This is a genomic window from Pseudomonas sp. RIT-PI-r (assembly GCF_001297015.1).
Taxonomy (GTDB): Bacteria; Pseudomonadota; Gammaproteobacteria; order Pseudomonadales; family Pseudomonadaceae; genus Aquipseudomonas.
Genome location: NZ_LIGE01000018.1, coordinates 57,672 through 115,342, shown reverse-complemented (window position 1 = coordinate 115,342; position 57,671 = coordinate 57,672). Strand labels below are relative to the sequence as shown.

The following is a 57,671-nucleotide window of genomic DNA, read 5'->3' as shown; positions in this document are numbered from 1 at the left end:
CCCCTCGATTGCCGTGGCCGAATTGATGCGCCAATTGGTCGATGTCTACGACGTGGCGTGGGATGCGGCTTGGCAAGTCACCGTCGACACGCTGTCGTACACCAACCACACGCTGCTGCCGGAAGCGCTGGAAACCTGGCCGGTGGGTTTGATGGAACGTATGTTGCCGCGCCACATGCAGATCATTTACCTGATCAACGCTCAGCACATCGATTCGCTGCGGGCCAAGGGCATTCACGATTTCGACGTGCTGCGCGCGGTGTCGTTGATCGAGGAAGACAACGGTCGCCGGGTGCGCATGGGCAACCTCGCTTTCCTTGGTTCGCACAGCGTCAATGGCGTGTCTGGCTTGCACACGCAACTGATGCGCAAAACCGTGTTCGCCGAACTGCACAAGCTCTACCCGGAGCGGATCAACAACAAAACCAACGGCATTACCTTCCGCCGCTGGCTTTATCAGGCCAACCCGGAACTGACTTCGATGTTGGTCGACGCGCTCGGCCCGGATCTATTGGATAACCCCGAAGAGCGTTTGCTCGATCTCGAGCCGTTCGCCGAAAAAACCGCGTTCCGTAAAGCTTTTTCCGAACAACGGCTGCATAGCAAAAAAGCGCTGGCCTATCTGATTCATGAACGGTTGGGGATCGCGGTCAATCCGGCGGCGATGTTCGACGTGCAGGTCAAACGTATCCACGAATACAAACGCCAGTTGCTCAACCTGATGCACACCGTGGCGCTGTATCAGGCGATTCGCGCCGAGCCGGAAGTCGACTGGGTGCCACGGGTGAAAATCTTTGCCGGTAAAGCGGCGGCGAGTTATCACCAGGCCAAACTGATCATCAAACTGACCAACGATATCGCCCGGGTAGTGAACAACGACCCGACTGTTCGCGGCCTGCTGAAAGTGGTGTTCCTGCCCAACTACAACGTCAGTCTGGCGGAGAGCATCATTCCGGCAGCGGACTTGTCCGAGCAGATTTCCACCGCCGGTTTCGAGGCTTCAGGCACCAGTAACATGAAGTTTGGCCTCAACGGCGCGTTGACCATCGGCACCCTTGACGGTGCCAACGTCGAAATGGCCGAGCGCATCGGTGTGGAACACATGTTCATCTTCGGTCTCAGCGCCCAGCAGGTGGAAGCGCGTAAACAGAATCACGAGTTCAGCGCTTTGCCGGACATTGCTGCCTCGCATCGTCTGAACGATGTGCTGCAAGCGATCCGCAGCGGGGTGTTCTCGCCGGATGACACTTCGCGCTATACCGGGCTGATCGATTCGCTGGTGGATTACGACCGCTTCCTGGTCTGCGCCGACTTCGATTCGTATTGGGAAGCCCAGAAGCGCGTTGAAGCGCATTGGCACGATTCCAACAACTGGTGGCGTTCTGCAGTGCTCAACACGGCGCGGATGGGCTGGTTCTCCTCGGACCGGACGATTCGCGAGTACGCCACGGATATCTGGAAAGCACTGGAGTAACTTTCCACTCGGCTCGATATAATCGCGCGCCGGAAAAGATCGCAGCCTTCGGCAGCTCCTACACAAGTGTTCACATAACCCTGTAGGAGCTGCCGCAGGCTGCGATCTTTTTGGGTCAGGCTGCGCTAATCTTCCCGGATTAGCCTTCGCGCTTAGGGATATCGACCATGCAATGGATGTTCATGTTGATCGGGCTGGTGCTCGGCTGGCTGCTCGACGAGTCGTTCAGTGATGCGCTATTAGGCGCGTTGCTGGGGCTGGCAATCGGGCAGACGATCCGCATCGCGCGGCTCGGCTCGCAGGCGATGGAGCAGCAACGTCAACTTGAGCAGGCGAAGGTCGCTTTGCAGGGCGTCGAACAGCGTCTGTTTTTGCTCGAAGGTGCACCCCTTCATGCTGCCCCTCCACCGAGTGCAGCGCCGGTTACCGAGCCCGTCGTAGAACCAGTCAAAGCCGCCGAAGAAGCCCCGGCCCCCGAACTGGTCTGGGAACTGCCGCCCGAACTCGAACCGATTTCCGCCATCGCCAGTGAAACCAGTCAACCGCTGCCCGCCGATGTCTGGCGCCTTGACGCCGTCACGCCCGAACCGCAAACACCTGCCGAACCTCGTGGCCCGAACCTCATCGAACGCGGCATCAGCGCCGCGCGTAACTGGCTGTTCGGCGGCAACACCGTACTGCGCGTCGGCGTGGTCTTGCTGTTCTTCGGTCTGGCGTTCCTGCTGCGCTACGCCACCGAAGGCATGGTCGTGCCGATCGAGGTACGTTACGCCGGTGTCGCGGCAGCCGCGTTGGGTCTGCTGGCGCTAGGCTGGTGGCTGCGCAAACGCAACAGCAATTACGCCTTGATGCTGCAAGGCACCGGGATTGCGGTGTTGTACCTGACGGTGTTTGCGGCGATGCGTTTGCATCCGTTGCTCGATCCGTCCGCCGCGTTGGGCTTGCTGGTCGCGGTGACGGTGTTCTCGGCGATTCTGGCGATCACCCAAGACTCGCTGGCGTTGGCTGCCGTCGCCGCACTGGGTGGATTCGCCGCACCGATCCTGACCTCGACCGGCGCCGGCAGCCACGTCGCACTGTTCAGTTATTTCGCTCTGCTCAATGCCGGCATTCTCGCTATCGCCTGGTTCAAGGCCTGGCGCTTGCTCAACCTGATCGGCTTTGTCGGCACCTTCGGCATCGGTTTCGCCTGGGGCCTGCGTTCGTATGCGCCGGAGCTGTTGTGGAGCACCGAGCCGTTCCTGATTCTGTTCTTCCTGATGTACCTCGCTATCGGCCTGTTGTTTGCCCGGCGCAAATTGCTCGATATGTCTGACGCGCCGGCAGACAGCGACCGTGATGCCTTGCTGCTCTGGTCGGCACGCAAGGGCGATTATGTCGACGGGACAATGCTGTTCGGTCCGCCAATCATTGGTTTCGGTTTGCAGTTTGCGCTGGTGCAGCATCTGGAGTTTGCCGCGGCGTTCAGTGCGCTGGCGCTGGGCATGATCTACATGGCGCTGGCCAAGGTGTTGATGGGCGGGCGCGCGGTGCTGCTGGGTGAAACCTGTCTGGCGCTCGGAGTGATTTTTGCCAGTCTGGCGATCCCGCTGGGGCTGGATGCGCGCTGGACATCGGCGGCATGGGCGGTGGAAGGCGCGGGGATTTTCTGGCTCGGCTTGCGTCAGCACCGACCGTTCGCCCGGGCGTTTGCATTGCTGCTACAACTGGGTTCCGCGTTGGCCTTTCTCAGTCAATTGCGCATTGGCGAAAGCAGTCTGCTCGACGGCGCCCCGCTGGGTGCGCTGATGCTCGGCATCGCGTTGCTGTTCAGTTTCTACCAATTGCGCAAGGCTTCGCCGCAACAGGCCTCGCCTTGGGAGCGTCAAGGCTTGCCGGTGCTGGCGTGTCTGGGCCTGACCTTCCTTTATCTGCTGGCGCCGCTGTTCTTCTTCGTTCAGGCCACGGCGATCAGTTGGGCACTGGCCGGGTTGGCGACGTTGTTTGTCGGCCTGCGAATTCAGTCGCGCACGTTCCTGTTCACCGCGTTTGCCGTGCAGTTACTCGGTGGCGCACTGTTCTTGTTGCGCCTGCAAGGCGCGGGGGAAGATTCGGCGGCGGTGTTCAGCGCCGGTTGGAGCGGCTTGCTGAGCGCTTCGCTGATCGGTCTGGCGTTGATCGCCGGCATGCTGTTGGCGGCACGCGATGAGATGGTGCGCGGTGATGTGCGTCTGCTGCGCGGGCTGTCGGTGGTGTTGCTGGCCGGGTTGGTGCTGATCAATCTGGCGGTGCTGTTCGTGCTGCCGTGGCAGACCGCGAGTGCGGTGTGGGCCGCGAGTGGTTTGCTGATTATCTGGCTGAGTCTGTACCTCAAGCAGCGTGTGAGTTTTGTTTTTGGTCTGCTATTGCAGGTGATTGGCGGCGCGGCATTCTTGCTGGCCGGTCCGGAACTGCTCGGGCCGCTGTCCAGCGAAGGGCTGAAGCCTTTGGCCCATGGCGGATTCTGGACGCCGCTGGTGCTGGGGCTGGCGGCAATGATCGGTGCGTGGCGCCTGCAACTGGGCAATCACGCCTCGGCATTCGATGCGTTGAGTTTGCAGCGCTTGTCCGAAGTATTGCTGGTGTGGGGCGCGGGTTGGTGGGCGCTGGCTTGGATTAGCGAAGTATTGCGTTTTGCTGCTCCGAATCTGCAAGGCACGTTGTTGCTCTTGGTTGCAGCCGTAAGCGTGGGGTTGTGGACTGCGTTGTCGCTACGATTGAAATGGCCGGCGCTGGGCTTGCTCTGCACCTTGCTGATTCCGGCGGCGGGTCTGGTGTTGGTCGCTGCCTGGCATTCGCGATATCACCCGGCGGCCGATTTCGGCTGGCTGGCATGGGCGGCGATATTCGCCGTGCACTTCTTCAATCTGCGCCGCTTGGCGCCGATGCTGCCGGCACGGGCCTTGAGCACGGCGCACGTGCTCGGCTGCTGGTTGCTGATCGGCGTGCTGGCGCTGGAATTGCGCTACGGTTTGCTGCTGTTGTCCGAGCAATACAACGCCTGGCGTTGGCTGGGTTGGGCGATTCTGCCAAGCGTTTACCTGCTGCTGGCGGCAGCACCGCGCAATTGGCCGTGGCCGGTGGCGGCATTCCCTCGCGAATACCGCTTGTATGCCGCCGCGCCGTTGGCGGTGTTGATGCTCGCGTGGTTCTGGCTGGCGAATGGCGTCAGCGATGGCAATGCCGAGCCACTTCCTTACGTGCCGCTGATCAATCCATTAGAGCTGGGTTTGTTGTTCGCCTTGTTCGGCGTTTATGTGTGGTCGCGCAGTGCGGTGTCGCAACTGTCGATTCGTCAGGACTACGCCGATTACGCGACGCAGCTGATCGCCGGGGTTTCGCTGTTCGCCTTCTGCACCGCACTGGTCACCCGCGCGGCTCACCACTGGGCGGGGATCCCGTTCGAACTGGATACGCTGCTCGCCTCGATGCTGGTGCAGGCCGGGTTGTCCATTGTCTGGACGCTAATGGCGCTCGGCTTGATGATTGGCGGCCATCTGCGCCATCGTCGCGAAGTGTGGCTGATCGGCGCGGCGTTGATTGCGCTGGTGGTGGCCAAACTGATTTTTGTCGAACTGAGCAACCGTGGCGGCCTCGCCCGGATCGTCTCGTTTATCGGCGTCGGAGTGTTGCTGCTGGTGGTTGGCTATTTCGCGCCGCTGCCGCCCAAACGCGTCGACGCTGACCCGGCGGCGGACAAACCGGCCCCGGACACCGAAGGAGTTTCATCTTGAGTCGCATGCTTAATCTGGGTTGGTTGGCGTTGGGCGTGGTGATGGTGGCCGGTGCTCAGGAAAAACCGGCGGACTTCGCCACGCAAGTGCCGCTGGCGGTGAGCGGCAACGGTCCGTGGTACCGCCTCGAATTGCCGCTGAGCGTGCAATTGCAGGCGCGCCAGACTGATCTCGGCGACTTGCGTGTGTTCAACGCCGCTGGCGAACCACAGGCCTATGCTCTGGCTCGTGAATCGGCGCAGACCCGCGACGACGGTCAGTTACATGAGGTGAAATGGTTCCCGCTGTACAACGCCGCTGACGCCAGCGAACGCGCGCCGAGTGTGCGTGTGCAAGCGACCACCAACGGCACATTGGTCGAGGTGCAGCCGTCCAGTCAGTTGGAGGCGGGAGAAGAGATTCTGCGCGGCTGGCTGTTGGATGCGAGTGCGATCAAGGCGCCGTTGCAGCAGTTGATCCTCGACTGGACCAGCGAGCGCGACGGTTTTCAGCGCTTCAGCATCGAGGCCAGTGACGACCTGCAACATTGGCAGCCATGGGGCGAAGGGCAGGTCGCACGGCTGACCTTTTCCGATGAGCGTATCGAGCAGCACGAAGTGACGTTGCCGGGGCAATCGGCGCGTTATGTACGGCTGTTGTGGGAGTCGCCGAACTCGGCACCGATCCTGACGGCGGCGCAACTGAAAAGCAGCGACCCGCGCGAATTGCCGCTGCCGTTGGTTTGGTCGCAGGCGCTGGCCGGCAGCAGCACCAAGGCCGGAGAATACACCTGGCAATTGCCGATGGGGCTGAATGTCGAGCGGGTGCAGGTCGAACTGAAACAGCCGAACAGTCTGGCGCCGGTGACGCTGGCCGGCCGTCGTGAAAGCAGTTTGCCGTGGCAGGAGTTGAGCAGCGGTTTGCTCTATCGCCTGACGCAGAATGGCCAGGACGTGGTGCAGAACGAATTGCAGCTTTACGGGCAGACAGTGCAGCAGTTGAAGCTGACCGTGGATGAGCGCGGCGGTGGTCTCGGTGAGCAGGCGCCTAGCGTGAAGTACGCGGTGCGGGCGACGCAGGTGATTTTCCTTGCGCGGGGGGCGGGGCCGTACAGTCTGGCGTTGGGTAATCCGAGTGTGAAGACGGCGAATCTGCCGTTGGCGACGCTGATTCCGGATTTCAAACCGGAGAAACTGGCGGCATTGGGTAAAGCTGTGGTGCAGGGTGAGGCGGTGGCTACGCAGACTTCGACGGCAACTACTGCTGCGGTGGCGGAGACCAATTGGAAGAAGATCGGGTTGTGGGCTGTGTTGTTGCTGAGTGTGGTTTTTCTCGGGGCGATGGCGTTTAGCTTGTTGCGCAAGCCGCCTGGCAATTCCTGAAAAGGCGGGTGCTGCACACCCGATCGCGAGCAGGTTCACTCCTACAGGGGATCGCATTTCTTCAGTTGGAATACCGTCAACTGTAGGAGCGAGCCTGCTCGCGAAAGCGGCGTGTCAGCCAATACATATTCCGAACTGATCAATTAACCCCGAGCCACACCCGTCCGATTTCCAACTACGCTAAACCCGCTACCTGAACTCTCCACCCACATTCACGTCTCATGCAGGCAATTACACCCCAACGCACGTTACCGGGCGTCTTCGCTCGCTACGTTTTCAGACTCCCTGTAAACTGCGCGGGTTTTTAGCCCCCCATTCCACCGGAGCCGTCCATGTCCCGCGTTACCCTGAGTCGCTATTTGATTGAGCAGACCCGCAGCAATAACACTCCTGCCGATCTGCGTTTCCTGATCGAAGTGGTGGCGCGTGCCTGCAAGGAGATCAACCACGCCGTGTCCAAAGGCGCCCTGGGTGGTGTTCTGGGCAGCATGGGCACCGAAAACGTGCAAGGCGAAGTGCAGAAGAAGCTCGACGTGATCTCCAACGAGATCCTGCTCGAAGCCAACGAATGGGGCGGTCACCTGGCCGGCATGGCGTCCGAAGAAATGGACAATGCCTACCAGATCCCGGGCAAATACCCGAAAGGCGCGTACCTGCTGGTATTCGACCCACTGGACGGTTCGTCGAACATCGACATCAACGCCCCGGTCGGCACCATCTTCTCGGTACTGCGTTGCCCGAACGAATACCTGAGCCAGAACGAGCCGCTGAACGAGAAAGCGTTCCTGCAGCCAGGCACCCAGCAAGTAGCCGCCGGTTACGCGATCTACGGTCCACAGACCATGCTGATCCTGACCTTGGGCGACGGCGTCAAAGGTTTCACCCTGGACCGTGAAATGGGCAGCTTCGTGCTGACTCACGAAAACATCACTATTCCTGAATCGACCCAGGAATTCGCCATCAACATGTCCAACCAGCGTCACTGGGAAGCCCCGGTACAACGCTACGTGGGCGAGTTGCTGGCCGGTGAAGAAGGTCCGCTGAAAAAGAACTACAACATGCGTTGGGTCGCGGCGATGGTTGCCGACGTACACCGCATCCTGACCCGTGGCGGTCTGTTCATGTACCCGCGCGACAGCCGTGAGCCATCCAAGCCAGGCAAACTGCGTCTGATGTACGAAGCCAACCCGATGTCGTTCCTCGTGGAACAGGCGGGCGGCGCGTCCACCGACGGTCATCAGCGCATTCTCGACATCCAGCCGGAAGGCCTGCACCAGCGTGTAGCGGTGTTCCTCGGCTCGAAAGAAGAAGTCGCACGCGCGACGGCCTACCACAAGGAATAAACCATGACCGCGCCCTGGCAGCCGTTGCTCGATTGGTGGTTCGGACATGCCGAATCACCGGACGACATTTCGGCTGACAAGGGCAAGTTGTGGTTCGGTAAGCGAGACAGCCAAGACCTCGAAGCGCAGACGCGTTTCGGGGTCTTTGTCGATCAGGCCCTGGCCGGCGAATTGACCGAGTGGACGCAACGTCCCGAAGGTTGGCTGGCGCTGGTATTACTGCTCGATCAACTGCCGCGAATGATCTATCGCGACACCCCCAAAGCATTTTCCGGCGATCTGCGCGCGCAGAAACTCGTCGCCCAAGGCATTGCCGCGGATTTCGATCGGCAGTTGAAACCGATCCAGCGAGTGTTCATTTATCTGGTGTTCGAACACTGCGAAAACCTCGCGGTGCAGAACGAGGCGGTTTCCCGATTTATCGAACTGGTGGCTGAACAGCCGAAATCGGAGCGCGCGGTGTTTGCCGATAACCTGGATTATGCCGAACGGCATCAGAAAGTGATTGCGCGGTTTGGCCGGTTTCCGCATCGCAATGCGGTGTTGGGGCGGGAGTCTACGGTGGAGGAGTTGGTGTTTCTTTCCGAACCGGGTTCGCGGTTCTGATCCCAATAAAGATCGCAGCCTACGGCAGCTCCTACAGTGAACTCGATCTATGTAGGAGCTGCCGCAGGCTGCGATCTTTTGATCCTTAAATGCGGAAACTACCCACCAACTGCTTCAATCGCGCCGCCTGCTGCTCCAGATCCGAGCACGCCCGCAACGTTGCCTGCAAGTTCTCCACACCTTCCTGATTCAGCGTGTTGATCTCGTTGATATCGACATTGATCGACTCAACCACTGCCGTCTGCTCTTCAGTCGCCGTGGCTACCGACTGGTTCATCCCGTCGATCTCGCCGATACGCTGAGTCACGCTGCCCAGGCGCTCGCCGGCCTGGTTGGCGATGCCGACGCTGCTTTCGCTCTCGCGCTGGCTCTCGGTCATGATGCTGACCGCCTGACGCGCGCCGACTTGCAGCTCTTCGATCATCTTCTGCACTTGTTGCGCCGAATCCTGGGTGCGGTGCGCAAGGTTACGCACTTCATCGGCAACCACGGCAAAACCACGACCGGCTTCACCGGCACGCGCCGCTTCGATCGCGGCGTTGAGCGCGAGCAGGTTGGTCTGTTGGGAAATGCTGGTGATCACTTCGAGAATCTGGCCGATGTTCACCGTGTTGCTGTTCAGGGTTTCGATGTTGCCGCACGAATCGCTGATCTTCGCCGACAGCTGCTGCATGGCCTGAATGGTTTTATCCACAACCTGCTGACCGTCGACCGCGAGGCTGCGCGCATCGCTTGAATGCTGCGAGGCGAGGGCGGCGTTCTGGGCGATTTCCTGCGCGGCGGCGCCGAGCTGGTTGATCGCGGCCGCGACGCTGTTGGTGCGGGAGGCTTGCTGATCGGAGTTGTACATCGACGAGTTCGACGCCGCAACGACGCGCAGGGCGACCTCGTTGACCTGGCCAGTAGCCGAAGACACTTCGCGGATCGAGGTGTGGATACGTTCGACGAAACGGTTGAACGAGGTGCCCAGCGCGCCGAACTCGTCGTTGCCGTGGATCACCAGACGTTTGGTCAGGTCGCCTTCGCCTTCGGCGATGTCGTGCATGGCGCGACCCATGGTCAGCAGCGGTTGCATCAACACGCGGATGAGCATGCCGAGCAGCGCGATGATGATCACCACGGCAATGACCATGGCGATCAGCGCCGAGGTGCGGAATTCGCTGAGCATTGCGAACGCGGTGTCCTTGTCCAGCACCAGCGCCACGTACCAGTCAGCCGAAGGCACGCCGTTGATGTGGGTGAAGGAGATCAACTGGGTCTTGCCGTCGAACTCGACTTCTTTCAGGCCCGGACTGACTTTCGGTGCGCCGTTCGGGTAGGCCTCGGCGAGGGTCTTGAGCACCAGTTTGCTGTCCGGGTGAATCAGGATCTTGCCCTCGCTGCTGACGATGAACGCGTGGCCGTGGCCACCGAAGTTCAGCGAGTTGATGATTGCGCTGACGCTGGTCAGGTCGATATCGGCACCAGCGACGCCGAGCATCTGCCCTTGGCGCTGCACCGGGGTGGCGACGGTGATCACCAGTTTGCCCGAGGACGCGGCGATGTAAGGTTCGGTAACGATGGTTTGCTGTGCGCTGTTCGCTGCTTTGTACCAGCCGCGTGCGCGTGGATCGTAGTCCGGCGCGCGGTTGCCGGCGGGCACCGAGAACATCACGCCGTCAGCACCGCCGAAATAGCTGAGCTGGAAATTGCCGGTGTAGGCGGGCAGGTCGATGATGCGTTTCAGGCTGGCCGGGGCGTTACCGTCGACGGCCACTTGCTGCGACAGCGATTGCAGTAATTGAATGCGGCTTTCCAGCCAGGTCTGGATGTTGCTGGTGGTCAGGCTGCCCAGCTCCTGCATCGAGGCTTCGGTGCTGCTGTTCAGGGCTTCGCGCTGTCGATAGTCGTTGAAGAAAATGAAACAGGCGAACGCAACGGCCACCACGAGGGCGGCAGCCAACAAGATCTTGTGGCTGAATTTCATGTTTCTGGTCATCGAATGAACTACCGCGAAGGGGCTGGTCAAGAAGGGGCGGCAATTTGCCACACTCGGGGGCTTTGCGCTGCTCTTATTTCGGCCGCGGAGCGCCAAAGATTAGGCGTCTTTGGCGAAAGGCGACGAAATGCGCAATAGCCGTACAAAGTGTCTGATTTACCGGCAAATGCCAGACGAGCGGAGTAACAAATAGCCATCCCAGCAGGGAACCAGACAGGGGTTTTCTCTTCTAAGCTTCTGGTTGGCGCCATGCCATCCCCCTTCCGTTCCAGGAGTTACACCATGTCGCTGCGATCTCTCGCCCTTCTGACGTTTTGCGTGCTGTTGGCCGCATGCAGCAAGGTCAATCAGGAAAACTACTCGAAGCTCTCGGCCGGCATGGCCAAGGCCGAGGTCGAGACTCTGCTCGGCAAACCGACTGATTGCTCGGGCGCGCTCGGTATGTCCAGTTGCACCTGGGGCGACAAGAACAGCTTTATCAGCGTGCAGTACGCCGGTGACAAAGTGCTGATGTTTTCCGGCCAAGGCCTGAAGTAAACCGGGGCTTCGCGCCCACGGAGAAGAAAAAATGAAGCGGTTATTGCTTGTCCTTTTTGCCGGCCTGGTACTGGCCGGCTGCGCCAGTTCCGGCGTCGACCCGTTGGCGCCGAAAACCGTCAGCAGCGTCAATCTCAAGCGTTATCAGGGCACCTGGTATGAACTGGCGCGCTTGCCGATGTACTTCCAGCGCAATTGCGCGCAGTCCGAAGCCCATTACACCCTCAAGCCTGACGGTAATGTCGCGGTGCTCAATCGCTGCCTGACCCCGGATTGGCAGTGGGAAGAAGTGAAGGGCACGGCTTCTCCACAGGTGCCGGGCAAGACCGATAAACTCTGGGTCGAGTTCGATACCTGGTTCTCGCGTCTGATTCCGGGTGTGGCGAAAGGCGAATACTGGGTGTTGTACGTCAGCGATGACTACAAGACTGCCATCGTCGGCGACCCGAGTCGCAAGTACATGTGGTTGCTGTCGCGCACGCCGACCGTCAACGGTGTGGTGCGTGAAGAGCTGCTGAGCAAGGCGCGTCAGCAGGGCTATGACACGACGCGATTGATCTGGCGAGCGTCGGATCGGCAGATGGCCAAGACTTCAAACTAAAGACCACCACAAAACCAATGTAGGAGTGAGCCTGCTCGCGATAGCGTTGTGTCAGAACACAAATAAGTGACTGATACACCGCTATCGCGAGCAGGCTCGCTCCTACATTTGGTTATGCGTCAGCCGAGAAGGTCACGCAACACCTGGGTGAACGCGCGTGCACTGTCCTCTTCGCCTGCATGCCGACCATCGCGCACCACCCACTGACCATTGACCAGAACATCGCGCACTTGGCGATCGCCACCGGCAAACAACCAGCGATTCAAAATCCCGTCACCCGTGGCCGTCGCCAGATACGGATCGCTGCCATCGAGCACAATCCAGTCCGCACGCTTGCCAACCTGCAACGCACCAATCGGCTGGCCCAGCGCCTGCGCACCACCCTCCAGCGCCGCGTCATACAGCGTGCGCCCGACCATCGGCTGATCCGCGCCATACAAGCGATTGCGCCGCTGATCACGCAGACGCTGGCCGTATTCCAGCCAACGCAATTCTTCCACGACACTGAGCGACACATGGCTGTCGGAACCGATGCCCATACGTCCGCCCTGCGCGAGGAAATCCACCGCCGGAAAAATCCCGTCGCCCAGGTTCGCTTCGGTTGTAAGGCACAGGCCGGCGATGGCGCGACTCTTGGCCATCAACGTCACTTCTTCGGGATTGGCGTGAGTGGCGTGCACCAGACACCAGCGCTGATCGACTTCGGCGTTTTCATACAGCCATTGCAGCGGACGCCGACCGCTCCAGCTCAGGCAGTCGTCGACTTCTTTCTGTTGCTCGGCGATGTGGATGTGAATCGGGCATTGCTTGTCGCTGGCTGCCAACACTTCGTTGATCTGCTGCGGCGTGACCGCGCGCAACGAGTGGAAACACAGTCCCAGCGACTGCGCCTTCTGCTGCGCCAGCATTGGTTGCAGGCGCGATTGCAGATTCAGGTAGTTTTCGGTGCTGTTGATAAAGCGGCGCTGGCCATCGTTCGGCGTCTGGCCGCCGAAGCCTGAGTGGCTGTAGAGCACCGGCAGCAGGGTCAGGCCGATGCCGCTTTCACTCGCGGCCTGACTGATGCGCAACGCCAGCTCAGCCGGATCGGCATACGGCTGGCCATTGCTGTCGTGGTGCACGTAGTGAAACTCTGCAACGGATGTGTAACCAGCCTTGAGCATTTCGATATACAGCTGACGGGCAATGACACCGAGCTGATCCGGGCTGATTTTTCCGACGAGCCGATACATCAGATCGCGCCACGTCCAGAAACTGTCGTTCGGATTGCCCGCCACTTCGGCCAGCCCTGCCATCGCTCGCTGGAACGCGTGGGAGTGCAGATTGGGCATCCCTGGCAACAACGGACCGCTCAGCCGTTCGGCGCCATCTGCGGTGGAATCGGCCTGGATTCGGGTCAGCAGGCCATCGGCGCTGACCTCAAGACGTACATTGTTGGCCCATCCGTTAGGCAGCAGCGCGCGTTCGGCAAAGAAGGCGGACATGGTTCAGCACCCCATCGTGTGTTATTTGTATATACATATACAGACGTTTGCCTGCCCGGTAAACTCCGGCAAGCTAGCCACTTTCATCCAAAGAACAGGGATCAACCGTGCCGACTCCGCCTCCAGTCTCCCCGTTGGCCGCGAACATGGGCGACAGTCCGGCGCCCTTGTACGCCCGCGTCAAACAGATGATCACCCAGCAGATCGACAGCGGAAACTGGCCGCCGCACTACCGCGTGCCGTCCGAAAGCGAGCTGGTCAATCAGCTCGGTTTCAGCCGCATGACCATCAATCGCGCGCTGCGCGAGATGACCGCCGACGGCCTGTTGGTGCGCATGCAAGGTGTCGGCACGTTTGTCGCCGAACCGAAAAGCCAGTCCGCGCTGTTCGAAGTGCATAACATCGCCGACGAAATCGCCTCCCGTGGCCATCGCCACACCTGCCAGGTGATCACCCTCGAAGAAGAGGCCGCCGGTTCCGAGCGCGCACTGGCGCTGGACATGCGCGAAGGGCAGAAGGTCTTCCACTCGCTGATCGTGCATTACGAAAACGACATTCCGGTGCAAATCGAAGACCGTTTCGTCAACGCGCTGGTCGCCCCGGAATACCTCAAGCAGGACTTCACCCTGCAAACGCCTTACGCCTATCTCAATCAGGTGGCGCCGCTGACTGAGGGCGAGCACGTGGTTGAAGCGATTCTGGCCGAGCCGTCCGAATGCAAGTTGCTGCAGATTGAGAAGGGTGAGCCGTGCTTGTTGATTCGGCGCCGCACGTGGTCGGGGCGTCAGCCGGTGACCGCTGCACGTCTGATCCATCCGGGTTCCCGTCATCGTCTGGAAGGGCGGTTCCATAAATAGAGAGCATAAATGAGTGCACTTAAGGTTTTACGCGCTGAAGGCTACCCGCGCATGCCGTGGAAAAACGGCGGAGGCAGCACCGAGGAAATCACCCGTGATGCAGGTGCGGGGCTGGACGGTTTCGGCTGGCGCCTGTCGATTGCCGACATCGCCGAGTCCGGCGGTTTTTCCACCTTCGCTGGCTATCAGCGAGTGATCACCGTGTTGCAAGGTGACGGCATGACCCTGTGCGTTGATGGCGACGATTCGCGGCCGCTGTTACCGCTCGACCCGTTTGCCTTCAGCGGTGAAAGCCAGGTGTCGTGCACGCTGCTCGGCGGTGCGATTCGCGACTTCAACCTGATCTATGCACCGCAGCGTTACAGCGCGCGGTTGCAGTGGTTTGAAGGTGAGCAGCGGTTTTTCAGCTCGGCGGGAACGGTGTTGGTGTTCAGTGTCAGTGAGTTGCTGCAAGTGCAGGTGGGTGACAGTGTTGCGCAGTTGGGGCGACATGATTGTCTGCAACTGGACGGTAACAATGGCTTGGTTGAAGTGTCCGTTGATGCGGGTTGCTGTGTCATTGAGCTGACTGCGCGCTGATTGAAAAATCTTAAAAGATCGCAGCCTTCGGCAGCTCCTACATTGGGATTGATGCACACCCTGTAGGAGCTGCCGAAGGCTGCGATCTTTTGCTTTTGGGGTGTTCCCAACCCACGCACCAACTTGTTACCGAACGCCCCAGCGTGGCGCAAAACCGCGCTCACCCAACCATGCCTCGACCGCACAAAATCTCTCCGCGAAAAATTTCATCCACGCCAGAACCCTCGATTCAGGCGCTCTCCAGCCCTGCCCGCAATTTTTCTTGAACGCCCCTCCCACAAGTTGGCCGCTCGATTGCATATGCTTGTATGTACAAGTAAAGACGTATGCGTATGAGTCGCTCGAGACTCTCCGCAGCGTCCACTGATTCGCTTGTCGCGCAGCGAAGCGCACAGGCTGCTTGCCCACTGCCAGGGTTGGTTTGAATTGATCGCTGAGGAGTCTTTTTCGTGACTGACAATACCCAGAAACCTACCAAGGTTCGCAATGTTGAAATCCGTGCCGCCCGCGGCAACAAGCTGACCGCCAAGAGCTGGCTGACCGAAGCGCCGCTGCGCATGCTGATGAACAACCTCGACCCGGAAGTCGCCGAGAACCCGAAAGAGCTGGTGGTTTACGGTGGTATCGGTCGCGCCGCGCGTAACTGGGAGTGCTACGACAAAATCGTCGAAAGCCTGACCAACCTGAATGACGACGAGACCCTGCTGGTGCAATCCGGCAAGCCGGTCGGCGTGTTCAAGACCCACAGCAACGCCCCGCGCGTACTGATCGCCAACTCCAACCTCGTCCCGCACTGGGCGAGCTGGGAGCACTTCAACGAACTCGACGCCAAAGGCCTGGCCATGTACGGCCAGATGACCGCCGGCAGCTGGATCTACATCGGCAGCCAAGGCATCGTTCAAGGCACCTACGAAACCTTCGTTGAAGCCGGTCGCCAGCACTACAACGACAACCTCACCGGCAAGTGGGTATTGACCGCTGGCCTCGGTGGCATGGGCGGCGCGCAACCTCTGGCGGCAACCCTGGCGGGCGCTTGCTCGCTGAACATCGAATGCCAACAAGTGAGCATCGATTTCCGTCTGAAAAGCCGTTACGTCGACGAGCAAGCCAAAGACCTCGACGACGCCCTGGCACGCATCGACAAGTACACCAAAGAAGGCAAAGCGATCTCCATCGCGCTGCTGGGTAACGCCGCAGAAATTCTCCCGGAACTGGTCAAGCGCGGCGTGCGCCCGGACATGGTCACCGACCAGACCAGCGCCCACGACCCGCTCAACGGTTACCTGCCGGCCGGCTGGACCTGGGACGAATACCGCGCCCGCGCCAAGACCGAGCCGGCTGCTGTGATCAAAGCCGCCAAGCAGTCGATGGCCGTACACGTCAAAGCCATGCTGGAATTCCAGAAGCAAGGCATTCCAACCTTCGACTACGGCAACAACATCCGTCAGATGGCCCAGGAAGAGGGCGTCGAAAACGCCTTCGATTTCCCCGGTTTCGTACCGGCTTACATCCGTCCGCTGTTCTGCCGTGGCATCGGCCCGTTCCGTTGGGCGGCACTGTCGGGCGATCCGCAAGACATCTACAAAACCGACGCCAAGGTCAAAGAGCTGATCCCGGATGACGCGCACCTGCACAACTGGCTGGACATGGCCCGCGAGCGCATCAGCTTCCAGGGTCTGCCGGCACGTATCTGCTGGGTAGGCCTGGGCCTGCGCGCCAAGCTCGGTCTGGCCTTCAACGAGATGGTTCGTAGCGGCGAGCTGTCGGCGCCGATCGTGATCGGTCGCGACCACCTCGACTCCGGCTCGGTCGCCAGCCCGAACCGTGAAACCGAATCGATGCAGGACGGCTCCGACGCCGTGTCCGACTGGCCTCTGCTCAACGCTCTGCTCAATACCGCGAGCGGCGCGACCTGGGTTTCCCTGCACCACGGCGGCGGCGTCGGCATGGGCTTCTCGCAGCACTCGGGCATGGTGATTGTCTGCGACGGTACCGACGAAGCGGCCGAACGCATTGCGCGGGTGCTGCACAACGACCCGGCGACCGGTGTCATGCGTCACGCCGATGCCGGCTACCAGATCGCCATCGACTGCGCCAAGGAACAGGGCCTGAACCTGCCGATGATTACCGGAAAGTAATGCTTTCCCCTGTAGGAGTGAGCCTGCTCGCGATGAGGCCGGCACAATCAGCAAATGTGCTGACTGACACACCGCCATCGCGAGCAGGCTCACTCCTACAAAAGCAAAAGCCAAAAAAGAACAAAACCCGGAACAATCCACAGAGGTTGAATCATGGCTGTCAACACCGATCGTGCAGGCAACAAACCGTTGATCGAAAGGCGTTCGATCGACTACATCCCGGAAGCGGAAAGACACGGTCGTCTGTTTAGCCAATTCACCCTGTGGATGGGTGCCAACCTGCAAATCACCGCGATTGTCACCGGGGCCTTGGCCGTGGTGCTCGGTGGTGATGTGTTCTGGTCGTTGATTGGTCTGTTGATCGGCCAATTGCTCGGCGGCGGGGTGATGGCGCTGCATGCCGCGCAAGGGCCGAAACTCGGTTTGCCGCAGATGATCTCCAGCCGCGTGCAGTTTGGCGTGTATGGCGCGGCAATCCCGATCGTGCTGGTGTGCCTGATGTACCTGGGCTTCACCGCGACGGGCACGGTACTTTCCGGCCAGGCGCTGGGTCAGTTGTTTAACGTCAGCGACAGCGTCGGCATCCTGATTTTTGCCAGCGTCATCGTGCTGGTCACGGTGCTCGGCTATCGGGTGATCCACTGGATCGGCCGTGTCGCCAGCGTCATTGGCGTGATCGCTTTCGTCTTCCTGTTCTGGCGGCTGATGAGCCAGACCGACGTCGGCGCACTCCTGCAAATCCGTCATTTCAGCTGGAGCAGCTTCCTGCTCGCGGTGTCGCTCGCGGCCTCCTGGCAGATCGCGTTCGGCCCTTACGTGGCTGACTATTCACGTTATCTGCCGAGCAACACCTCGGCAGTCAAAACCTTCTTCGCCGCCGGTGCCGGTTCAGTGGTCGGCGCGCAAGTGGCGATGATCCTCGGCGTGTTCGCGGCGGCTTCGGCCAACGGCCAATTCGCCGGTCACGAAGTCGCCTACATCGTCGGTCTGGGCGGCACCGGTGCTACCGCAGCGCTGCTGTATTTCAGCATCGCATTCGGCAAGGTGACCATCTCGACGCTGAACTCCTACGGCAGCTTCATGTGCATCGCGACCATCATCAGTGGTTTCAAAGGCCATCTGACCGTTACGCGTATGCAGCGTCTGGTGTTCGTGCTGGTGATCGTCGGTGCGGCGACCTTGATCGCCTTGCTCGGTCAGCACTCGTTCCTCGGTGCGTTCAAGTCTTTCATCCTGTTCCTGCTCGCCTTCTTCACCCCGTGGAGCGCGATCAACCTGGTGGATTACTACTGCATCACCCGTGAGCGTTACGACGTGCCGGCGCTGGCCGATCCGAACGGTCGCTACGGTCGGTGGAACCTGCTCGGCATCAGCGTCTATGTGTTCGGTGTGCTGGTGCAGCTGCCGTTCATCTCCACCAAGTTCTACACCGGCCCGCTGGTGGCGGCCCTCGGTGATGTGGATATTTCCTGGATCATCGGTCTGCTGCTGCCCGCCGCTGTGTATTACGTGTGCGCCAAAAAATGGCACAGCCCAGTGCCCGATCAACTGATTCTGCCGGTCGAGCAGAACAGCGTTGTACAACCTAAAACAAGCGGGGCCGGTCGCGCTGCGGCGCAGGCCTGATTGGACGTGGACAGGGCTGGATGCCTCTTGACTGCCGTAAGCCAATTCATGATTAGGAGCGTCACAACAATGAAATCGAACAAGACCCTGCTGACCACATTGCTGTCCATGGGCCTGCTGGCCAGTGCCGGTGCGACCCAAGCTGCTGGCTGGTGCGAATCGGGCAAACCGGTGAAGTTCGCCGGGCTGAACTGGGAAAGCGGCATGCTGCTGACCGACGTGCTGCAAGTGGTGCTGGAAAAAGGTTACGACTGCAAGACCGACAGCCTGCCGGGCAACTCCATCACCATGGAAAACGCCCTGAGCAGCAACGATATTCAAGTGTTCGCCGAAGAGTGGGTAGGCCGCAGCGAGGTCTGGAACAAGGCCGAGAAGGCCGGCAAAGTCGTCGGTGTCGGCGCACCTGTGGTGGGCGCTGTCGAAGGCTGGTACGTGCCGCGTTACGTGATCGAAGGCGACGCCAAGCGCAAGCTGGAAGCCAAAGCCCCGGACTTGAAAAACATCGCTGACCTGGGCAAATACGCCGCCGTGTTCAAGGACGCCGAAGAGCCTTCCAAAGGGCGTTTCTACAACTGCCCGGCCGGCTGGACCTGCGAGCTCGATAACAGCGAAATGCTGAAAAGCTACGGCCTGGAAAGCAGCTACACCAACTTCCGTCCGGGCACCGGCCCGGCGCTGGATGCGGCGGTGCTGTCGAGCTACAAGCGTGGCGAGCCGATCCTGTTCTACTACTGGTCGCCAACCCCGCTGATGGGCCAGGTGGATCTGGTCAAACTGGAAGAAAAACCGGGCGTCGACAAGTCCGTGAGCATCAAGGTCGGCCTGTCGAAAACCTTCCACGACGAAGCCCCGGAACTGGTCGCCGTACTGGAAAAGGTCAATCTGCCGATCGACCTGCTGAACCAGAATCTGGGCCGCATGGCCAAGGAACGTATCGAGTCGCCAAAACTGGCGAAAATCTTCCTCAAGGAACATCCTGAGGTCTGGCATGCGTGGGTCAGTGCAGACGCAGCCAAGAAAATCGACGCGGCGCTGTAGGTCGATACCTCCCGGTCAACCGTGAGGCTGGCCGGGAGATATGCCGTAAACGCTTGATTGAGATTTCTGATTGAGAGCCGCTTATGTTTCCCGAGAGCTTTACCTTTTCCATCGCCGACTGGGTCAACGGTTGGGTCGATTCGCTGGTCACCAACTACGGTGATGTGTTCCGCCACATCTCCGACACGCTGCTGTGGGCCATCGTCAACCTTGAAGGCCTGCTGCGTGCGGCGCCGTGGTGGCTGATGCTGGCGATCGTCGGTGTGGTTGCCTGGCACGCCACGCGCAAAGTCGTGACCACGGCGGTCATCGTCGGTCTGCTGTTTCTCGTCGGTGCTGTCGGCCTGTGGGACAAGCTCATGCAGACGCTGGCGCTGATGATGGTCGCGACGATCATTTCGGTGCTGATCGGCATCCCTCTGGGGATTCTCTCGGCGCGCAGCAATCGCCTGCGTTCGGTGCTGATGCCGCTGCTCGACATCATGCAGACCATGCCGAGTTTCGTGTACCTGATCCCGGTGTTGATGCTGTTCGGTCTGGGCAAGGTCCCGGCGATTTTCGCCACGGTGATTTACGCTGCGCCACCGCTGATTCGCCTGACCGATCTGGGCATTCGCCAGGTTGACGGCGAAGTGATGGAAGCGATCAACGCGTTCGGCGCCAACCGCTGGCAGCAACTGTTCGGCGTGCAATTGCCGCTGGCCCTGCCAAGCATCATGGCCGGGATCAACCAGACCACCATGATGGCCCTGTCGATGGTGGTGATCGCCTCGATGATCGGCGCTCGTGGCCTCGGTGAAGATGTGCTGGTTGGGATTCAGACCCTCAACGTCGGACGTGGCCTCGAGGCTGGTCTGGCGATCGTGATTCTCGCAGTGGTCATCGACCGCATTACTCAGGCATACGGTCGGCCACGGCATGAGGTGAGCAAATGAGCAACGCAACCGTGAGCAAGATCGAAGTCAAAAACGTCTTCAAGATTTTCGGCAACCGCGCCAAGGATGCATTGGCCATGGTCGGTCAGGGCAAAACCAAGGATCAGGTGCTGAGCGAGACCGGTTGCGTGGTCGGCGTTAACGATCTGTCGCTGAGCATCGGCACTGGCGAGATCTTCGTGATCATGGGCCTGTCCGGCTCCGGCAAGTCGACGCTGGTGCGCCACTTCAACCGGCTAATCGACCCCACCAGCGGCGCGATCCTCGTCGACGGTGTGGACATCCTGCAATACGACATGGACGCCCTGCGCGAATTTCGCCGGCACAAGATCAGCATGGTGTTCCAGAGTTTCGGCCTGTTGCCGCACAAGACTGTGCTCGACAACGTCGCCTACGGCCTGAAGGTCCGTGGCGAGAGCAAGCAAATGTGCTCGGAACGCGCGTTGCACTGGATCAATACCGTCGGCCTCAAAGGCTACGAAAACAAATACCCGCACCAGCTCTCCGGCGGCATGCGCCAGCGTGTTGGCCTGGCCCGGGCCTTGGCGGCGGACACCGACATCATCCTCATGGATGAGGCGTTCAGTGCGCTGGACCCGCTGATCCGCGCGGAGATGCAGGACCAGTTGCTGGAGCTGCAAAAGACCTTGCACAAGACCATCGTCTTCATTACCCACGACCTCGATGAGGCGGTGCGTATTGGTAATCGCATTGCGATTCTCAAGGATGGCCGGTTGATTCAGGTGGGCACGCCGAGAGAGATCCTGCATTCGCCGGCGGATGAGTATGTTGACCGGTTTGTGCAGCGGCGTGCTGCGGTGGTTTGATCTGAATTATGCAGTGCACTGACTGGCCCTATCGCTGGCAAGCCAGCTCCCACAGGGGTTGTGTGAACAATGAGGGCTGGCAGGCCCAGTTCCTACAGAGATTGTGTGAACACTGGAGATCCTGTGGGAGCTGGCTTGCCAGCGATGAGGCCGGTGAAGCTGCATCAATATTAAGGTTGAGGTTTTAGATGTCCCAGGCTGAAAAAATCGTTATCACCGGCGCCCCTCTGCGTTGGCAGGACGTGGTCGCCGTCGCCCGTCACGGCGCGCATTTCGAGCTGTCGAGCGACACCTGGGCGCGCATCGAAAATGCGCAAGCCATCGTCCAGCGCATCGTCGCAAGCGGTGAGCGCGCCTATGGCGTCAACACCGGCCTGGGCGGTTTGTCCAACGTTTCCCTAAAAGACGTACAGCTGAGCCAGCTCTCGCGCAACACCTTGCTCAGCCACGCCTGCGGCGTCGGCCCGGTACTCGCCGACGAGCAGACCCGCGCGATCATCTGCGCGGCGATCCACAATTACAGCCACGGCAAATCCGGCATTCACCGCCGTGTCGTCGAAGCGCTGCTGGCGCTGCTCAATCGCGGCATCACTCCGCAAGTGCCATCGCAAGGTTCGGTGGGTTACCTGACGCACATGGCGCACATCGGCATCGCGTTGCTTGGCGTCGGCAATGTCAGCTATCGCGGGCAGATCACCTCGGCGCAACAGGCGCTGGCCGAAGAAGGCCTGCAACCGGTGCAACTCGGCGCGAAGGACGGCTTGTGCCTGGTCAACGGCACGCCGTGCATGACCGGTCTCAGCTGTCTGGCGATTGCCGATGCGACAAGATTGGTGCAGTGGGCGGATGTCATCGGCGCGATGAGTTTCGAAGCCCAGCGCGGCCAGATCGACGCCTTCGACGCTGAAATCATCGCGCTGAAACCGCATCCTGGCATGCAGCAGGTCGGCGTCAATCTGCGCGCCTTGCTCGATGGCAGCGAAGTGATCGCCTCGAGCAAAGGCATACGCACTCAGGATGCGCTGAGCATCCGCTCGATTCCGCAGGTGCATGGCGCTGCGCGGGATCAACTGGAGCATGCGATCAAACAGGTCGAGGCCGAACTCAACGGCTGCACTGATAACCCATTGTTGCTCGGCACGCCGGACAATTTCCGGGTGATGTCGCAAGCCAACCCGCACGGCCAATCGGTGGCGATGGCGGCGGACCTGCTAGCGATTGCCATGGCCGAAATCGGCTCGATCGCCGAGCGTCGCCTCGACCGGCTGGTGAACCCGCATGTCAGCGATCTTCCGGCATTTCTGGTGGCCAATCCGGGAGTGAACTCGGGGATGATGATCGTCCAATACGTCGCTGCGTCGCTGTGTGCGGAGAACCGCCAATTGGCACAACCGGCGGTGCTCGACAATTACATCACCTCGGGCCTGCAGGAAGACCACTTGAGCATGGGTACGAATGCCGCGCTGAAGCTGCACCGCGCGTTGGAAAACTGCACGCAAATCCTCGCCATCGAGTATCTGTTGGCGGCGCAGGCGTTTGAATTCCTCAAGGAACAACGCTTTGGCATGGGCACTGACCGCGCGTGGCGACTGCTGCGCGAAACGGTTCCGGCCTACGATCAGGATCGCTGGTTGGCGCCGGATATTGCCGCCGCCGCGAGCGTGTTGAAAAAGCCGAATCTGCTGCACAGCGTTCTATCGAATTTGCATTGAAAAACTACCCTGCCAGCGTGCCAAGGCGCCGGATGCCCACAAGGCTGAAAGCGACGGATAACGGAATGCTCCGGAGCGAATGGCAAGTTAATAACAAACTCTCAAAAGGAGCATTTAAATGACTGCGCTGAACCTGATTCCCGGCCAACTGAGCCTGGCCCAACTGCGTGACGTCTACCAGAACCCGGTCAAGCTGACGCTCGACAACAGCGCATCGCAGCAGATCGAAGCCAGCGTTGCCTGCGTCGAGCAGATCCTCGCCGAGAACCGCACCGCGTACGGCATCAACACCGGTTTCGGCCTGCTGGCCTCGACACGCATCGCCAGCGAAGACCTGGAAAACCTCCAGCGTTCGCTGGTGTTGTCCCACGCTGCGGGCGTTGGCGTGCCGATCAGCGATGAGCTGGTAAGGCTGATCATGGTGCTCAAGGTCAACAGCCTCAGCCGTGGTTTTTCCGGCATCCGTCGCGTGGTGATCGATGCGTTGATCGCGCTGATCAATGCCGAGGTTTATCCTCATATTCCGCTGAAAGGTTCGGTGGGCGCTTCGGGTGATCTCGCGCCGTTGGCGCATATGTCGCTGGTGCTGCTGGGTGAGGGCAAGGCGCGCTACAAGGGTGAGTGGATGGAAGCCACTGAAGCGCTGAAGGTTGCGGGTCTGACGCCGCTGACTTTAGCGGCTAAAGAAGGTCTGGCGCTGCTCAACGGTACTCAGGTTTCCACGGCGTTCGCACTGCGTGGTTTGTTTGAGGGTGAAGATTTGTTTGCCGGTGCGCTCGCGCTCGGTGGTCTGACGGTTGAAGCGGTGCTGGGTTCGCGCTCGCCGTTCGATGCGCGCATTCACGCGGCGCGTGGCCAGAAAGGTCAGATCGATGCGGCTGCGGCTTATCGTGATCTGCTCGGTGAGCGCAGCGAAGTGTCCGACTCGCATCAGAATTGCGAGAAGGTTCAGGATCCGTACTCGCTGCGTTGCCAGCCGCAAGTCATGGGCGCCTGCCTGACCCAGTTCCGTCAGGCCGCTGAAGTGCTCGCGGTTGAAGCCAACGCCGTTTCTGATAACCCGCTGGTATTTGCCGCTGAAGGCGACGTGATTTCCGGCGGCAACTTCCACGCCGAACCGGTGGCCATGGCCGCTGACAATATGGCATTGGCCATCGCCGAAATCGGCTCGCTGAGCGAACGTCGTATCTCGCTGATGATGGACAAGCACATGTCGCAACTGCCGCCGTTCCTCGTCGCCAATGGCGGGGTGAACTCCGGCTTCATGATTGCTCAAGTAACCGCTGCGGCACTGGCCAGCGAAAACAAGGCGTTGTCGCATCCGCATTCGGTGGACAGTTTGCCGACTTCGGCTAACCAGGAAGACCACGTTTCGATGGCGCCTGCTGCGGGCAAGCGATTGTGGGAAATGGCTGAAAACACTCGCGGGATTCTCGCGGTGGAGTGGCTGGCAGCGGTGCAGGGGCTGGATCTGCGTAACGGTCTGAAAACTTCGGCGAAGCTGGAACAGGCGCGGGCGATTTTGCGCAAGGAAGTGCCGTTTTATGAGAAGGACCGCTTCTTTGCGCCGGACATCAATGCGGCGACTGAATTGCTGGCTTCGCGGTGTTTGACTGAGCTTGTTTCGGCGAAATTGCTGCCTAGTTTGTAAGTGTGTTTTCAGGGGAAGTTTTGTTGTTAGTGAAATCGATCCCCCTCACCCCAGCCCTCTCCCCCAGGGGGAGAGGGGGAAGGGAGCCGATCTTCATGGTTTTCAAAGCCTGAGTTCGGCTCAAGATTTTCAGGTCGATGTACCTCGACAGAACAACCCGGTCAGTTCTTCTTCTCCTGGGAGTGAGAGGGGGAAGGGAGTCGATCTTCATGGTTTTCAAAGCCTGAGTTCGGCTCGAGATTTTCAGGTCGCTGTACCTCGACAGAACAACCCGGTCAGTTCTTTTTCTTCCGTGTGAGAGAGATTGAAAGGGAGCCGGTCTCGGTGAGCTTCAAGGCCTGAGTTCGGCACAGAAATTCCAGGTCGGCGTACCTCGACAGAACAACCCGGTCAGTCCCCTCTCCCTCCGGGAGAGGGCTAGGGTGAGGGGCTTTTGAAGGTCACCCACCAAACCAACCCCAACGGAGGCCAACAGTGAAAACCCTCTGGCAACACTGCCACGTCGCAACCATGGCGCATGGCGTCTACTCGATCATCGAGGATGCGGCCATCGTGACGTCCGGTGCGCTCATCGAGTGGATCGGCCCGCGCAATCAATTGCCCTCCGGTGAATACCCGGCGGTCAACGACCTGCAAGGCGCATGGGTCACCCCCGGCCTGATCGACTGCCACACCCACACCGTGTTCGGTGGCAACCGCAGCGGCGAATTTGAAAAGCGTCTGCAAGGTGTCAGCTATGCGGAAATCGCAGCGTCCGGCGGTGGCATCGCCAGCACCGTGCGCGCGACACGCGAAGCGACCGAAGACGAACTGTTCGCCAGCGCCGCCAAACGCCTGAAGAGCCTGATGCGCGACGGTGTGACCACGGTCGAGATGAAGTCCGGCTACGGCCTCGATCTGGTCAATGAACGCAAAATCCTTCGGGTCATCCGTCGTCTGCAGAAAGAGCTGCCGATCAGCGTGCGCAGCACCTGTCTGGCCGCCCACGCGCTGCCGCCTGAGTACAAGGATCGCGCCGACGATTACATCGATCTGGTCTGCAACGAAATGCTCCCCGCGCTCGCCGCCGAAGGTTTGGTCGACGCCGTGGACGCGTTCTGTGAATACCTGGCGTTCTCTCCCGAGCAAGTCGAACGCGTGTTCATCGACGCGCAAAAACTCGGTCTGCCGGTGAAGTTGCACGCCGAACAATTGTCCTCGCTGCACGGCTCCAGCCTTGCCGCGCGCTACAAGGCGTTGTCTGCCGATCACTTGGAGTTCATGGACGAAGGCGATGCCATCGCCATGGCCGAAGCCGATACCGTCGCGGTGCTGCTGCCGGGCGCGTTCTACTTCCTGCGCGAAACCCAGCTGCCGCCGATGGACGCTCTGCGCAAGCACAAGGTGAAGATCGCCATCGCCAGCGACCTCAACCCCGGCACCTCGCCGGCGCTGTCATTGCGGCTGATGTTGAACATGGCCTGCACCTGCTTCCGCATGACCCCGGAAGAAGCCCTGGCCGGGGCGACGATTCACGCTGCGCAAGCGCTGGGAATGGCCGATACCCACGGCTCGCTGGAAGTCGGCAAGGTCGCGGATTTCGTTGCCTGGCACATCGATCGCCCGGCGGATCTGGCCTATTGGCTCGGCGGTGATCTGGACAAACGCGTCGTGCGTCACGGCGTCGAATCAAGTCTGTAGGAGAGCGGTTGTGGATAAGGTTTTGAACTTCAAACAAGGTCGTGTGCCGTTGCTGATCAGCATGCCGCATGCCGGTGTGCGGCTGACCCCGGTGGTCCAGGCGGGACTGATCGCGGACGCGAAAAGCCTGCCGGACACCGACTGGCACATTCCGCAGCTCTACGACTTCGCTGAAGAACTTGGCGCCAGTACCCTGGCCGCTGAGTATTCGCGTTTTGTTATCGACCTGAACCGGCCGTCCGACGATAAGCCGTTGTACGCCGGCGCCACCACCGGGCTCTATCCGGCGACCCTGTTCGATGGCATTCCGTTGTTCAGGGAGGGGCTGGAACCGTCGAAAGAAGAGCGCGCGACTTACCTTGAGCAGATCTGGACGCCGTATCACCGCACCCTTCAGGAAGAACTGGCGCGGCTGAAGGCCGAGTTCGGTTATGCACTGCTGTTCGATGCGCACTCGATCCGCTCGATCATCCCGCACCTGTTCGACGGCAAACTACCGGACTTCAACCTCGGTACCTTCAACGGCGCCAGTTGCGATCCGCAGTTGGCGACACAGCTGGAAGCGATCTGCGCACGCCACGGCAATTACACACACGTGCTCAACGGCCGCTTCAAGGGCGGCCATATCACCCGTCATTACGGCAACCCGGCCGAGAACATTCACGCCGTGCAGCTGGAGTTGTGCCAGAGCACCTACATGGAAGAGTTCGAACCGTTCCGCTACCGCGCGGATCTGGCCGAGCCAACGCGGGTGGTGCTCAAAGAGTTGCTGCAGGGCTATCTGGCCTGGGGCCAAAAACACTACGCACAAAAATAACGCCTAGCGCCCAACCCTTGTAGGAGTGAGCCTGCTCGCGATAGCGGTGTGTCAGTCGCTGAAATATTGTCTGAATCAACGCCATCGCGAGCAGGCTCACTCCTACAGGGTTTTTGTGCGCAGCACCCTCTGCCTACAAGGCTGAAAAATTGTGAGTGACCTGGAGCATGCTCATTGACGTAAATCGGGTTTATGATGCCCAACGGCAGAATAATAGAAGTCCCCCCAGGGATGACCTCGACCCCTTACGGAGCGCGCAATGCAGACTTTGTTTCCGCAGATCAAACCTCACGCCCGGCACGATCTGGCTGTCGATGACACCCATACGCTGTACGTCGACGAAAGCGGTTCACCGGAGGGTTTGCCGGTTGTGTTCATTCACGGCGGCCCCGGCGCCGGTTGCGACGCGCAGAGCCGTCGCTTTTTCGATCCGAACCTCTATCGCATTGTCACCTTCGACCAGCGCGGCTGCGGACGCTCCACGCCGCACGCCAGCCTGGAAAACAACACGACGTGGGATCTGGTCGCCGACCTTGAGCGCATCCGCAAACACCTGGGCATCGACAAATGGGTGCTGTTCGGCGGTTCGTGGGGTTCGACCCTGGCGCTGGCCTATGCGCAGACCCACCCTGAACGTGTACATGGGCTGATCTTGCGAGGGATCTTTCTCTGCCGCCCGCAGGAAATCGAGTGGTTCTATCAGGCCGGTGCCAGCCGTCTGTTCCCCGATTACTGGCAGGACTACATCGCGCCGATTCCGCTGGACGAGCGCGACGACCTGCTCAGCGCTTTCCACAAGCGTCTGACCGGCAACGACCAGATCGCCCAGATGCACGCGGCCAAAGCCTGGTCGACCTGGGAAGGGCGCACCGCGACCCTGCGGCCGAACCCGCTGGTGGTCGATCGCTTCTCCGAGCCGCAGCGCGCACTGTCGATCGCGCGGATCGAATGTCATTACTTCACCAACAATGCCTTTCTTGAGCCGAACCAGTTGATTCGTGACATGGGCAAGATCGCTCATTTGCCGGGCGTGATCATTCACGGTCGCTACGACGTGATCTGCCCGCTCGACAACGCCTGGGAACTGCATCAAGCCTGGCCGAACAGCGAACTGCAGGTGATCCGCGACGCCGGCCACGCCGCGTCTGAACCGGGCATTACCGATGCACTGGTGCGTGCTGCGGGCAACATGGCCCAGCGCCTGCTCGATCTGCCGCCCGAAGAAGCATGAAGGGGCTTATACAGCGCGTTCGCGGTGCGCGTGTCGAAGTCGCGGGCGAGGTAGTCGGGGCGGTCGATCAAGGTTTGTTGGTGCTGGTGGCGGTAGAACCCGACGACACGCGTGTCAGCGCCGACAAACTTCTGCATAAGCTGCTTAACTATCGGGTATTCAGTGACGCGGAGGGCAAGATGAACTTGTCCCTCGCCGATGTTGGCGGTGGGTTGCTGCTGGTCTCTCAGTTCACCCTCGCGGCCGACACCAAAAGCGGGTTGCGCCCGAGCTTTTCGACGGCCGCGCCTCCGGCCTTGGGCGAGGAATTGTTCGACTATCTATTAAGCAGTGCGAAACAGGTGCATGGCACTGTGGCATCAGGTAGATTCGGCGCCGATATGCAGGTGCATTTGGTCAACGATGGCCCGGTTACCTTTTTGTTACAGACCTGAAAGCGCTTGAAACACCTTTTTGGGAAATTTCGACTGTTTTTAAGGTGTTTTCGCGATAAATACTTTGTTACCCCTGATGCGTTGTCATGCGGGCTACTAGATAATCGCGCGCACTGGGATCAGCGTTCGCTGATTCATTTTTGACTTAGGTAGAGACTTGTCTGGATCCGATTGGGGAATCATTTTGCCCCAGCGGAGTCGGAACAATGCTCGCCAACCTGGTATGAGCGGTCTGTACGGCCATTTTTGCCAGCATTATTTCGAGGGCCAGGGAGTCAGAGACAAGGCGCTGCGACGACTCATAGCTTGCTATGGGGAGGAGCAGCAACGCAGTATCTGGCTCCCTGGAACCGAAATAAGCTGACAAAAATGGCCACACAGACGGCTTGCTGGCCGTTGGTTTTTTGATCTGTTTTCGGCGAGGGTTGCTCGTGATTGTTAGTCCCTGTAATGCAGCAAAAATGTCTGCCAAACGCATGCGAAGTGCCCTGGTAGCGGGTTCGGCGCTCCTGTGCCTGCTCAGCGCCGGCCAGCTTTGGGCGTTCAATCTTGACGATGTATCGGCGAAGGCTAAAGAACTGGCCGGGCAGAAGTTCGAAGCCCCGCGCAGCAACCTGCCGAACGAATTCCGCGACATGAAGTTCGCGGACTATCAGAAAATCCGCTTCCTCACCGAAAAGGCTGAGTGGGCTGATCAGAAGACCCCGTTCAAACTGTCTTTTTATCACCAGGGTATGCACTTCGATACACCGGTGAAAATCAACGAAATCACGGCGAACACCGTCGAAGAGATCAAATATGATCCGACCCGCTTCGATTTCGGCGACCTGAAATTCGATCCGAAGGCCACCGAACAACTGGGTTACGCCGGTTTCCGTGTGCTGTACCCGATCAACAAGGCCGACAAGCAAGACGAAATCATGACCATGCTCGGCGCGAGTTACTTCCGCGTTGTCGGCAAGGGCCACACCTACGGCCTCTCGGCGCGTGGTCTGGCGATTGATACCGCGCTGCCGTCGGGCGAAGAATTTCCGCGTTTCCGCGAATTCTGGATTCAACAGCCGAAGCCGGGCGACAAGCACCTGGTGATCTTCGCCCTGCTGGATTCGCCGCGTGCCACCGGTGCCTACCGTCTGATCCTGCGTCCGGGCAGCGACACCATTGTCGACGTCAAAGCGCAGATGTTCCTGCGTGACAAGGTCGGCAAACTGGGCATCGCGCCGCTGACCAGCATGTTCCTGTTCGGCGCCAACCAGCCGTCGAAAGTCCTCAACTACCGTCGTGAACTGCACGACTCCAGCGGTCTGTCGATCCATGCCGGCAACGGCGAGTGGATCTGGCGCCCACTGAACAACCCGAAACACCTGGCCGTGAGCAACTTCAGCATCGAGAACCCGCGTGGTTTCGGTCTGCTGCAACGTGGCCGTGACTTCAGCCACTACGAAGACCTCGACGACCGTTACGACAAGCGTCCAAGCGCGTGGATCGAGCCGAAGGGCGAGTGGGGCAAGGGCACCGTTGATCTGGTAGAAATTCCGACCGCCGACGAAACCAACGACAACATCGTTGCGTTCTGGAGCCCGGAAAAAATGCCGGAGCCGGGTCAGCCACTGGACTTCGCTTACCGCATGCACTGGACCATGGACGAAGCGGCGCTTCACGCGCCGGACAGCGCCTGGGTTTCGCAGACTCTGCGTTCGACCGGTGACGTCAAGCAATCGAACCTGATCCGTCAGCCGGATGGCAGTGTTGCCTACCTGGTCGATTTCGAAGGTCCATCGCTGGCCGCGCTGACCCCGGATGCCGACGTGCGCAGTCAGGTCAGTGTTGGCGACAACGCCGAACTGGTCGAAAACAGCGTGCGCTACAACCCGGAAACCAAAGGCTGGCGCTTGACCCTGCGGATGAAAATCAAGGACGCGAGCAAGTCGACCGAGATGCGTGCCGCGCTGGTACAGCCAATCGTTACGGCCGATCTGGCCAAGTCTGCGGTGCCGGCGTCCAATTCGTCCGTCGCCAAGGCCGACAAGGTTGCCGCCAAGCAACAAGAGAAAGCCGACAAGGAAGCCAAGGCAGCCGAGGCCAAACAGGCCGACGCCAAGCCAGCGGCAGAAGCCAAGGACAAGGCCAACAAAGACGCCAAGCAGCCAGTTGCTGCCGACGCGGCCCCAGCCACACCGGAATCGGCGCCGACTGAAGAAGTCCTGACCGAGACCTGGAGCTATCAGTTGCCTGCCGATGAGTAACTCTCAAGTACAGCCAGAGACTCTGTCCGAGTATCTGGCGCATCTGCCGATGACCGACGAGCAGCGCGCGGAACTCGCGGGCTGCCAGTCGTTCAGCGAGCTGCATGAACGCCTGTCGTCCTCGACATTCGACGCTCCTGCCGAAGCCGCCCAGGCTTCGGTGGGCAAGCGCCTGACTCTGAGCACTGCCGAAGAACTGGAAGACGCGGAGATGCTGGTGCTCGACGCCAGCGGTCGCGTCAGCATGAAGGCGACGCCGCCGATCCGCCGGACCAAAGTCGTGCCGGAGCCATGGCGCACCAATATTCTGGTGCGTGGCTGGCGCCGTATGACCGGTCGCACCAACCCGCCGCAGCCGCCGAAGGACGAAAATGTCCTGCCGGCTGCGCGCTGGCGCACCGTCGGTTCGATTCGCCGCTACATTCTGTTGCTGCTGATGCTCGGCCAGACCATCGTCGCCGGCTGGTACATGAAAGGCATCATGCCGTATCAGGGCTGGTCCTTCGTTGATCTGGATGAAGTCCTGCACCAGCCGCTGCTGCAAACCGCCACGCAAGTGCTGCCGTATGCGCTGCAAACCAGCATCCTGATTCTGTTCGGGATTCTGTTCTGCTGGGTGTCGGCCGGTTTCTGGACGGCACTGATGGGCTTCCTCGAGTTGCTCACCGGTCACGATAAATACCGTATTTCCGGCAAAAGCGCCGGCAACGAGCCGATTGCCAAAGATGCGCGTACCGCGCTGGTGATGCCGATCTGCAACGAAGACGTACCGCGTGTTTTCGCCGGTCTGCGCGCTACGTTCGAATCGGTCGCTGCCACCGGTGATCTGGATCGCTTCGACTTCTTCGTCCTCAGCGACAGTAACGACACCGACATTTGTGTCGCCGAGCAGCAGGCCTGGCTGGACGTCTGCCGCGAAGCCAAGGGCTTTGGCAAGATCTTCTATCGCCGTCGTCGCCGTCGCGTAAAACGTAAAAGCGGCAACCTCGACGACTTCTGCCGTCGCTGGGGCGGTGACTACAAGTACATGGTCGTCCTCGACGCTGACTCGGTAATGAGCGGTGAGTGCCTGACCAGTCTGGTGCGCTTGATGGAAGCCACGCCGGACGCCGGGATCATCCAGACCGCGCCGCGTGCGTCGGGCATGGACACCCTGTATGCGCGCATGCAGCAGTTCGCCACCCGCGTGTACGGCCCGCTGTTCACCGCCGGTCTGCACTTCTGGCAGCTGGGTGAATCCCACTACTGGGGTCACAACGCGATCATCCGCATGAAGCCGTTTATCGACCACTGCGCCTTGGCGCCGCTGCCGGGTAAAGGTGCGTTTTCCGGTGCGATTCTGTCCCACGACTTCGTTGAAGCCGCGTTGATGCGCCGTGCCGGTTGGGGCGTGTGGATTGCCTACGACTTGCCGGGCAGCTACGAAGAACTGCCGCCGAACCTGCTCGACGAACTCAAGCGTGACCGTCGCTGGTGCCACGGCAACCTGATGAACTTCCGTCTGTTCCTGGTCAAAGGCATGCACCCGGTACACCGTGCGGTGTTCCTCACCGGCGTGATGTCGTACCTGTCGGCGCCGTTGTGGTTCTTCTTCCTGGTGTTGTCGACCGCGCTGCTGGCGGTGAACACGTTGATGGAGCCGCAGTACTTCCTCGAACCGCGTCAGCTCTATCCGTTGTGGCCACAATGGCACCCGGACAAGGCGATCGCGCTGTTCTCAACGACCATCGTGCTGCTGTTCCTGCCGAAACTGTTGAGCATCATCCTGATCTGGGCCAAAGGCGCGAAAGAGTTCGGCGGCAAGTTCAAGGTGACCCTGTCGATGCTGCTGGAGATGCTGTTCTCCATGCTGCTGGCGCCGGTGCGGATGATTTTCCACACCCGTTTCGTCCTGGCCGCGTTCCTCGGCTGGGCCGCGACCTGGAACTCGCCGCAACGTGACGATGACTCGACGCCATGGAGCGAAGCGGTCAAACGTCACGGTCCGCAGACCCTGTTGGGCTTCTGCTGGGCGCTGCTGGTGATCTGGCTGAACCCGAGCTTCCTCTGGTGGCTGGTGCCGATCGTCGGTTCGCTGATGTTGTCGATTCCGGTGTCGGTGATTTCCAGCCGTGTCGGTCTGGGCCTGAAATCCCGTGACGAGAGCCTGTTCCTCATCCCTGAGGAATACAATCCGCCACAGGCGTTGCTGGCGACCGATCAGTACACCCACGAAAACCGTTACCACGCCCTCAACGACGGCTTCGTTCGTGCGGTGGTCGACCCTCAGCAGAACGCTTTGGCGTGCTCGCTGGCGACCTCGCGTCACGGTCAGGCCGAGCCGATCGAGTGGCTGCGTCAGGAACGTGTGCGCCACGCGATCAAGGTTGGCCCGGCCGGGCTGAACAACCATGATCGTCTGCAACTGCTGAGCGACCCTGTGGCCTTGGCCCGTCTGCATGAGCAGGTTTGGGCTGAAGGTCTCGCTGAGTGGCTGGATGCCTGGCGGGCTTCGGTGAAAGCCGATCCGCATGCGCCGTTGCTGCCTTTGCGACCGGTGAGTATGCAGGCGCAACCGGCCTGATAGAGAAACCCCGCGATATTGCGGGGTTTTTTTTGCCTGCTGAAAAAACCCCTCACCCTAGCCCTCTCCCAAAGGGAGAGGGGACCGACCGCGTTGAATATTCGAGATACGCCGACCTGAGATATCGAGTCGAACTCAAGTTTTGAATATTCCCCGATCGGCTCCCTTTCCCCCTCGCCCCCTTGGGGGAGAGGGCTGGGGTGAGGGTCAGCCCTTGATTGTTAAACAAATCGTCCATTAAACCTTGTGCAAAAAAACGAGTGCGTTAGCATCCGTCCCCGAATTGGCGCACCCGGGCTTTTTTGCCTGTCTCTGTTGGTTTTCGCGCCGCACACGCAATGGTTTTGGGGACTTTAAGATGAAGAAGTATCTGTCGATGCTGCTGGTCGGCGTCACGGCACTGGTTGCAGTCAATGCGGCGCAGGCTGGCGCAATCGATGACGCGGTCAAGCGCGGCACATTGAAAGTCGGTATGGATCCGACCTACATGCCGTTCGAAATGACCAACAAGCGCGGCGAAATCATCGGCTTCGAAGTCGATATCCTCAAAGCCATGTCCAAGGCCATGGGCGTCAAGCTGGAGCTGGTTTCGACCGGTTACGACGGCATCATCCCGGCGCTGATGACCGACAAGTTCGACATGATCGGCAGCGGCATGACCCTGACTCAGGAACGCAATCTGCGCCTGAACTTCAGCGAGCCGTTCATCGTTGTCGGCCAGACCCTGCTGATCCGCAAGGAACTGGAAGGCACCATCAAGTCGTACAAAGACCTGAACACCGCCGACTACCGGATCACCTCCAAGCTCGGCACCACTGGTGAGATGGTCGCCAAGAAGCTGATCTCCAAAGCCAAATACCACGGCTACGACAACGAGCAGGAAGCCGTGCTCGACGTGGTCAACGGCAAGGCTGATGCCTTCATCTACGACGCCCCGTACAACGTTGTCGCGGTGACCAAGGTCGGCGCCGGCAAGCTGGTGTTCCTCGACAAGCCGTTCACCTACGAGCCACTGGCTTTCGGTCTGAAGAAGGGTGACTACGACAGCCTCAACTTCATCAACAACTTCCTGCACCAGATCCACGAAGACGGCACCTACGATCGCATCCATGACAAGTGGTTCAAGAGCACCGAGTGGCTCAAGGACATGGAATAACGCGCATCCGCTGATCGTTCCCACGCTCCGCGTGGGAACGCATCCTGTGACGCTCCGCGTCACGAACAGGCAGGGACGCAGAGCGTCCCGAGCGGCATTCCCACGCAGAGCGTGGGAACGATCATCCGAGAACCTGCAATGAAACAGAAAAAAGCCCAATGGCCCTGGCACGTCCTCACCGTGCTGGTGCTGGTCGGCCTGGCCGGCGCGTTGTATTACGCGACGTCGCTGATGTCCTACGAATGGCGCTGGAACCGCGTGCCGCAGTACTTCGCCTATCAGGCTGAAGAAACCCAGCGAGCCGCTGACATTTCCACCGTCACCGAACTCGTGCGCAAGGGCAGCAGCGCGCAAGTCACTCTGCGCAACGACGCCGGTGACGAGCAGCACCTGACCGTCGACGAGAACAGCCTGCAATTCGCTCAGGGCGACGATGTGGCCGAAGGTGACGTCGTGGGCGTGACTCGCCATTGGGCGGCAGGACCGCTGTTGTGGGGCCTTTGGACAACGCTTTGGCTGTCAGTGGTCTCTGGTGTACTCGGTCTGCTGATCGGTCTGGTCACCGGCCTGTGCCGTCTGTCGAACAACCCGACCCTGCGCGACCTCTCGACCATTTACGTCGAACTGGTGCGCGGCACGCCGCTGCTGGTACAGATCTTCATTTTCTACTTCTTCATCGGCACGGTGATGAATCTGTCCCGCGAGTTCGCCGGGATCGCCGCGCTGTCGCTGTTCACCGGCGCCTACGTGGCTGAGATCATCCGTTCCGGCGTGCAGTCGATTGCCCGTGGCCAGAACGAAGCGGCGCGTTCGCTCGGTCTGAGTGCCGGTCAATCGATGCGCCATGTGGTACTGCCGCAAGCGCTGAAACGTGTGCTGCCGCCGTTGGCCGGGCAGTTCATCAGTCTGGTCAAGGACACCTCGCTGGTGTCGGTAATCGCCATCACCGAGCTGTTGAAAAGCGGCCGTGAAGTGATCACCACTTCGTTTTCGCCGTTCGAAATCCTGTTCTGCGTTGCCGGTCTGTACCTGTTGATCAACCTGCCGCTGTCGAAAATCGCCAGCCGGCTTGAGCGGAGGCTCGCGCAAAGTGATTGAAGTCCGCGATCTGGTAAAAGTCTTCGACACCCGTGGGCAAGTGGTGCGCGCGGTGGATAACGTCAGCACCACGGTGGCCAAGGGTGAAGTGCTGGTGGTGATCGGCCCGTCGGGTTCCGGCAAGTCGACCTTCCTGCGTTGCCTCAATGGCCTGGAGGAATTTGACTCGGGCTCGGTGAGCATCGACGGGCTGCAACTGGCCGACCCGAAAACCGACGTCAACGCCTACCGCCGCGAAGTCGGCATGGTCTTTCAGCATTTCAACCTGTTCCCGCACATGACCGTGCTGGAAAACCTCTGTCTGGCGCAGAAAGTCGTGCGCAAGCGCGGCAAGAAAGAGCGCGAAGCCAAGGCCATGGAATTGTTGAAAAAGGTTGGTATCGCACAGAAGGCCAACGAATTTCCGTCGCGCCTGTCCGGCGGTCAGCAGCAGCGCGTGGCGATTGCCCGGGCGCTGGCGATGGAACCGAAGGTGATGTTGTTCGATGAGCCGACTTCGGCCCTCGACCCGGAAATGGTCGGCGAAGTGCTGGACGTGATGAAGAACCTGGCCGTGGAAGGCATGACCATGGTTTGCGTGACCCACGAGATGGGCTTTGCCCGGGAAGTGGCGGATCGGGTGTTGTTTTTCGATCACGGCAAACTGCTGGAAGATGCGGCGCCGGCAGAGTTCTTTGATGCGCCGAAAGATCCGCGTGCCCAGGCCTTCCTGCGTCAGGTTCTCTAGTTCTAATCAAACCCGATTGCAGTCTTCGCGAGTCTCTGAGGCATAGGCAAATAATCAAAGAGAGAAGCGAAGCTGCAGTTGCGGTTGCACAGATCTGGTTTGAGTATTTATTTTTTAAATAACGAAAAGCCTAAATCCTCGCTGCTCAGTCGCGTCCATTGAGGGCGTATCAAGAAGTTGCGCGTACCCTCAATAAACTAAAGTTGCTGAGTATTTAATCTTATGGAAAAGAAATCTCTGGGTCTTGTCGCATTGCTGGCGAGTGTGGCGGCCATGTCTGCAACTGTGCAAGCTGATGAAGTAAAGCCTGCCAATCCGTTCGTGGCCGAGCACCAGATTCAACCCGGCAATAAGGTAGTGGCTTTTGGTCAACTTCCTTGTACTGCTCAAGAACTGGCTTACATGCGCAAGCATGGGTTCACACCACTGTGTAATTAAAGTTTAAATTTGAACTTTTTAAAGTAATGGCCTCGTCCTTCGGGACGGGGTTCAAGCGTGGGTGGGATATGGAAAATCAGGACGATTTTTTTGCCGGCGAGGGTTACATGGGCGTCGTTGCTCCCTCAACGCTCTATGGCGTATATGAAGGTGGAATGTATATAAGTGGGCCTCGCGGCGTCGTGCAACTGGCAGGGCAGGGGGAAACCGCGATGTTCGAAGCGCTGCACGCCGCGGGGGCGTTGATACCAGGCAGTGATCAAGCCATGCAGGGCGTACGGCAGTTGCTTGAAAATCCACGCACAAGCCGGACAGTCAGTTATCTGCTCTGTGGCGCAAGTTCCTGTGAGGATGTCATGGAGGACGTGGCCGCATTGAAACGCGCCAGAGTCCTGCTCTTTGGTTGTGGCGGGATTGGCAGCACTGCCAGTCTGTTGCTGGCGGGTAGCGGCATTGGTCATCTCACCGTCACCGATGGCGATCGCATCGAAGAAAGTAATCTCAACCGGCAATTATTCTGGCGCAGAAGCGACGTTGGTGCGTTTAAGGTCGATGTGCTGCGGGAGATACTGGAAGAAAAATTTCCAGACGTCGACGTTACAGCGCTCAAGCGCAGCCTTGCTCTGGATGACGTTCGCGATCTGATCAAGCAAGGTTATGACGCGGTTGTCGTGACCGCTGACGAGCCGGCTACGCTGGCTGCGCAGTGCAAACAACTGGCCGATGAGTACAAGATTCCGGTCGTCAGCGCGGGCTATCTGCACCGCATGTGCATGACCAATTTCTACACGGGTGAAGTGTCGCAGGTCGCCGAATCAGAGAACCCTGACTGTGCTCCGTCAGTGCAGCGACCATTCGATTGGCAACGGTTACCCAAAGGCGTCATGCCCAGCTACGGCCCGAGCAATTTCAGTCTGGCGTCGATGCTGGCCTCGTCAGTCATCGCTGCACTGGCGTGCAGGACGCTAGGAGGTGTTGAGCAACATAGTATCGTCTGGGATGCAAACAGCTCGCCCTTGAAGTTCAATACATTGCTGGGCTAACAGGCCAGTCGGTATTCAATTGTTGCAGGTCCATCAGTTTGAACGGTGCATATTCATATGGATTGTATTTTTTGCAAAATGATCAGCGGCGATGCGCCTATGCATTTGATTTGGGAGGACGATGCCCACCTTGCGTTTTTGTCTATTTATCCCAATACGCCCGGCTTTTCAGTGGTTGTTCCGAAGCAGCACTACAGTAGTTATGCTTTTGCTCAATCAGATGAAGTGTTGTCCGCGCTGATTGTTGCAGCCAAGAAAGTGGCACTGCTAATCGACAAGACATTTGCTGATGTGGGTAGAACCGGACTTATATTGGAGGGGTATGGCATCGACCACTTACATGCCAAGCTCTTTCCCATGCACGGCACGGGTGACTCCAGTCACTTCAAACCGATCAGCTCGAACATGAACAAGTTCTTCGATCATTACGAAGGCTATATATCGTCACATGATTACAAGGGCGATGTAGCTATGGATTTGGCAGAGATTGCGCGAAGGATTCGTCGCACTGCGGACCTCGAAGGGTAGCAATGGGGCCTGGTGACAGGCCCCACTTGCGTTTAAACCTTGAAGCGCCCCACCAGCATTTGCAGATGCGTCCCCAGACGTGCCAGCTCAACGCTCGACGCCGCGGTCTCTTCGCTCGCCGCCGAGGTCTGATCCGACACGTCCCGCACATTCAGCACGCTACGGTTGATCTCTTCAGCCACTGCGCTCTGCTGCTCGGCGGCCGCTGCGATCTGTTGGTTCATCGCCTGAATCGCCGACACGGTGCGGGTGATGCTCTCCAGCGAACCGCCGGCCCGACGGGTCAGCTCGACGCTGCTGTCGGTCAGGGTGCGGCTGTTGTCCATGATCGTCGCCACTTGCTGGGTGCCATTTTGCAGGCCTACGATCAGCTCTTCGATTTCTTCGGTGGATTTCTGCGTGCGCTGGGCGAGGCTGCGTACTTCATCGGCGACCACGGCAAAACCACGTCCGGCTTCACCGGCGCGCGCAGCTTCGATGGCGGCGTTGAGAGCGAGCAGGTTGGTTTGCTGGGCCACGGATTTGATCACGTCGAGGACGCTGCCGATCTTGTCGCTTTCGCGTTTGAGTTCGCCCATGGCCTCGGTGGAGTGGCCGACTTCAACGGCCAGACGCTCGATCTGTGCGATGGCTTCGCCGACGACCTTGTCGCCTTCGCGGGCCTGCTGGTCAGCGGCAACGGCAGCTTCGGAAGCTTCCTCGGCGTTGCGCGCGACTTCCTGCACGGTGGCGGCCATTTCGTTCATGGCGGTAGCGACCTGATCGGTCTCGATTTTCTGATTGTTGACTCCAGCGCTGGTCTGCTCGGTCACAGCCGAGAGTTCCTCGGCAGCGCTGGCGATCTGAGTAACGCCGTCGCTGATGCCGCCGACCAGTTCACGCAGGCCTTGGGTCATGCTCTGCATCGAGCGTTGCAGTTGGCCCAGTTCATCGCGGCGCAGGGACACCAGATTGTGGGTCAGGTCGCCAGCGGCCACGCGTTCGGCGACTTTCAGGGTCTGGTTGAGCGGGATGATGATCTGGCGAGTGATCGCCCAGGCGGCCAGCAAGCCGAACGCTACGGCCAGTGCGGTGGCGATCAGCAGCAGGTTTTTGGCGCGTGCGGCGTCAGTGTCCCGAACCACGGTCTGCGATTCGGTCAGTTTCTTGCTGACGGCGATCAAAATGTCGCCCTGAGCGGACATGTTGGCCAGTGCTGCAGCGTTTTTTACTTGCGAGTCACGGAATTGAGCCACGGCTGCACGGTAAGCCTTGAGCGAGTCGGTGGCTTGTTGCAGGTTGGCGATATGCTGCTCCGGAACACGGGACGGCAGGCTCTCGAGATTTTTCAGGGCATTGTCGATCGCGGTCAGGGCTGGTTGCTCGGCATCGGCCTTGCCGCTGTAGGTGTAACCGCGCACCTGATATCGCGCTTGCTGCAGCAGTTTGCTCAGTTCGATCACTGCGTTGTATTGCGCGACGCTGTCGCCTTGCAGCAGCGCGCTCTCGACTTCGCCGACCTTGGTCACGGCATTGTCGGCATTGGCGCCTAGCTTGCTGCGTGCGTCTTCACGTTGCACGGTGGCCTGGGTCATTTCGCCGAAGGCACGCTTGTATTCGGCCACGGCAGCCAATTGTTGATCGACCATCGTCACATCGGACGGCTGCTCAATCATGCCGCGTGCCGATTGCAGGCCGCTTTCGAGTTTGCTCAGGAATTCGTTGACCGTGCCCGGGCCTTGTTCGCCGCGACGCATGTCGTAGTCCATGCGCGCCAGACGCAGGTCCTTGGTCAGCTCATTGAGGCTGGAAATAAAACCGAGTTTGTCGCCGCGGCTGATGATGCCGCTCATGCCGGTCCAGCCGGTGAAGGTGATCAACAGTGTCAGTAACAGCACCAGGCCGAAACCGATGCCCAACTTGCGTTTGACGCTGACGTTTCCAAGACTCTCGGCTAACCAACGGTACATGCGACCACTCCCTTCGGACCACTAATTGGACTTATGGAGAAGGTATCGGCCGAATGATGGCAATCTGTAACACCATTTATCCGCCGGACCCGCACGGTATCAATGTAGGAGCTGCCGCAGGCTGCGATCTTTTGATCGTGCTTCTAAAAACAACATCAAAAGATCGCAGCCTGCGGCAGCTCCTACAGGGGAGCGGTGTTCGTTTAGAAAAGCCGGGCGAGCAGGGCGGTGACGGCGGCTTCGGCGCGCAGGATGCGTTCGCCCAGGTGCACCGGTTGCAGGCCAGACCCGGCCAGCCGATCGGTCTCGTAAGGAATCCAGCCACCTGCGGGGCCGAGGGCCAGCGTCACCGGTTCGCTGAGCGCGCGCGGGCAGGGTGGGAAGTTACCGGGATGACCGACCAGACCGAGGGTGCCGTCGGTAATCGCCGGCAGCCGGTCTTCAACGAAAGGCTTGAAGCGTTTCTCGATGATGATTTCCGGCAGCACGGTGTCGCGCGCCTGTTCGAGGCCGAGGATCAGTTGCTCACGAATCGCTGCAGGCTCAAGAAACGGCGTCTGCCAGAAACTCTTCTCGACACGGTAGCTGTTGACCAGAATTACCTTGGGCACGCCCATGGTTGCCACGGTCTGAAATACCCGGCGGAGCATTTTCGGACGGGGCAGCGCCAGCACCAGCGTCAGAGGCAGTTTGGCCGGTGGCGGCTGATCGAGGCTGACACGCAGCTCCGCTTCACCCGCTTCCAGACGCAGCAACTCAGCAGAACCCATCAGGCCGTTGATGCGCCCGACGCGCAGGCGGTCACCGACTTCCGAACGGTGAACTTCCTGCATGTGCGTCAGGCGTCGATCACGCAGCACCACGCGGTCGGCCGCAATGAAATCGGCCTCTTCGAGCAACAGCAGGTTCATGCCTGGGTCGCTGGCGGCTGGTCGTTGTGGTCGTCGGCCGGGTTCTCGTCCGGGCGTTCGCGTTTGCTGATCAAGCCACCGAACAGAATGCCGATTTCAAACAGCATCCACATCGGCACGGCCAGCAGGGTTTGCGAGAAGATGTCCGGCGGCGTCAGGATCATGCCGACCACGAAGCAGCCGATGATCACGTACGGGCGGATTTTCTTCAGGTAGGCGACGTCGACTACGCCGATCCACACCAGCAGCACCACGGCCACCGGGATCTCGAACGCGACGCCGAAGGCGAAGAACAGCGTCATGACGAAATCGAGGTAACTGGCGATGTCGGTCATCATTTCCACGCCGGCCGGGGTGGCGGCGGCGAAGAACTTGAAGATCAGCGGGAACACGAAGTAATAGGCAAACGCCATGCCGGTGTAGAACAGCAAAATGCTCGACACCAGCAGCGGCACCGCGATGCGCTTCTCATGCTTGTACAGGCCCGGCGCAATAAAGCCCCAGATCTGATGCAGGATCACCGGAATCGCGAGGAACAGCGAGACCATCATGGTCAGCTTCAGCGGCGTCAGGAACGGCGACGACACGTCGGTGGCGATCATCGTCGCGCCGACCGGCAGGTACTGGCGCAGCGGCGTCGAGACGAAGGTGTAGATCTGCTGGGTGAACGCAAACAGCCCGGCGAAGATGATGAAGATCGCCGCCACACAACGCAGCAGACGGGTGCGCAACTCGGTGAGGTGCGAAACCAGCGGCATGTGCTGGTCGTTTTCGGGGAGATCGCTCATGGGGCTCGCGGCGGCAAAGTGGTGTCGTGAGGCGCAGGTGTGATCGGCGCGGCGGTTGGCGCAACGTGTTCAACAGATTGTTCCACAGCGGCTGGCGCCGGCTCTGTCGGTGCTACAACGGCAGCGGGTGCCGGTGCTGGCGTAACAGGCGCGGTTGGCGCATGAATCGTCTGCTGACCTACATGCTCAACTGGCGTCGGCTCTTGCTGAACCGGGTTGAAAATCTTCCGCGCCTCTTGCTCCAGCGACAGAATGTGTTCGTTGTGCAGTTGCCGACGGATCTCGTCGGCACCGATTTCACGTTCAACTTCCTGTTTGATCGCGTTGAAGCTGCGCTTCAGCCGCCCAACCCACAGGCCGGCGGTGCGTGCAGCGCCCGGCAGACGCTCGGGGCCCAGCACCAGCAGAGCGACGAGGCCGACGAGCAGCAGTTCAGAGAAGCTGATACCAAACATTAGTCAGTGCTCACACGTCTTTGCGGATCGGCTCTTCGACTTTCTGCGCCTGCACGTCGATGGTGTGCGGCGGATTGGCCTGAGCGGTGGCTTGCGGCTGCACCGGTGGCACCGGCTGCGCAGGCGTCACGGTTGGATCAGCGGCAGGCTTCTCGTCGTCGTTCATGGCTTTGCGGAAGCCCTTGATCGACTCGCCAACGTCGGTGCCGAGGTTTTTCAGTTTCTTGGTGCCGAACACCAGCACCACGACAACCAGAATGACGATCCAGTGTTTCCAGTCAAAAATGCCCATGTTGCTGTTCCTCTCGAAAAATTGTTCAGGCGGACGGACGCGAGGCTTTCTCGACGTGTCCGGACAGGCCGAAGCGGCGATCCAGTTCATCCAGCACAGCCTGCGGATGCTGCCCCAGTTGGGCGAGCATGACCATGCTGTGGAACCACAGGTCGGCGGTCTCGTAGATCACGTCGCTGCAGTCGCCGCTGATGGCGGCGTCCTTGGCGGCAATAATGGTTTCGACCGACTCTTCGCCGACTTTCTCCAGAATCTTGTTCAAACCCTTGTGATACAGACTAGCCACATACGAGCTGTCGGCGGCTGCGCCTTTACGCTCTTCAAGTACCTGAGCGAGGCGGGTCAGGGTGTCACTCATGTTTGTGTCCTGCGGAATAAATGGCGTGCGGGTCTTTGAGAACCGGATCGACTGTTTTCCAGTCGCCGTTTTCGAAGACACGGTAAAAGCAGCTTTGACGGCCGGTATGGCAAGCGATGTCGCCGATCTGTTCAACCATCAGGATGATCACGTCGGCGTCACAGTCCAGACGCATTTCATGCAAGGTCTGTACATGGCCGGACTCTTCGCCCTTGCGCCACAGCTTGCCACGGGAACGTGACCAGTAGATTGCACGGTTTTCCGCAGCGGTCAGTTCGAGCGCTTCGCGGTTCATCCAGGCCATCATCAGCACGCGTCCGGTCTTGTGATCCTGGGCAATCGCCGGCACCAGGCCATCAGCGTCCCACTTGATCTCGTCCAGCCAGTTTTTCATCTTCGACTCCGACAGCGAACCCCACACTTCAATAGTCGGGTTCAGGCATTGAAACAGTGTGCCAGCCGATCACGAAACTGGCTATCGGCGAACGACCAGATACAAGCCCACGGCCACCATGATTCCGGCCGGCCAATGCCCCAATTCGTGCAACGGACCACCGAGGGCGGGGATCACCCCGCCGGCCAGATGCGCGCACCCGAGCAGGCGCAGGAACCAGTCATCCTTGCGTTTATGCCACGGTGGCGGCGGATCGTAGGCGTGCGGCTGGGACATGCGTTCGAGCAGATCGCGGGCCATATTCGCCAGGTGCGGCAGTTGCTCGAACTGGCTCTGCACGTTGCCGAGCAAGGCTTTCGGGCTGACGCGTTCGCGCATCCAGCGTTCGAGAAACGGCTGCGCGGTGTTCCACAGATCCAGATCCGGGTACAGCTGACGGCCGAGGCCTTCGATGTTCAGCAGGGTCTTTTGCAGCAGCACCAGTTGCGGTTGCACTTCCATGTTGAAGCGCCGCGCAGTCTGGAACAGGCGCATCAGCACCTGGCCAAATGAAATATCTTTTAACGGTTTTTCGAAGATCGGTTCGCACACGGTGCGGATCGCCGCTTCGAATTCGTTGAGTTTGGTTTCCGCCGGCACCCAACCCGAATCGATGTGCAATTGCGCCACGCGGCGGTAGTCACGCTTGAAGAAGGCGAACAGGTTGCGGGCCAGATAATCCTGATCTTCCGGGGTCAGGCTGCCGACGATGCCGCAGTCGATCGCAATGTACTGCGGGCTCCACGGATTGACGGTACTGACGAAAATGTTGCCGGGGTGCATGTCGGCGTGGAAGAAACTGTCGCGGAACACTTGGGTGAAGAAAATCTCCACACCGCGTTCGGCGAGCATTTTCATGTCGGTGCGCTGGTCGGCGAGGGTCGCCAGATCCGTCACCTGAATGCCGTAGATGCGCTCCATCACCAGCACTTTCGGCCGGCACCAGTCCCAATACACTTGCGGCACGTAGAGCAGCGGCGAACCTTCGAAGTTGCGCTTCAACTGGCTGGCGTTGGCCGCCTCGCGCAGCAGATCCAATTCGTCGTAGATGGTTTTTTCGTAGTCCTGGACCACATCGACCGGGTGCAGCAGACGCGCGTCGGCCGAGAGCTTTTCAGCGGCGCGGGCGAGGATGAACAGCCACGCCAGATCCTGCGCGATCACCGCTTTCAAACCAGGGCGGATCACCTTGACCACGACTTCTTCGCCGGTTTTCAGCTGCGCGGCATGCACCTGCGCCACCGATGCCGAGGCCAGCGGTTCGACGTCGAAACGGCTGAACACTTCACTGATTTTTTTACCCAACTGTTCTTCGATCAGTTTGATCGACAGTTGCGAATCGAATGGCGGCACGCGGTCCTGCAACAACATCAGCTCATCGGCGATGTCTTCCGGCAGCAGGTCGCGGCGAGTCGAAAGAATCTGCCCGAACTTGATGAAGATCGGCCCGAGATCCTGCAACGCCAGACGCAAACGCGCACCCCGGCTCAGCTCCAGCGGCTTGCGCGGGAACCAGCGCCACGGCAGCACATAGCGCAGCGCCAGGAGAAACCAGGGCAGCGGCAGATCGAACAGCAGATCATCGAGGCGGTAGCGGATCACGACGCGCTGGATGCGCAACAAACGGCGGACGGCAAGCAGCTTCATGCGTTATCGCTTGGGTCGAGGGATCGGGAAAGGCGCTCGAAACGCGCCTCGAGACGTTCCAGATCAAGTTTGATCCGGTCCAGTTCGCTGAACCGTGCTTCGGCTTCGCGCTGCCCGACGAGGGTGCGCGATTCTTCGGCGAGGTATTCGGCGAGATTCTGGTTGAGGCTGGCAAATCCTTGTTGATACCAGCGTGCGCGACTGCGCAGATGGCCACCGACCAGCTGCGTGGCGACCGGACCGAGCCAGCGCGAGAGTTCGTACTCCCAGTCCAGCTCAAGATCCTGCAGCACGCCGGCCAGCTCCAGCAGCACGCCGCTGTCGCCATCAAGCTCGACTTCCGGGGCGTGCAGCACCGCAGTCTTGTCTTTGCTCACGGCCAGTTTGATCAGGCTGGAGGCCGGCGCGCGCAGGGTGCAGTCGACAGCGGTTTCCCAGTGCGAGGCCAGCATCAGACCTTCGTCGCTCGGCAGGATGAACAGTTGCAGCGCCGGGCTGCGGCAGTCGACGGCAATCACCTTGCCGGTCAAATGCGCCAGCCGCGGCAGCGCCGTGCTGTCGAGACGCAGCACCCGGTTGAGGCCGAGTTCAACGCTGGCGAGCAGCCCGGTGAGCAACATCAGGGCTTGATGCCACGGTGCAGGGCGACGATGCCTGCGGTCATGTTGTGATAGGTCACGCGGTCGAAACCGGCGTCGACCATCATCGACTTCAGGGTTTCCTGATTCGGGTGCATGCGGATCGATTCGGCCAGGTAGCGATAGCTTTCCGAGTCGTTGGTGATCAGCTTGCCCATCAGCGGCATGAAGGCGAACGAGTAAGCGTCGTAGGCTTTCGACATCAGCGCGTTGGTCGGCTTGGAGAATTCCAGCACCAGCAGACGCCCGCCCGGCTTGAGCACGCGCAGCATCGAACGCAGGGCGTCTTCTTTGTGCGTCACGTTGCGCAGGCCGAAGGCGATGGTCACGCAGTCGAAGTGGTTGTCCGGGAACGGCAGCTTTTCCGCGTCCGCCTGAACGAATTCGACGTTGCCGGCGACACCCAGATCGAGCAGGCGGTCACGGCCGACCTTGAGCATCGATTCGTTGATGTCGGCCAATACCACCTGACCGGTAGGGCCAACCAGATGCGAGAACTTTTTGGTCAGGTCACCGGTACCACCGGCGATGTCCAGCACGCGGTTACCGCTGCGCACGCCCGACAGTTCGATCGCGAAACGCTTCCACAGACGGTGCATGCCGCCCGACAGAAGGTCGTTCATCAGGTCGTACTTGGCGGCTACCGAGTGGAAAACCTCAGCGACTTTTTCCGCTTTCTGGCTTTCCGGAACGTTTTTGAAGCCGAAGTGAGTGGTGGGTTCGGCATCGCTGCCTTTGCGCTGATCAGTCATATCGCTGTCACCAAAAGAGAATGCGCGACATTCTAATCCCCAAGCCATGCTTTGTCTTGGAATGGCTAAAGGTAAGATGGGCAACCTTCGGGACGATTTGCCGCAGCGGCGGTCAAGATTTACCGACACATCTTTTTCGCCCCATTCAAAAAGCAGGAGTCAATCAATGGCCAAAATCACTGTTGAGCGTGCCCACAACCTGGGCAAGGAAGCCGCCCGCGAGAAGGCCGACAAGCTGGCGCAGAAACTCTCCGAGCAATATGGCCTGGAGCCGCAATGGTCGGGTGACACCCTGAATCTCAAGCGCTCGGGTGTGAAAGGTGCGGTGCATGTGGCGGACGATTCGATCAAGGTCGACGTTGAGCTGGGCCTGATGATGTCGGCCATGAGCGGCATGATCAAAGCCGAAATCGAAAAAGCCCTCGACAAAGCTTTGGTCTGAAACACGATCCCCTGTAGGAGTGAGCCTGCTCGCGATAGCGGTCTGTCAGTCGACATCATTTTTTGACTGATACACCGCTATCGCGAGCAGGCTCACTCCTACATTTATTTTGTGGTGCACCCGAGCTTTTATGTCAGTTGTTAGGGTGCCGTTTCTAATTTTTCTGCCTACTTTGTGCCTGAGCCCGACACTTTCGCGGGCAGTTCCTCAAACCTTCTGCGCGTGAGGTGCACCATGGCCAAAGTTATTTTGAAGAAAAAAATCGACGCTTCGACAACTGCTCTGAGCGACGTCAAATCCTATGCCCGCAAGATCTGGCTGGCAGGCCTGGGTGCCTACGCCAAGGTTGGCCAAGAGGGCAGTGACTACTTTCAAGAGCTGATCAAAGCCGGTCAAACTGTTGAAAAGAAAGGCAAAAAAGTCGTCACCGAAAAACTCGAAGCGGCCAACGCCGAGATCGATGAAGCCAAGGGTGAAGTGAGTTCATTCAAAGGTCGCGTCGAGGTTCAGCTCGACAAGGTCGAGAAGGCGTTCGACTCCCGTGTAGCAAGCGCCTTGAATCGTATCGGCATTCCGTCTAAACATGACGTTGAGACACTCTCTGCTAAGCTCGATGAGCTGACGGCATTGCTCGAACGCGTCGCGCGTAAATCTTAAGGAGAACGGGATGGCTGGCAAAAAGACTACTGATAAAAAAGATAGCAGCTCGTGGGTCGGGAAGGTCGAATCCTACTCCCGCAAAATCTGGCTGGCTGGTTTAGGCGTGTACTCGAAGATCGACACTGACGGCAGCAAGCTCTTCGATACATTGGTCAAAGACGGCGAGAAAGCCGAGAAGCTCACCAAGTCTGCAGTCGGCAAAAAAGTCGATGCAGCGAAGGACTCCGCTTCCTCGGCGAAGTCGCGCATCAGCGGCGTGAAAGATCGTGCACTGGGCAAGTGGGACGAGCTGGAAGGGGCTTTCGACAAGCGCCTGAACAGCGCTATCTCGCGCCTGGGCGTACCGAGCCGCAATGAGGTCAAGGCACTTAACAGCAAGGTCGACACACTGACCAGGCAGATCGAAAAACTCACCGGTCTGAAGGCTCAGCCTGTGGCGGCCAAACCCGCGGCAGCAAAACCGGCAGCGAAAACCGCAGCGGCCAAACCCGCGGCAAAATCCGCTGCCAAGCCATTGGCTAAAGCTGCCGCTAAACCCGCGGCAAAAGCAGCGGCCAAGCCTGCAGCCAAAACCGCTGCCGCCAAGCCAGCAGCCAAAGCAGCCGCCAAACCGGTTGCCGCCAAAGCCGCAGCCAAACCAGCTGCAAAACCTGCGGCCAAAACTGCAGCGAAACCAGCCGCCAAGCCAGCCGCGAAAACCGCTGCCGCCAAACCGGCTGCCAAGCCAGCAGCCAAACCGGCTGCGGCGAAAAAACCGGCAGTGAAAAAACCGGCCGCGCCGAAAGCCGCAGCGCCGAAGCCAGCAGCACCTGCTGCAGCCAAGCCGGCCACCCCGACAGCTCCGGTGAGCGCGTCGAACTCCGCCGCCGCACCGACTCCGGCGGCAACCCCGACTGCTGCATCGACCCCGTCGACGCCAACCAGTCAGTCCTGATTTTTCAGGGAAAAACAAAACGCCCGGCCTGTGAAGGTCGGGCGTTTTTGTTTGAAGATCAAAAGATCGCAGCCTTCGGCAGCTCCTACAGAGGTACACATTCCCCCTGTAGGAGCTGCCGAAGGCTGCGATCTTTTGATTCCGGGTTACTCGTGGTCTTCGAGGTATTGCAGGGCCATGCGTTCGGTCGCGACCTTCACCGGCGGCAGCAGGTGCGGCGCCACCAACATCATGATCTGATACACGACCAACCGCACCTCACCCTCACGATCCAGAATCCGCTGATAATCCAGCGAAAACAGCAACGTCATGGTGATCTGCTCCACCAACTGCCCCAACGCCTGCGTATCACTGACCAACTGCCCTCCTGCCTTCAACCGCGCCAACAACGACGCCAGCGTGCGCTTCAGCGCATTGAGCAGATGACGAATCCCCTTGGCCAGCTTCGGCAACCGCCCGGCGAGATTCGACAGGTCCTGGAACAGAAACCGGTACTGCGCCAACCGCTCGACAATCAAGTGCAAAAACAGCCAGTAATCCTCCGGCGCCAGTTCCACATCCGCCGGCGGATCGAGCAGTGGCGCCAGTTCATTCTGAAAGCGTTCGAACAACCCGAGTATCAACGGCTCCTTGCCGTGGAAGTGGTAGTAAAGGTTGCCGGGGCTGATCCCCATTTCGTTGGCCACCTCCATGGTGGAGACGTTCGGCTCGCCCTTTTCGTTGAACAGTTGCAAAGCACATTCGAGAATCCGGTCGCGGGTTTTCATCCAGTCTTCTTAGAAAGTTCGGTTAAGCGTCAGCGCACATGCACGTAAGTACCGGGCGCGGCCTCCATCGGTGGATAGTTCGGGTTGCCGAGGGTAAAGGTGGTTTCGTGTTGTGCGCCGGAGCGCTGCTGAATCCACTCCAGCCACTGCGGCCACCAGCTGCCGTCGACGTGTTTGGCGTCGTAGTACCAGGCGCGCGGGTCGCTGCTCATCTTGCCGTTCTCGACGTACGCGGCTTTCGGGTTGCTCGGCGGGTTGAGAATGCTCTGCACGTGACCGCTGTTGGACAGCACGAAGCGTCGGTCGCCGCCGAGCAGCAGGGTCGAGCGATACACCGCGTCCCACGGCGTGATGTGGTCGTTCATGCCGGCGACGCTGAAGCTGTCGACGGTGACTTTCTGCAAGTCGATCGGCGTGCCACAGACCTCAAGCCCACCCGGATGGGTCAGCGGGTTGTGCTTGAAGAAGTCCAGCAAATCACCGTGGAACGCGGCGGGCAGACGGGTGTTGTCGTTGTTCCAGTAGAGGATGTCGAAGGCCGGCGGCTCTTTGCCCAAGAGGTAGTTGTTGACGAAGTAGCTCCAGATCAAATCGTTGGGGCGCATCCAGGCGAAGACTTTGGCCATGTCGCGACCTTCGAGCACGCCTTTCTGATAGGAGCGACGCTTGGCGGCTTCGAGGGTTTGCTCATCGGCGAACAGCGTGGCCGAGGTTTCGATTTCGCTGTCGAGCAGGCTGACCAGATAGGTCGCGCTGGAGACCCGGCGCAGCTGCCGCTTGGCCTGCAGGTGGCCTTGCAGGGCGGCGATGGTCAGCCCTCCAGCGCAAGCCCCCATCAGATTGACCTCACGGGCGCCGGTGATCGCCCGGCAGATGTTCATCGCTTCTTCCACTGCTTCGACGTAGGTCGACAGGCCCCATTCGCGATGGCGCACATCGGGATTGCGCCAGCTGATCATGAAGGTCTGCAGGCCGTTCTTCAGTGCGTACTGGACGAAGCTGTTCTGCGGGCTGAGGTCGAAAATGTAGTACTTGTTGATTTGCGGCGGCACCACCAGCAGCGGCTTGGCGTACTGCTTTTCGCTCATCGGCTTGTACTGGATCAGCTCAAGCAGCTCATTGCGAAACACCACCGAGCCGGTGGTGGTGGCGACGGTCTTGCCGACCTCGAAAGCCTGTTTGGTCACTTGGCGGGGCAAGCCGTCGTTGTGCAGCAGATCATCGAACAAATGACTGAGACCGCGCACCAGACTGTGCCCGCCGGAGTTGAACAACTCTTTGACCGCCAGCGGATTGAGCAGCGTGTTTGAGGGCGCCACGGCGTCGTTGAGCAGGGTGAAGGCGAAGTGCGCCCGGGCGCGATCCTCCGGGTTCATGTTGCTTTCGTCGATCCAGCTTTTGACCTGTTTCTGCCAGGCCAGATAAGCCTGCAGGCTACGGCGATAAAAAGGATTCAGGCTCCACGCCGGGTCAGCGAAACGACTGTCGTTCGGATTGGTCGGGTGCAGGGTTTCCCCGAGCAGCACGCGGCCCAACTGGCCGCCGAGCTTCAAGGCGTGTTTCGCGCTGTGCACCGGGTTACGCAAACCGTGGGCGGCCACGCTGCGCAGGGTCGAAAGCAAGTCGCGACCGCGCAATCCGGTGATCGCACTCTGTGCGTTGATGAACACGGCGGGGCTGGGCACTCCGCCCGTCGCTGGTTTGTCGCGCATGACTCAACACTCCTTCGTCTTCAGGCCAAAAACACACTCACCGAACCAGAACACCATAGACGCTGTTGCGGGTTGCTGCCTGCGCGGCGTCCTGCCGCGCACTCTTTGCCAAAGGCCTGCATAAAGCCTGCCGCCGGGGTTAACCGCCGAGCGGTGTCGGATGCGGGTGCATCACCGCGCGCTGACGTTCCTCCTGGAGGAATTTCATGATGATCGGCGCCACCGCTTCGGCGCGGGTAATCAGGAACAGATGACCGTCGTCGATGATGTGCAGTTGCGCGTTGGGAATGCGCCAGGCGAGCATGCGCATGTTTATCAACGGGATCAGTGGATCGTCGTCGCCGGCGAGTACCAGCGTCGGCTGATGGATCTTGTGCAGCCAGTGAATGCTGGTCCAGCCGAGGCCAGCAAAGAGTTGCCAGTAGTAACCGAGCTTGCCTGCCGAACGCACTTTTGCGGCGTGACTGGCGGCCAGGGTCGGATCGCGGCGGAACGAGCCCCCATAGATCAGCGGCGCGATGCGGATCACGTGGGACGGCTGAATGTAGCGTCGCGGACTGGCCATCATCCACAGCACTTTCGGCTTGCCCGGCACCATTACCGCACCGGCAGCGGTCGCCGCCAGCACCAGTTTCTTGCAGCGCTCGGGGTAGTCGTAGGCGAACTGCTGCGCGAGTGCGCCACCCCACGACACACCGATGACGTTGACCTGACCGTAGTCGAGGTAATCGAGCATGCGCGAGGTCAGCTTGGCCAGACCGGGAAAGCGGTATGGACGGTTCGGCGTCGAGGAGCCGCCGACACCAGGCACGTCGAACGCGATCACTTCCAGATCCGGGTCCAGCGCCGCGACAAACGGAAACACCAGCTCCAGGTTGGCGCCGATGCCGTTGAAAATCAGCAAGGGCGTCAAGTGAGGCTTGCCGGGACGTACCGCCGTGCGGATGGTTTGACCATCCAGATCGACGGTACGGAATATGAACGGTTGCGGCATGCGTCAGGCCCTGTGGATTTAAATTCACCACACCCCATGTAGGAGCTGCCGAAGGCTGCGATCTTTTGATCTTGTTGTTTAAAAATCAAAAGTCAAAAGATCGCAGCCTGCGGCAGCTCCTACAGGGAAGGGGTGGTGTCAGTTACCGCTCGTGAACGTAAGTGCCCGGCGAAGCTTCACCCGCCGGATACGCCTTGTTGCCCAATTTCACCGGGGCCTTTTTCAGGTCGCCCGAGCGCTCGGCCAGCCAGGCCTGCCAGTACAGCCACCAGGAATCGGTGTGCTTGGTCGAGTTTTCTTGCCAGTCATCGGCGTTGGCCGCCATTTCTTCGCTGGTCATGTAACGGGATTTCGGGTTGCCCGGCGGGTTCAGAATGCTCTGGATATGCCCGCTGCTGGACAGCACGAATTCGACCTTGCCGCCAAACAGCTGCGCCGACTTGTAGCAGGACTTCCACGGGGTAATGTGGTCGTTGGTGCCGGCCAGCGAGAAGATGTCGGCCGTTACCTGCTTGAGGTCGATCGGCGTGCCGCACACTTCCAGTGCATTGGGGCGAATCAGTGGGTTGTTTTTGAACATCTCGATCAGGTCGCCATGGAACGCGGCGGGCAACCGTGTGGTGTCGTTGTTCCAGAACAGGATGTCGAACACCGGCGGCTCGTTGCCGAGCAGGTAGTTGTTGACCCAGTAGTTCCAGATCAGGTCGTTGGGGCGCATCCAGGCGAAGACCTTGGCCATGTCTTTGCCTTCGAGCACGCCGGCCTGGTACGAGTGACGCTTGGCGGTCTCCAGGGTCTGCTCGTCGACGAACAGGGCGACATCGCTGTCCAGTGTGGTGTCGAGCACGCTGACCAGCAGGGTGAGGGCATTGACCTTCTTCTCGCCGATCGCCGCGTAGTGGCCGAGCAGGGCGGTGCAGGTGATGCCGCCGGAGCAGGCGCCAAGCATGTTGACGTCTTTGCTGCCAGTGATCGCGGTGACCACGTCGACGGCCTCTTTCAGTGCGTCGATGTAGGTCGACAGTCCCCACTCGCGCTGCGCCTTGGTCGGGTTGCGCCAACTGATGATGAACGTCGGCACATTATTGCGCAGGCAGAAGCGCGCCAGACTCTTGTCCGGGCTCAAATCGAATACGTAGAACTTGTTGATCTGCGGCGGTACCACCAGCAACGGGCGCTCATGGACTTGCTCGGTGATCGGCTTGTACTGGATCAGCTCCAGCACGTCGTTGCGAAACACCACCGCGCCGTCGGTGACGCCGAGGCTCTTGCCGACTTCGAACGCGCCCATGTTGACCTGGCTCGGCATGCCGCCGTTGTGCACCAGATCCTTGGCCAAATGGGAGAGGCCATCGAGCAGGCTCTTGCCACCGGTTTCGAAAAAACGTTTCACCGCGGCCGGGTTGGCCGCCGAGTTGGTCGGGGCCATGGCTTCGGTCATCAGGTTGATGACGAAGTGGCCACGCGCGATGTCCTTGGGGGAGAGACTGCTGTCGTCAATCCAGGCATGGAGTTCCTTGCGCCACGCCAGATAGGTTTGCAGATAACGTTTGTACAGCGGGTTCTGGCTCCACGCCGGATCAGCGAAGCGACGGTCATCGCCAGCCGGTTGCAGTTCGGATTTGCCAAACAGCACGTTCTTCAGTTCGAGGCCGAAATGGGTGACGTGCTTGACGCTATGGATCGGTTGTCTGATGGCCTGTTTCAGCACCATACGAGCAGAGGCCAGCAGATCCTTTCCGCGTAGCCCAACGACGGGATTAAGCCCCAGGGTGTTTTCCGAGGCTTGGTACTTCAGGTCATCGTTATTCTTGTTACTCATCTACGACGCTCCATTGTCCTGAGACGAGTACCCGGTTTTCTGCTGTGCAGTTCCACAGCCAATGCCAGGTACTACTGCTCGGGTGACCGTTAATTCTGCATAGCTGCTTTACAGTCGTAGAGCACTGCAGGGAACTTGCCAGCTCCATTGGTTACCCGAGTTTAATTTTTTTCGCAAGCGGGCCGATCCTCGGCCACACAGCGGAGCATTCAAACAGATGAATTTAGAAAATGCCCTCTAATGAGCGCAAGGTACGGGCTAGAGCATCAGCTTGACGACTGACTCGTTCGGATCGCGGGTCTTGCCCGCCGCTTTGAGCTCGGCCAGATAATCGGCCCAGAGTGCGTCATGACGTCGCCCCAGCTCGTAGAGATAATCCCAGGTGAACAAGCCGCTGTCGTGACCGTCGTCGAAGGTCAGTTTCAGTGCGTAGTGACCGGCTGGTTCCAGTTTGCTCAGACCGACGTTGATCTTGCCGAATTGCAGGATCGGTTTGCCGTGGCCCTGGACCTCGGCGGAGGGGGAATGCACGCGCAGGAATTCGGCGGGCAGGGTGTATTCCTCGCCGGACGCGTAAGTCAGCGTCAGGGTTTTCGAGGCTTTGTGCAGTTTGATGTCGGTGGGGATCATGATCAGGTATCCGTCTAGTGCGGAACCTTGTGGGAGCGAGCCTGCTCGCGAAAGCGGTGGTTCAGTCAACACAAGGGTTGAATGTACTGCCGTCTTCGCGAGCAGGCTCGCTCCCACAGTTCCATTACATCTGTAAGAGTTGCTTACAGGATATAACGGGACAGGTCTTCGTTCTGCGCCAATTCGCCAAGGTGGCTGTTGACGTATTCGGCGTCGATCAGAATCGGCTTCTCATCGTGGGTGCTGGCCAGATCACCGGCACTGAACGATACCTCTTCGAGCAGACGCTCAAGCAGCGTGTGCAGGCGACGGGCACCGATGTTCTCGGTTTTCTCGTTGACCTGCCAGGCGATCTCCGCCAGACGCTTGATGCCTTCTGGCTGGAACTGGATGTTCAGGCCTTCGGTTTTCAGCAACGCGCAATATTGCTCGGTCAGCGAGGCATGCGGTTCGCTGAGGATGCGCTCGAAGTCCGACGGGCTCAGGGCCTTGAGTTCGACGCGGATCGGCAGACGACCTTGCAGCTCAGGCACCAGGTCGCTCGGCTTGCTCAGGTGGAACGCGCCGGAGGCGATGAACAGGATGTGGTCGGTCTTGACCATGCCCAGTTTGGTGTTGACGGTGCAGCCTTCGATCAGCGGCAGCAGGTCGCGCTGCACGCCTTCACGGGAGACATCGGCGCCACCGACGTTGCCACGCTTGGCGACTTTGTCGATCTCGTCGATGAACACGATGCCGTGCTGTTCAACGGCTTCCAGCGCCTTGGCCTTCAGCTCTTCTTCGTTGACCAGACGCCCGGCTTCTTCGTCGCGCACCAGCTTCAGCGCTTCTTTGACCTTGAGCTTGCGCGCCTTCTTCTTGCCCTTGCCCATGTTGGCAAACAGCGACTGCAACTGGTTGGTCATCTCTTCCATGCCGGGCGGCGTGGCGATTTCGATGCCTGCCACTTCGGCGACTTCGATCTCGATTTCCTTGTCATCCAGCTGACCTTCGCGCAGGCGCTTGCGGAACAGCTGACGGGTGTTGGAATCGGAGCTCGGCGCTTCTTCATTGCTGAAGCCCATGCGGGCCGGCGGCAGCAGCGCGTCGAGGATGCGATCCTCGGCAGCGTCTTCGGCGCGGTGACGCACGCGAGTCATTTCCTGCTCGCGGAGCATCTTGATCGCGGCGTCGGCGAGATCACGGATGATCGATTCGACGTCACGGCCAACGTAGCCGACTTCGGTGAACTTGGTCGCTTCGACCTTGATGAACGGCGCGTTGGCCAGTTTCGCCAGACGACGGGCGATCTCGGTTTTACCGACACCGGTCGGGCCGATCATCAGAATGTTCTTCGGGGTCACTTCAACGCGCAGCTCTTCAGGCAGCTGCATGCGGCGCCAGCGGTTGCGCAGGGCAATCGCGACGGCGCGCTTGGCATCGTCCTGGCCGATGATGTGACGGTTGAGTTCGTGGACGATTTCGCGGGGAGTCATGGACATAATAATTGACGGTCCTCAAGCAAGAACAAGCCGTGGCACAGGGCCGCGTCAGGCTTATTCAGCGAGATCCTGCTCCTCAATGGTCTGAGTGTGGTTGGTGAATACACAGATATCGCCGGCGATACCGAGGGCGGTTTCGACGATTTCGCGAGCCGACAGGTCGGTCTTTTTCAGCAGGGCGCTGGCCGCAGCCTGCGCGTAACCGCCGCCGGAACCCATGGCGATCAGGCCGTCTTCGGGTTCGACCACGTCACCGTTGCCGGTAATGATCAGGGAAGCGTCTTTGTTGGCGACCGCGAGCATCGCTTCGAGGCGGCTCAGGGAGCGATCGGTGCGCCATTCTTTGGCGAGTTCGACAGCGGCGCGCACCAGGTGGCCCTGATGTTTTTCAAGCTGGCCTTCGAAACGCTCGAAGAGGGTAAAGGCGTCAGCGGTGGCACCGGCAAAACCGGCGATGACCTGGCCGTGGTACAGGCGACGAACTTTTTTCGCGTTGCCTTTCATCACGGTATTGCCGAGAGAAACCTGGCCGTCGCCGCCCATGACGACTTTGCCGTGACGGCGGACTGAAACGATGGTGGTCAAGGGAAGAGTCTCCACACAGCGGGGCGAAAGTGCCTTATGCCCATTCATATGGGGGTGCTGGAGAGGATTTCAACCGCGGAGAGTGCACAGGGACGAACGGCGGGTGGTTGATTGATCGTTCCCACGCTCTGCGTGGGAATGCAGTCCGGGACGCTCCGCGTCCCTTAACCGCTGGGACGCAGAGCGTCCCTTGATGCGTTCCCACGCAGAGCGTGGGAACGATCGCTCGCGGGTCAGCGGCTTTGGCGTTGTTGTAACAACAGGTTGCTGAAGCCGGCACCGGCCAGTTGTTTCTGTGCGGTGGTCAGTTGTTCACGGTTGCTGAACGGGCCGACCAGTACGCGATACCAGGTTTCATCCTTCACCGTGCCCGACTCAACCGCCACCGCCTGACCGAGCAGAATGATCTGCGCGCGGACCTTGTCTGCATCGGTTTCTTTGCGGAACGAACCGGCCTGCAGGAAAAACTTGGTCACCGGCGCCGCTTTGCTCACTGGCGGTGCTGGCGGCGGGGTAATCCCGGCCAAGGCTGCCTGAGCACGCGCGGTGTCGATCTTCGCCGCTTCCGCCGGTGTCACTGGCGTGGTCGGGATGGCCGGCACTTGTGGCGTCGGCAAGGTCTTCTCCGGCACGGCGTCCGGCGGCACGATCACTTCCGATTCCGGCAACAGGGTGTAGAAGTCGTACTTCGGCTTCACCGGTTGCGTCGGGCTCGGCGGGGTCTTGTTGGCCTCGGCGATCTTCGACGCTTTCTGCTGTTGCGCCTGTTCGACCTTCTCACGCTTGACCGTGTCGCTACCCTTGCCCGGCTCCAGCTTCATCAGGAAAACGATGAACGCGCCGACCGTCAGGCCGATGGCCATCCACAGCCAGCCCGGAATCGGTTGCTTCGCAGGAGCTTGGTAACGGCTGGCGCCACGCTTGGGTGCAGGTTTTTTCTTGGCAGCCAACTTACATACGC

At 59.8% G+C, this 57,671-nt stretch carries 52 protein-coding genes and 2 pseudogenes (2 of these 54 cut by a window edge); 31 read left to right on the top strand and 23 right to left on the bottom strand.

What is annotated here, in order from left to right; genetic code table 11:
- The 5 genes from AK821_RS06330 to AK821_RS06310 all read left to right on the top strand — a co-directional run.
- On the top strand, nt 1–1,474 hold the 3' portion of the coding sequence (locus AK821_RS06330) for a glycogen/starch/alpha-glucan phosphorylase (protein WP_064388908.1). It extends 977 nt beyond the left edge of the window; 1,474 of the gene's 2,451 nt are visible here — the last part of the coding sequence; its start codon lies off the left edge, out of view; the stop codon is at nt 1,472–1,474.
- Nucleotides 1,475–1,641: 167 nt separating this feature from the next.
- Nucleotides 1,642–5,226, top strand: coding sequence for a DUF2339 domain-containing protein (locus tag AK821_RS06325; RefSeq protein ID WP_064388907.1), 3,585 nt, complete (start codon nt 1,642–1,644; stop codon nt 5,224–5,226).
- Nucleotides 5,223–6,587, top strand: a complete 1,365-nt coding sequence (locus AK821_RS06320; RefSeq protein WP_064388906.1) for a DUF3999 domain-containing protein — start codon at nt 5,223–5,225, stop codon at nt 6,585–6,587. The genes AK821_RS06325 and AK821_RS06320 overlap by 4 nt, the downstream gene beginning before the upstream one ends.
- A 332-nt stretch (nt 6,588–6,919) precedes the next feature.
- Nucleotides 6,920–7,930, top strand: coding sequence for a class 1 fructose-bisphosphatase (locus AK821_RS06315; protein ID WP_008080580.1), 1,011 nt, complete (start codon nt 6,920–6,922; stop codon nt 7,928–7,930).
- A gap of 3 nt (nt 7,931–7,933) precedes the next feature.
- Nucleotides 7,934–8,536, top strand: coding sequence for a DUF924 family protein (locus AK821_RS06310; RefSeq protein ID WP_064388905.1), 603 nt, complete (start codon nt 7,934–7,936; stop codon nt 8,534–8,536).
- A gap of 85 nt (nt 8,537–8,621) precedes the next feature.
- On the opposite strand, the gene AK821_RS31330 is transcribed toward AK821_RS06310, so the two are convergent.
- Nucleotides 8,622–9,386, bottom strand: coding sequence for a methyl-accepting chemotaxis protein (locus AK821_RS31330; RefSeq protein ID WP_371920137.1), 765 nt, complete (start codon nt 9,384–9,386; stop codon nt 8,622–8,624).
- Nucleotides 9,387–9,479: 93 nt separating this feature from the next.
- Nucleotides 9,480–10,379 (bottom strand): annotated as a pseudogene (locus AK821_RS31325) (HAMP domain-containing protein); the annotation flags it as partial.
- Between the two features lie 417 nt (nt 10,380–10,796).
- Between AK821_RS31325 and AK821_RS06300 the strand changes: the two are divergent.
- Nucleotides 10,797–11,051 (top strand): hypothetical protein, encoded by a 255-nt coding sequence (locus tag AK821_RS06300; RefSeq protein WP_064388903.1) that lies wholly within the window; start codon nt 10,797–10,799, stop codon nt 11,049–11,051.
- A 31-nt stretch (nt 11,052–11,082) separates the two neighbouring features.
- Nucleotides 11,083–11,652: a lipocalin family protein gene (locus AK821_RS06295; RefSeq protein ID WP_064388902.1), complete on the top strand. Its 570-nt coding sequence runs from the start codon at nt 11,083–11,085 to the stop codon at nt 11,650–11,652.
- Between the two features lie 119 nt (nt 11,653–11,771).
- On the opposite strand, the gene AK821_RS06290 is transcribed toward AK821_RS06295, so the two are convergent.
- Nucleotides 11,772–13,136: a formimidoylglutamate deiminase gene (locus AK821_RS06290; protein ID WP_064388901.1), complete on the bottom strand. Its 1,365-nt coding sequence runs from the start codon at nt 13,134–13,136 to the stop codon at nt 11,772–11,774.
- A gap of 146 nt (nt 13,137–13,282) precedes the next feature.
- On the opposite strand from AK821_RS06290, the gene hutC reads away from it, so the two are divergent.
- The 21 genes from hutC (at nt 13,283) to AK821_RS06190 (ending at nt 38,460) form a co-directional block, all read left to right on the top strand.
- Nucleotides 13,283–13,993, top strand: a complete 711-nt coding sequence (gene hutC / locus AK821_RS06285) for a histidine utilization repressor (protein WP_163013658.1) — start codon at nt 13,283–13,285, stop codon at nt 13,991–13,993.
- A 9-nt stretch (nt 13,994–14,002) separates the two neighbouring features.
- Nucleotides 14,003–14,572, top strand: a complete 570-nt coding sequence (locus tag AK821_RS06280; protein WP_064388900.1) for a HutD/Ves family protein — start codon at nt 14,003–14,005, stop codon at nt 14,570–14,572.
- Between the two features lie 449 nt (nt 14,573–15,021).
- The gene (gene hutU / locus AK821_RS06275) at nt 15,022–16,710 is read left to right on the top strand and encodes a urocanate hydratase (RefSeq protein WP_064388899.1); all 1,689 of its coding nucleotides are present in this window, start codon (nt 15,022–15,024) and stop codon (nt 16,708–16,710) included.
- A 153-nt stretch (nt 16,711–16,863) separates the two neighbouring features.
- Nucleotides 16,864–18,336 carry a purine-cytosine permease family protein gene (locus AK821_RS06270; RefSeq protein ID WP_064388898.1) on the top strand — a complete coding sequence of 491 codons (1,473 nt, stop codon included), beginning with the start codon at nt 16,864–16,866 and terminating at the stop codon, nt 18,334–18,336.
- A gap of 69 nt (nt 18,337–18,405) precedes the next feature.
- Nucleotides 18,406–19,374 carry an ABC transporter substrate-binding protein gene (locus AK821_RS06265; RefSeq protein WP_034152988.1) on the top strand — a complete coding sequence of 323 codons (969 nt, stop codon included), beginning with the start codon at nt 18,406–18,408 and terminating at the stop codon, nt 19,372–19,374.
- A gap of 83 nt (nt 19,375–19,457) precedes the next feature.
- On the top strand, nt 19,458–20,309 hold the full coding sequence (locus AK821_RS06260; RefSeq protein ID WP_007949591.1) for an ABC transporter permease: 852 nt from the start codon (nt 19,458–19,460) through the stop codon (nt 20,307–20,309).
- On the top strand, nt 20,306–21,136 hold the full coding sequence (locus tag AK821_RS06255) for a quaternary amine ABC transporter ATP-binding protein (RefSeq protein ID WP_007909304.1): 831 nt from the start codon (nt 20,306–20,308) through the stop codon (nt 21,134–21,136). Before AK821_RS06260 ends, AK821_RS06255 begins: the two co-directional genes overlap by 4 nt.
- 188 nt (nt 21,137–21,324) lie before the next feature.
- Entirely contained in the window at nt 21,325–22,848 is a 1,524-nt protein-coding gene (hutH, locus tag AK821_RS06250) for a histidine ammonia-lyase (RefSeq protein WP_064388897.1), read from the top strand.
- Nucleotides 22,849–22,966: 118 nt separating this feature from the next.
- Nucleotides 22,967–24,499, top strand: coding sequence for a histidine ammonia-lyase (gene hutH / locus AK821_RS06245; RefSeq protein ID WP_064388896.1), 1,533 nt, complete (start codon nt 22,967–22,969; stop codon nt 24,497–24,499).
- Nucleotides 24,500–24,973: 474 nt separating this feature from the next.
- Nucleotides 24,974–26,179: an imidazolonepropionase gene (gene hutI, locus AK821_RS06240; RefSeq protein WP_064388895.1), complete on the top strand. Its 1,206-nt coding sequence runs from the start codon at nt 24,974–24,976 to the stop codon at nt 26,177–26,179.
- 10 nt (nt 26,180–26,189) lie between these two features.
- Entirely contained in the window at nt 26,190–26,996 is an 807-nt protein-coding gene (gene hutG / locus AK821_RS06235) for an N-formylglutamate deformylase (protein ID WP_064388894.1), read from the top strand.
- A 259-nt stretch (nt 26,997–27,255) separates the two neighbouring features.
- Nucleotides 27,256–28,227: a prolyl aminopeptidase gene (pip, locus tag AK821_RS06230; RefSeq protein WP_064388893.1), complete on the top strand. Its 972-nt coding sequence runs from the start codon at nt 27,256–27,258 to the stop codon at nt 28,225–28,227.
- Entirely contained in the window at nt 28,224–28,661 is a 438-nt protein-coding gene (gene dtd, locus AK821_RS06225; RefSeq protein WP_064388892.1) for a D-aminoacyl-tRNA deacylase, read from the top strand. Before pip ends, dtd begins: the two co-directional genes overlap by 4 nt.
- Nucleotides 28,662–29,122: 461 nt before the next feature.
- Complete coding sequence (locus AK821_RS06220) at nt 29,123–30,907, top strand: glucan biosynthesis protein G (protein WP_161806646.1); 1,785 nt, start codon at nt 29,123–29,125, stop codon at nt 30,905–30,907.
- Nucleotides 30,900–33,470 (top strand): glucans biosynthesis glucosyltransferase MdoH, encoded by a 2,571-nt coding sequence (mdoH, locus tag AK821_RS06215; protein ID WP_064388891.1) that lies wholly within the window; start codon nt 30,900–30,902, stop codon nt 33,468–33,470. The genes AK821_RS06220 and mdoH overlap by 8 nt, the downstream gene beginning before the upstream one ends.
- A 358-nt stretch (nt 33,471–33,828) precedes the next feature.
- Complete coding sequence (locus AK821_RS06210; protein WP_034152980.1) at nt 33,829–34,626, top strand: transporter substrate-binding domain-containing protein; 798 nt, start codon at nt 33,829–33,831, stop codon at nt 34,624–34,626.
- A gap of 138 nt (nt 34,627–34,764) precedes the next feature.
- Nucleotides 34,765–35,724 carry an amino acid ABC transporter permease gene (locus AK821_RS06205; RefSeq protein WP_038360021.1) on the top strand — a complete coding sequence of 320 codons (960 nt, stop codon included), beginning with the start codon at nt 34,765–34,767 and terminating at the stop codon, nt 35,722–35,724.
- On the top strand, nt 35,717–36,451 hold the full coding sequence (locus tag AK821_RS06200; RefSeq protein ID WP_064388890.1) for an amino acid ABC transporter ATP-binding protein: 735 nt from the start codon (nt 35,717–35,719) through the stop codon (nt 36,449–36,451). The genes AK821_RS06205 and AK821_RS06200 overlap by 8 nt, the downstream gene beginning before the upstream one ends.
- 222 nt (nt 36,452–36,673) lie before the next feature.
- Nucleotides 36,674–36,889: a hypothetical protein gene (locus tag AK821_RS30010; RefSeq protein WP_146117533.1), complete on the top strand. Its 216-nt coding sequence runs from the start codon at nt 36,674–36,676 to the stop codon at nt 36,887–36,889.
- 68 nt (nt 36,890–36,957) lie between these two features.
- Entirely contained in the window at nt 36,958–37,932 is a 975-nt protein-coding gene (locus tag AK821_RS06195) for a ThiF family adenylyltransferase (RefSeq protein WP_161806645.1), read from the top strand.
- 57 nt (nt 37,933–37,989) lie between these two features.
- Nucleotides 37,990–38,460 carry an HIT family protein gene (locus AK821_RS06190; RefSeq protein ID WP_064388888.1) on the top strand — a complete coding sequence of 157 codons (471 nt, stop codon included), beginning with the start codon at nt 37,990–37,992 and terminating at the stop codon, nt 38,458–38,460.
- Nucleotides 38,461–38,492: 32 nt separating this feature from the next.
- On the opposite strand, the gene AK821_RS31320 is transcribed toward AK821_RS06190, so the two are convergent.
- The 11 genes and pseudogenes from AK821_RS31320 to ubiE all read right to left on the bottom strand — a co-directional run bounded on the left by AK821_RS31320 (nt 38,493) and on the right by ubiE (nt 46,683).
- Complete coding sequence (locus AK821_RS31320) at nt 38,493–39,206, bottom strand: methyl-accepting chemotaxis protein (protein WP_371850961.1); 714 nt, start codon at nt 39,204–39,206, stop codon at nt 38,493–38,495.
- A 141-nt stretch (nt 39,207–39,347) separates the two neighbouring features.
- Nucleotides 39,348–40,292: pseudogene (locus AK821_RS31315) on the bottom strand (methyl-accepting chemotaxis protein); the annotation flags it as partial.
- Nucleotides 40,293–40,612: 320 nt separating this feature from the next.
- The gene (locus AK821_RS06180; RefSeq protein ID WP_064388886.1) at nt 40,613–41,320 is read right to left on the bottom strand and encodes a 16S rRNA (uracil(1498)-N(3))-methyltransferase; all 708 of its coding nucleotides are present in this window, start codon (nt 41,318–41,320) and stop codon (nt 40,613–40,615) included.
- Nucleotides 41,317–42,108 carry a twin-arginine translocase subunit TatC gene (gene tatC, locus AK821_RS06175; RefSeq protein WP_007909342.1) on the bottom strand — a complete coding sequence of 264 codons (792 nt, stop codon included), beginning with the start codon at nt 42,106–42,108 and terminating at the stop codon, nt 41,317–41,319. The genes AK821_RS06180 and tatC overlap by 4 nt, the downstream gene beginning before the upstream one ends.
- Nucleotides 42,105–42,563, bottom strand: coding sequence for a Sec-independent protein translocase protein TatB (gene tatB, locus AK821_RS06170; protein WP_064388885.1), 459 nt, complete (start codon nt 42,561–42,563; stop codon nt 42,105–42,107). Before tatB ends, tatC begins: the two co-directional genes overlap by 4 nt.
- A 10-nt stretch (nt 42,564–42,573) precedes the next feature.
- On the bottom strand, nt 42,574–42,855 hold the full coding sequence (locus tag AK821_RS06165) for a twin-arginine translocase TatA/TatE family subunit (RefSeq protein ID WP_003220847.1): 282 nt from the start codon (nt 42,853–42,855) through the stop codon (nt 42,574–42,576).
- Nucleotides 42,856–42,880: 25 nt separating this feature from the next.
- Nucleotides 42,881–43,213 (bottom strand): phosphoribosyl-ATP diphosphatase, encoded by a 333-nt coding sequence (locus AK821_RS06160; protein WP_003220849.1) that lies wholly within the window; start codon nt 43,211–43,213, stop codon nt 42,881–42,883.
- Nucleotides 43,206–43,607: a phosphoribosyl-AMP cyclohydrolase gene (gene hisI / locus AK821_RS06155; RefSeq protein WP_007909357.1), complete on the bottom strand. Its 402-nt coding sequence runs from the start codon at nt 43,605–43,607 to the stop codon at nt 43,206–43,208. Before hisI ends, AK821_RS06160 begins: the two co-directional genes overlap by 8 nt.
- A gap of 81 nt (nt 43,608–43,688) precedes the next feature.
- A complete protein-coding gene (ubiB, locus tag AK821_RS06150; RefSeq protein WP_064388884.1) occupies nt 43,689–45,293 on the bottom strand; it encodes a ubiquinone biosynthesis regulatory protein kinase UbiB in 1,605 nt (534 codons plus the stop codon).
- Nucleotides 45,290–45,913, bottom strand: coding sequence for a ubiquinone biosynthesis accessory factor UbiJ (locus AK821_RS06145; protein ID WP_034152973.1), 624 nt, complete (start codon nt 45,911–45,913; stop codon nt 45,290–45,292). Before AK821_RS06145 ends, ubiB begins: the two co-directional genes overlap by 4 nt.
- On the bottom strand, nt 45,913–46,683 hold the full coding sequence (gene ubiE / locus AK821_RS06140) for a bifunctional demethylmenaquinone methyltransferase/2-methoxy-6-polyprenyl-1,4-benzoquinol methylase UbiE (RefSeq protein WP_008080626.1): 771 nt from the start codon (nt 46,681–46,683) through the stop codon (nt 45,913–45,915). Before ubiE ends, AK821_RS06145 begins: the two co-directional genes overlap by 1 nt.
- A 166-nt stretch (nt 46,684–46,849) precedes the next feature.
- Between ubiE and AK821_RS06135 the strand changes: the two genes are divergently transcribed.
- The 3 genes from AK821_RS06135 (at nt 46,850) to AK821_RS06125 (ending at nt 48,719) form a co-directional block, all read left to right on the top strand.
- Entirely contained in the window at nt 46,850–47,125 is a 276-nt protein-coding gene (locus AK821_RS06135) for a polyhydroxyalkanoic acid system family protein (protein WP_007909364.1), read from the top strand.
- A 234-nt stretch (nt 47,126–47,359) separates the two neighbouring features.
- Complete coding sequence (locus tag AK821_RS06130; RefSeq protein WP_053116633.1) at nt 47,360–47,782, top strand: phasin family protein; 423 nt, start codon at nt 47,360–47,362, stop codon at nt 47,780–47,782.
- Between the two features lie 10 nt (nt 47,783–47,792).
- Nucleotides 47,793–48,719, top strand: coding sequence for a phasin family protein (locus AK821_RS06125; protein WP_064388883.1), 927 nt, complete (start codon nt 47,793–47,795; stop codon nt 48,717–48,719).
- Nucleotides 48,720–48,865: 146 nt separating this feature from the next.
- On the opposite strand, the gene AK821_RS06120 is transcribed toward AK821_RS06125, so the two are convergent.
- The 9 genes from AK821_RS06120 to argS all read right to left on the bottom strand — a co-directional run.
- Complete coding sequence (locus AK821_RS06120) at nt 48,866–49,486, bottom strand: TetR/AcrR family transcriptional regulator (RefSeq protein WP_064388882.1); 621 nt, start codon at nt 49,484–49,486, stop codon at nt 48,866–48,868.
- A gap of 29 nt (nt 49,487–49,515) precedes the next feature.
- Nucleotides 49,516–51,198: a class II poly(R)-hydroxyalkanoic acid synthase gene (gene phaC, locus AK821_RS06115; RefSeq protein WP_064388881.1), complete on the bottom strand. Its 1,683-nt coding sequence runs from the start codon at nt 51,196–51,198 to the stop codon at nt 49,516–49,518.
- Between the two features lie 139 nt (nt 51,199–51,337).
- A complete protein-coding gene (gene phaZ, locus AK821_RS06110) occupies nt 51,338–52,192 on the bottom strand; it encodes a poly(3-hydroxyalkanoate) depolymerase (RefSeq protein WP_016984597.1) in 855 nt (284 codons plus the stop codon).
- Between the two features lie 142 nt (nt 52,193–52,334).
- Nucleotides 52,335–54,014 carry a class II poly(R)-hydroxyalkanoic acid synthase gene (gene phaC / locus AK821_RS06105; RefSeq protein ID WP_064388880.1) on the bottom strand — a complete coding sequence of 560 codons (1,680 nt, stop codon included), beginning with the start codon at nt 54,012–54,014 and terminating at the stop codon, nt 52,335–52,337.
- A gap of 258 nt (nt 54,015–54,272) precedes the next feature.
- The gene (locus AK821_RS06100) at nt 54,273–54,647 is read right to left on the bottom strand and encodes a gamma-butyrobetaine hydroxylase-like domain-containing protein (protein WP_161806647.1); all 375 of its coding nucleotides are present in this window, start codon (nt 54,645–54,647) and stop codon (nt 54,273–54,275) included.
- 140 nt (nt 54,648–54,787) lie between these two features.
- Nucleotides 54,788–56,125 (bottom strand): ATP-dependent protease ATPase subunit HslU, encoded by a 1,338-nt coding sequence (hslU, locus tag AK821_RS06095; RefSeq protein ID WP_064388878.1) that lies wholly within the window; start codon nt 56,123–56,125, stop codon nt 54,788–54,790.
- A gap of 54 nt (nt 56,126–56,179) precedes the next feature.
- The gene (gene hslV, locus AK821_RS06090) at nt 56,180–56,710 is read right to left on the bottom strand and encodes an ATP-dependent protease subunit HslV (RefSeq protein WP_016984593.1); all 531 of its coding nucleotides are present in this window, start codon (nt 56,708–56,710) and stop codon (nt 56,180–56,182) included.
- 233 nt (nt 56,711–56,943) lie between these two features.
- Nucleotides 56,944–57,660 (bottom strand): SPOR domain-containing protein, encoded by a 717-nt coding sequence (locus AK821_RS06085; RefSeq protein WP_007909385.1) that lies wholly within the window; start codon nt 57,658–57,660, stop codon nt 56,944–56,946.
- A gap of 1 nt (nt 57,661) precedes the next feature.
- Nucleotides 57,662–57,671: the 3' end of an arginine--tRNA ligase gene (gene argS, locus AK821_RS06080; protein WP_064388877.1), read on the bottom strand. Its footprint extends 1,727 nt past the window's final position; only the last 10 of its 1,737 coding nucleotides appear in the window; the start codon falls outside the window, past its right edge; the stop codon is at nt 57,662–57,664.

Coding starts and splice junctions, on each gene's coding strand:
- tatC (WP_007909342.1), bottom strand. CDS start 42,108: ATGAGCGATCTCCCCGAAAACGACCAGCACATGCCGCTGGTTTCGCAC.
- AK821_RS06190 (WP_064388888.1), top strand. CDS start 37,990: ATGGATTGTATTTTTTGCAAAATGATCAGCGGCGATGCGCCTATGCAT.
- AK821_RS06205 (WP_038360021.1), top strand. CDS start 34,765: ATGAAACAGAAAAAAGCCCAATGGCCCTGGCACGTCCTCACCGTGCTG.
- mdoH (WP_064388891.1), top strand. CDS start 30,900: ATGAGTAACTCTCAAGTACAGCCAGAGACTCTGTCCGAGTATCTGGCG.
- AK821_RS31330 (WP_371920137.1), bottom strand. CDS start 9,386: ATGTACAACTCCGATCAGCAAGCCTCCCGCACCAACAGCGTCGCGGCC.
- AK821_RS06300 (WP_064388903.1), top strand. CDS start 10,797: ATGTCGCTGCGATCTCTCGCCCTTCTGACGTTTTGCGTGCTGTTGGCC.
- AK821_RS06120 (WP_064388882.1), bottom strand. CDS start 49,486: ATGAAAACCCGCGACCGGATTCTCGAATGTGCTTTGCAACTGTTCAAC.
- tatB (WP_064388885.1), bottom strand. CDS start 42,563: ATGTTTGGTATCAGCTTCTCTGAACTGCTGCTCGTCGGCCTCGTCGCT.
- hslU (WP_064388878.1), bottom strand. CDS start 56,125: ATGTCCATGACTCCCCGCGAAATCGTCCACGAACTCAACCGTCACATC.
- AK821_RS30010 (WP_146117533.1), top strand. CDS start 36,674: ATGGAAAAGAAATCTCTGGGTCTTGTCGCATTGCTGGCGAGTGTGGCG.
- AK821_RS06325 (WP_064388907.1), top strand. CDS start 1,642: ATGCAATGGATGTTCATGTTGATCGGGCTGGTGCTCGGCTGGCTGCTC.
- ubiB (WP_064388884.1), bottom strand. CDS start 45,293: ATGAAGCTGCTTGCCGTCCGCCGTTTGTTGCGCATCCAGCGCGTCGTG.
- hisI (WP_007909357.1), bottom strand. CDS start 43,607: ATGAAAAACTGGCTGGACGAGATCAAGTGGGACGCTGATGGCCTGGTG.
- AK821_RS06315 (WP_008080580.1), top strand. CDS start 6,920: ATGTCCCGCGTTACCCTGAGTCGCTATTTGATTGAGCAGACCCGCAGC.
- AK821_RS06255 (WP_007909304.1), top strand. CDS start 20,306: ATGAGCAACGCAACCGTGAGCAAGATCGAAGTCAAAAACGTCTTCAAG.
- AK821_RS06180 (WP_064388886.1), bottom strand. CDS start 41,320: ATGAACCTGCTGTTGCTCGAAGAGGCCGATTTCATTGCGGCCGACCGC.
- AK821_RS06260 (WP_007949591.1), top strand. CDS start 19,458: ATGTTTCCCGAGAGCTTTACCTTTTCCATCGCCGACTGGGTCAACGGT.
- AK821_RS06125 (WP_064388883.1), top strand. CDS start 47,793: ATGGCTGGCAAAAAGACTACTGATAAAAAAGATAGCAGCTCGTGGGTC.
- phaC (WP_064388880.1), bottom strand. CDS start 54,014: ATGAGTAACAAGAATAACGATGACCTGAAGTACCAAGCCTCGGAAAAC.
- AK821_RS06130 (WP_053116633.1), top strand. CDS start 47,360: ATGGCCAAAGTTATTTTGAAGAAAAAAATCGACGCTTCGACAACTGCT.
- AK821_RS06265 (WP_034152988.1), top strand. CDS start 18,406: ATGAAATCGAACAAGACCCTGCTGACCACATTGCTGTCCATGGGCCTG.
- AK821_RS31320 (WP_371850961.1), bottom strand. CDS start 39,206: ATGAACGAAATGGCCGCCACCGTGCAGGAAGTCGCGCGCAACGCCGAG.
- AK821_RS06290 (WP_064388901.1), bottom strand. CDS start 13,136: ATGTCCGCCTTCTTTGCCGAACGCGCGCTGCTGCCTAACGGATGGGCC.
- phaZ (WP_016984597.1), bottom strand. CDS start 52,192: ATGCCGCAACCGTTCATATTCCGTACCGTCGATCTGGATGGTCAAACC.
- AK821_RS06165 (WP_003220847.1), bottom strand. CDS start 42,855: ATGGGCATTTTTGACTGGAAACACTGGATCGTCATTCTGGTTGTCGTG.
- AK821_RS06220 (WP_161806646.1), top strand. CDS start 29,123: ATGTCTGCCAAACGCATGCGAAGTGCCCTGGTAGCGGGTTCGGCGCTC.
- hutH (WP_064388897.1), top strand. CDS start 21,325: ATGTCCCAGGCTGAAAAAATCGTTATCACCGGCGCCCCTCTGCGTTGG.
- AK821_RS06310 (WP_064388905.1), top strand. CDS start 7,934: ATGACCGCGCCCTGGCAGCCGTTGCTCGATTGGTGGTTCGGACATGCC.
- AK821_RS06295 (WP_064388902.1), top strand. CDS start 11,083: ATGAAGCGGTTATTGCTTGTCCTTTTTGCCGGCCTGGTACTGGCCGGC.
- dtd (WP_064388892.1), top strand. CDS start 28,224: ATGAAGGGGCTTATACAGCGCGTTCGCGGTGCGCGTGTCGAAGTCGCG.
- AK821_RS06135 (WP_007909364.1), top strand. CDS start 46,850: ATGGCCAAAATCACTGTTGAGCGTGCCCACAACCTGGGCAAGGAAGCC.
- hutH (WP_064388896.1), top strand. CDS start 22,967: ATGACTGCGCTGAACCTGATTCCCGGCCAACTGAGCCTGGCCCAACTG.
- hutC (WP_163013658.1), top strand. CDS start 13,283: ATGGGCGACAGTCCGGCGCCCTTGTACGCCCGCGTCAAACAGATGATC.
- ubiE (WP_008080626.1), bottom strand. CDS start 46,683: ATGACTGATCAGCGCAAAGGCAGCGATGCCGAACCCACCACTCACTTC.
- AK821_RS06270 (WP_064388898.1), top strand. CDS start 16,864: ATGGCTGTCAACACCGATCGTGCAGGCAACAAACCGTTGATCGAAAGG.
- phaC (WP_064388881.1), bottom strand. CDS start 51,198: ATGCGCGACAAACCAGCGACGGGCGGAGTGCCCAGCCCCGCCGTGTTC.
- AK821_RS06160 (WP_003220849.1), bottom strand. CDS start 43,213: ATGAGTGACACCCTGACCCGCCTCGCTCAGGTACTTGAAGAGCGTAAA.
- AK821_RS06145 (WP_034152973.1), bottom strand. CDS start 45,913: ATGTTGCTCACCGGGCTGCTCGCCAGCGTTGAACTCGGCCTCAACCGG.
- AK821_RS06210 (WP_034152980.1), top strand. CDS start 33,829: ATGAAGAAGTATCTGTCGATGCTGCTGGTCGGCGTCACGGCACTGGTT.
- AK821_RS06195 (WP_161806645.1), top strand. CDS start 36,958: ATGGAAAATCAGGACGATTTTTTTGCCGGCGAGGGTTACATGGGCGTC.
- AK821_RS06280 (WP_064388900.1), top strand. CDS start 14,003: ATGAGTGCACTTAAGGTTTTACGCGCTGAAGGCTACCCGCGCATGCCG.
- pip (WP_064388893.1), top strand. CDS start 27,256: ATGCAGACTTTGTTTCCGCAGATCAAACCTCACGCCCGGCACGATCTG.